The organism is Flavobacterium terrigena (assembly GCF_900108955.1).
Taxonomy (GTDB): Bacteria; Bacteroidota; Bacteroidia; order Flavobacteriales; family Flavobacteriaceae; genus Flavobacterium; species Flavobacterium terrigena.
The window spans coordinates 1-57671 of record NZ_FNYA01000006.1 but is presented as its reverse complement, the minus strand read 5'-3'; the positions used below and the strand labels follow the sequence as shown (position 1 = coordinate 57671).

57 protein-coding genes (1 of these 57 running past the window's edge) are annotated in these 57671 nt (G+C 30.9%); 23 read left to right on the top strand and 34 right to left on the bottom strand.

What is annotated here, in order from left to right; all coding sequences use genetic code 11:
* A protein-coding gene (locus tag BMX42_RS10565) for a translocation/assembly module TamB domain-containing protein (protein WP_449404129.1) crosses the window boundary here: on the bottom strand, nucleotides 1-490 show its 5' end (the start). It extends 4001 nt beyond the left edge of the window; the window shows 490 of its 4491 coding nt (coding positions 1-490); the start codon lies at nucleotides 488-490; the stop codon falls past the left edge of the window.
* Between the two features lie 122 nt (nucleotides 491-612).
* Between BMX42_RS10565 and tsaD the strand changes: the two genes are divergently transcribed.
* From tsaD to BMX42_RS10505, 12 genes are all read left to right on the top strand, one after another.
* Nucleotides 613-1647, top strand: coding sequence for a tRNA (adenosine(37)-N6)-threonylcarbamoyltransferase complex transferase subunit TsaD (tsaD, locus tag BMX42_RS10560; RefSeq protein ID WP_091313586.1), 1035 nt, complete (start codon nucleotides 613-615; stop codon nucleotides 1645-1647).
* Nucleotides 1648-1653: 6 nt separating this feature from the next.
* Nucleotides 1654-2358, top strand: a complete 705-nt coding sequence (locus tag BMX42_RS10555; protein WP_091313582.1) for a 16S rRNA (uracil(1498)-N(3))-methyltransferase — start codon at nucleotides 1654-1656, stop codon at nucleotides 2356-2358.
* The gene (locus BMX42_RS10550) at nucleotides 2351-2992 is read left to right on the top strand and encodes a DUF4159 domain-containing protein (protein WP_091313580.1); all 642 of its coding nucleotides are present in this window, start codon (nucleotides 2351-2353) and stop codon (nucleotides 2990-2992) included. Before BMX42_RS10555 ends, BMX42_RS10550 begins: the two co-directional genes overlap by 8 nt.
* Before the next feature lie 119 nt (nucleotides 2993-3111).
* Nucleotides 3112-4065, top strand: coding sequence for an isopenicillin N synthase family dioxygenase (locus BMX42_RS10545; RefSeq protein WP_091313577.1), 954 nt, complete (start codon nucleotides 3112-3114; stop codon nucleotides 4063-4065).
* Nucleotides 4066-4230: 165 nt separating this feature from the next.
* Nucleotides 4231-4629: a GxxExxY protein gene (locus BMX42_RS10540; protein ID WP_091313573.1), complete on the top strand. Its 399-nt coding sequence runs from the start codon at nucleotides 4231-4233 to the stop codon at nucleotides 4627-4629.
* Between the two features lie 45 nt (nucleotides 4630-4674).
* Nucleotides 4675-5007 (top strand): translation initiation factor, encoded by a 333-nt coding sequence (locus BMX42_RS10535; protein WP_091313569.1) that lies wholly within the window; start codon nucleotides 4675-4677, stop codon nucleotides 5005-5007.
* An 80-nt stretch (nucleotides 5008-5087) separates the two neighbouring features.
* Nucleotides 5088-5954: a nucleoside phosphorylase gene (locus BMX42_RS10530; RefSeq protein ID WP_091313566.1), complete on the top strand. Its 867-nt coding sequence runs from the start codon at nucleotides 5088-5090 to the stop codon at nucleotides 5952-5954.
* Nucleotides 5955-6081: 127 nt separating this feature from the next.
* On the top strand, nucleotides 6082-6459 hold the full coding sequence (locus BMX42_RS10525) for a VOC family protein (protein WP_091313562.1): 378 nt from the start codon (nucleotides 6082-6084) through the stop codon (nucleotides 6457-6459).
* Nucleotides 6459-6974, top strand: coding sequence for a GNAT family N-acetyltransferase (locus BMX42_RS10520; RefSeq protein WP_091313558.1), 516 nt, complete (start codon nucleotides 6459-6461; stop codon nucleotides 6972-6974). The genes BMX42_RS10525 and BMX42_RS10520 overlap by 1 nt, the downstream gene beginning before the upstream one ends.
* A gap of 1 nt (nucleotide 6975) precedes the next feature.
* Entirely contained in the window at nucleotides 6976-7512 is a 537-nt protein-coding gene (locus tag BMX42_RS10515; protein WP_091314100.1) for a GNAT family N-acetyltransferase, read from the top strand.
* An 84-nt stretch (nucleotides 7513-7596) separates the two neighbouring features.
* Entirely contained in the window at nucleotides 7597-8448 is an 852-nt protein-coding gene (locus BMX42_RS10510; RefSeq protein ID WP_091314096.1) for a substrate-binding domain-containing protein, read from the top strand.
* A gap of 429 nt (nucleotides 8449-8877) precedes the next feature.
* On the top strand, nucleotides 8878-9498 hold the full coding sequence (locus BMX42_RS10505; RefSeq protein WP_143055640.1) for a hypothetical protein: 621 nt from the start codon (nucleotides 8878-8880) through the stop codon (nucleotides 9496-9498).
* On the opposite strand, the gene ung is transcribed toward BMX42_RS10505, so the two are convergent.
* The gene (gene ung, locus BMX42_RS10500) at nucleotides 9470-10141 is read right to left on the bottom strand and encodes a uracil-DNA glycosylase (protein ID WP_091313551.1); all 672 of its coding nucleotides are present in this window, start codon (nucleotides 10139-10141) and stop codon (nucleotides 9470-9472) included. The two genes, BMX42_RS10505 and ung, sit on opposite strands and share 29 nt — an antisense overlap.
* Before the next feature lie 67 nt (nucleotides 10142-10208).
* Between ung and BMX42_RS10495 the strand changes: the two genes are divergently transcribed.
* On the top strand, nucleotides 10209-12374 hold the full coding sequence (locus BMX42_RS10495) for an endonuclease MutS2 (RefSeq protein ID WP_091313548.1): 2166 nt from the start codon (nucleotides 10209-10211) through the stop codon (nucleotides 12372-12374).
* 8 nt (nucleotides 12375-12382) lie between these two features.
* Here BMX42_RS10495 and BMX42_RS10490 read toward each other — a convergent pair whose 3' ends face one another.
* From BMX42_RS10490 to fabG, 19 genes are all read right to left on the bottom strand, one after another.
* A complete protein-coding gene (locus BMX42_RS10490) occupies nucleotides 12383-13048 on the bottom strand; it encodes a DUF2461 domain-containing protein (protein ID WP_091313545.1) in 666 nt (221 codons plus the stop codon).
* Between the two features lies 1 nt (nucleotide 13049).
* Nucleotides 13050-13607 carry a hypothetical protein gene (locus BMX42_RS10485; protein WP_091313543.1) on the bottom strand — a complete coding sequence of 186 codons (558 nt, stop codon included), beginning with the start codon at nucleotides 13605-13607 and terminating at the stop codon, nucleotides 13050-13052.
* A gap of 14 nt (nucleotides 13608-13621) precedes the next feature.
* Nucleotides 13622-14635: a dipeptide epimerase gene (locus tag BMX42_RS10480; protein ID WP_091314094.1), complete on the bottom strand. Its 1014-nt coding sequence runs from the start codon at nucleotides 14633-14635 to the stop codon at nucleotides 13622-13624.
* Between the two features lie 134 nt (nucleotides 14636-14769).
* The gene (locus tag BMX42_RS10475) at nucleotides 14770-15165 is read right to left on the bottom strand and encodes an acyl-CoA thioesterase (RefSeq protein WP_091313540.1); all 396 of its coding nucleotides are present in this window, start codon (nucleotides 15163-15165) and stop codon (nucleotides 14770-14772) included.
* 77 nt (nucleotides 15166-15242) lie between these two features.
* The gene (hisIE, locus tag BMX42_RS10470) at nucleotides 15243-15839 is read right to left on the bottom strand and encodes a bifunctional phosphoribosyl-AMP cyclohydrolase/phosphoribosyl-ATP diphosphatase HisIE (RefSeq protein WP_091313536.1); all 597 of its coding nucleotides are present in this window, start codon (nucleotides 15837-15839) and stop codon (nucleotides 15243-15245) included.
* 66 nt (nucleotides 15840-15905) lie between these two features.
* Complete coding sequence (gene hisF / locus BMX42_RS10465; RefSeq protein WP_091313533.1) at nucleotides 15906-16661, bottom strand: imidazole glycerol phosphate synthase subunit HisF; 756 nt, start codon at nucleotides 16659-16661, stop codon at nucleotides 15906-15908.
* Between the two features lie 3 nt (nucleotides 16662-16664).
* Entirely contained in the window at nucleotides 16665-17417 is a 753-nt protein-coding gene (locus BMX42_RS10460) for a 1-(5-phosphoribosyl)-5-[(5-phosphoribosylamino)methylideneamino]imidazole-4-carboxamide isomerase (protein ID WP_091314090.1), read from the bottom strand.
* Between the two features lie 16 nt (nucleotides 17418-17433).
* Nucleotides 17434-18015, bottom strand: coding sequence for an imidazole glycerol phosphate synthase subunit HisH (gene hisH, locus BMX42_RS10455; RefSeq protein ID WP_091313530.1), 582 nt, complete (start codon nucleotides 18013-18015; stop codon nucleotides 17434-17436).
* Entirely contained in the window at nucleotides 18015-19151 is a 1137-nt protein-coding gene (gene hisB, locus BMX42_RS10450) for a bifunctional histidinol-phosphatase/imidazoleglycerol-phosphate dehydratase HisB (RefSeq protein WP_091313526.1), read from the bottom strand. Before hisB ends, hisH begins: the two co-directional genes overlap by 1 nt.
* Nucleotides 19151-20194: a histidinol-phosphate transaminase gene (gene hisC / locus BMX42_RS10445; protein WP_091313523.1), complete on the bottom strand. Its 1044-nt coding sequence runs from the start codon at nucleotides 20192-20194 to the stop codon at nucleotides 19151-19153. Before hisC ends, hisB begins: the two co-directional genes overlap by 1 nt.
* On the bottom strand, nucleotides 20191-21474 hold the full coding sequence (gene hisD, locus BMX42_RS10440) for a histidinol dehydrogenase (RefSeq protein ID WP_091313520.1): 1284 nt from the start codon (nucleotides 21472-21474) through the stop codon (nucleotides 20191-20193). Before hisD ends, hisC begins: the two co-directional genes overlap by 4 nt.
* Nucleotides 21475-21559: 85 nt before the next feature.
* Nucleotides 21560-22417, bottom strand: coding sequence for an ATP phosphoribosyltransferase (gene hisG / locus BMX42_RS10435; protein ID WP_091313517.1), 858 nt, complete (start codon nucleotides 22415-22417; stop codon nucleotides 21560-21562).
* A gap of 240 nt (nucleotides 22418-22657) precedes the next feature.
* Complete coding sequence (locus BMX42_RS10430) at nucleotides 22658-23161, bottom strand: hypothetical protein (protein WP_177169161.1); 504 nt, start codon at nucleotides 23159-23161, stop codon at nucleotides 22658-22660.
* A gap of 76 nt (nucleotides 23162-23237) precedes the next feature.
* The gene (locus tag BMX42_RS10425; protein WP_091313513.1) at nucleotides 23238-24362 is read right to left on the bottom strand and encodes an efflux RND transporter periplasmic adaptor subunit; all 1125 of its coding nucleotides are present in this window, start codon (nucleotides 24360-24362) and stop codon (nucleotides 23238-23240) included.
* A 17-nt stretch (nucleotides 24363-24379) separates the two neighbouring features.
* Nucleotides 24380-28705 carry a CusA/CzcA family heavy metal efflux RND transporter gene (locus BMX42_RS10420; protein WP_091313510.1) on the bottom strand — a complete coding sequence of 1442 codons (4326 nt, stop codon included), beginning with the start codon at nucleotides 28703-28705 and terminating at the stop codon, nucleotides 24380-24382.
* A gap of 59 nt (nucleotides 28706-28764) precedes the next feature.
* A complete protein-coding gene (locus BMX42_RS10415) occupies nucleotides 28765-29151 on the bottom strand; it encodes a hypothetical protein (protein WP_143055639.1) in 387 nt (128 codons plus the stop codon).
* Nucleotides 29152-29184: 33 nt separating this feature from the next.
* The gene (locus tag BMX42_RS10410; protein ID WP_091313503.1) at nucleotides 29185-31212 is read right to left on the bottom strand and encodes a hypothetical protein; all 2028 of its coding nucleotides are present in this window, start codon (nucleotides 31210-31212) and stop codon (nucleotides 29185-29187) included.
* Between the two features lie 16 nt (nucleotides 31213-31228).
* Nucleotides 31229-31630 (bottom strand): MFS transporter, encoded by a 402-nt coding sequence (locus BMX42_RS10405; RefSeq protein ID WP_091313498.1) that lies wholly within the window; start codon nucleotides 31628-31630, stop codon nucleotides 31229-31231.
* 5 nt (nucleotides 31631-31635) lie between these two features.
* Nucleotides 31636-32382 carry a 3-oxoacyl-[acyl-carrier-protein] reductase gene (fabG, locus tag BMX42_RS10400; RefSeq protein ID WP_091313493.1) on the bottom strand — a complete coding sequence of 249 codons (747 nt, stop codon included), beginning with the start codon at nucleotides 32380-32382 and terminating at the stop codon, nucleotides 31636-31638.
* 132 nt (nucleotides 32383-32514) lie between these two features.
* On the opposite strand from fabG, the gene BMX42_RS10395 reads away from it, so the two are divergent.
* Entirely contained in the window at nucleotides 32515-33705 is a 1191-nt protein-coding gene (locus BMX42_RS10395; protein ID WP_091313490.1) for a cytochrome-c peroxidase, read from the top strand.
* Between the two features lie 64 nt (nucleotides 33706-33769).
* On the opposite strand, the gene BMX42_RS10390 is transcribed toward BMX42_RS10395, so the two are convergent.
* The 10 genes from BMX42_RS10390 to BMX42_RS10345 all read right to left on the bottom strand — a co-directional run bounded on the left by BMX42_RS10390 (nucleotide 33770) and on the right by BMX42_RS10345 (nucleotide 42299).
* The gene (locus tag BMX42_RS10390) at nucleotides 33770-34198 is read right to left on the bottom strand and encodes a hypothetical protein (protein ID WP_091313487.1); all 429 of its coding nucleotides are present in this window, start codon (nucleotides 34196-34198) and stop codon (nucleotides 33770-33772) included.
* Between the two features lie 114 nt (nucleotides 34199-34312).
* On the bottom strand, nucleotides 34313-35185 hold the full coding sequence (gene sucD, locus BMX42_RS10385; RefSeq protein WP_091313484.1) for a succinate--CoA ligase subunit alpha: 873 nt from the start codon (nucleotides 35183-35185) through the stop codon (nucleotides 34313-34315).
* A gap of 77 nt (nucleotides 35186-35262) precedes the next feature.
* Nucleotides 35263-35625: a nuclear transport factor 2-like protein gene (locus tag BMX42_RS10380; RefSeq protein WP_091313479.1), complete on the bottom strand. Its 363-nt coding sequence runs from the start codon at nucleotides 35623-35625 to the stop codon at nucleotides 35263-35265.
* On the bottom strand, nucleotides 35625-36554 hold the full coding sequence (locus BMX42_RS10375) for a UDP-3-O-(3-hydroxymyristoyl)glucosamine N-acyltransferase (protein ID WP_091313474.1): 930 nt from the start codon (nucleotides 36552-36554) through the stop codon (nucleotides 35625-35627). Before BMX42_RS10375 ends, BMX42_RS10380 begins: the two co-directional genes overlap by 1 nt.
* 13 nt (nucleotides 36555-36567) lie before the next feature.
* Complete coding sequence (efp, locus tag BMX42_RS10370; RefSeq protein WP_091313469.1) at nucleotides 36568-37128, bottom strand: elongation factor P; 561 nt, start codon at nucleotides 37126-37128, stop codon at nucleotides 36568-36570.
* Between the two features lie 32 nt (nucleotides 37129-37160).
* On the bottom strand, nucleotides 37161-37946 hold the full coding sequence (gene lpxA / locus BMX42_RS10365) for an acyl-ACP--UDP-N-acetylglucosamine O-acyltransferase (protein WP_091313466.1): 786 nt from the start codon (nucleotides 37944-37946) through the stop codon (nucleotides 37161-37163).
* A 2-nt stretch (nucleotides 37947-37948) separates the two neighbouring features.
* Nucleotides 37949-39343 carry a bifunctional UDP-3-O-[3-hydroxymyristoyl] N-acetylglucosamine deacetylase/3-hydroxyacyl-ACP dehydratase gene (locus tag BMX42_RS10360; RefSeq protein ID WP_091313464.1) on the bottom strand — a complete coding sequence of 465 codons (1395 nt, stop codon included), beginning with the start codon at nucleotides 39341-39343 and terminating at the stop codon, nucleotides 37949-37951.
* A 4-nt stretch (nucleotides 39344-39347) separates the two neighbouring features.
* Nucleotides 39348-40367, bottom strand: a complete 1020-nt coding sequence (gene lpxD / locus BMX42_RS10355) for a UDP-3-O-(3-hydroxymyristoyl)glucosamine N-acyltransferase (RefSeq protein WP_091313460.1) — start codon at nucleotides 40365-40367, stop codon at nucleotides 39348-39350.
* Nucleotides 40368-40482: 115 nt separating this feature from the next.
* Nucleotides 40483-41712, bottom strand: coding sequence for an HD domain-containing protein (locus tag BMX42_RS10350; protein WP_091313458.1), 1230 nt, complete (start codon nucleotides 41710-41712; stop codon nucleotides 40483-40485).
* A 53-nt stretch (nucleotides 41713-41765) separates the two neighbouring features.
* Nucleotides 41766-42299, bottom strand: coding sequence for a hypothetical protein (locus BMX42_RS10345; RefSeq protein ID WP_091313455.1), 534 nt, complete (start codon nucleotides 42297-42299; stop codon nucleotides 41766-41768).
* 103 nt (nucleotides 42300-42402) lie between these two features.
* Here BMX42_RS10345 and porX point away from each other — a divergent pair, with 103 nt between their 5' ends.
* The 8 genes from porX (at nucleotide 42403) to BMX42_RS10305 (ending at nucleotide 51256) form a co-directional block, all read left to right on the top strand.
* Nucleotides 42403-43956: a T9SS response regulator signal transducer PorX gene (gene porX / locus BMX42_RS10340; RefSeq protein WP_091313452.1), complete on the top strand. Its 1554-nt coding sequence runs from the start codon at nucleotides 42403-42405 to the stop codon at nucleotides 43954-43956.
* An 80-nt stretch (nucleotides 43957-44036) separates the two neighbouring features.
* Nucleotides 44037-44453 (top strand): tRNA (adenosine(37)-N6)-threonylcarbamoyltransferase complex ATPase subunit type 1 TsaE, encoded by a 417-nt coding sequence (gene tsaE / locus BMX42_RS10335; RefSeq protein ID WP_091313449.1) that lies wholly within the window; start codon nucleotides 44037-44039, stop codon nucleotides 44451-44453.
* A 124-nt stretch (nucleotides 44454-44577) separates the two neighbouring features.
* Entirely contained in the window at nucleotides 44578-45774 is a 1197-nt protein-coding gene (locus BMX42_RS10330; protein WP_091313446.1) for an alanine dehydrogenase, read from the top strand.
* Between the two features lie 533 nt (nucleotides 45775-46307).
* A complete protein-coding gene (locus BMX42_RS10325; RefSeq protein ID WP_091313443.1) occupies nucleotides 46308-47264 on the top strand; it encodes a zinc metalloprotease in 957 nt (318 codons plus the stop codon).
* Nucleotides 47265-47354: 90 nt separating this feature from the next.
* Nucleotides 47355-48443 (top strand): AI-2E family transporter, encoded by a 1089-nt coding sequence (locus tag BMX42_RS10320; RefSeq protein ID WP_091313440.1) that lies wholly within the window; start codon nucleotides 47355-47357, stop codon nucleotides 48441-48443.
* Nucleotides 48443-49618 (top strand): THUMP-like domain-containing protein, encoded by a 1176-nt coding sequence (locus BMX42_RS10315; protein ID WP_091313437.1) that lies wholly within the window; start codon nucleotides 48443-48445, stop codon nucleotides 49616-49618. The genes BMX42_RS10320 and BMX42_RS10315 overlap by 1 nt, the downstream gene beginning before the upstream one ends.
* 9 nt (nucleotides 49619-49627) lie before the next feature.
* Complete coding sequence (locus BMX42_RS10310; protein ID WP_091313434.1) at nucleotides 49628-50209, top strand: hypothetical protein; 582 nt, start codon at nucleotides 49628-49630, stop codon at nucleotides 50207-50209.
* Nucleotides 50210-50248: 39 nt separating this feature from the next.
* The gene (locus tag BMX42_RS10305; protein ID WP_091313431.1) at nucleotides 50249-51256 is read left to right on the top strand and encodes a T9SS type A sorting domain-containing protein; all 1008 of its coding nucleotides are present in this window, start codon (nucleotides 50249-50251) and stop codon (nucleotides 51254-51256) included.
* A gap of 92 nt (nucleotides 51257-51348) precedes the next feature.
* On the opposite strand, the gene BMX42_RS10300 is transcribed toward BMX42_RS10305, so the two are convergent.
* From BMX42_RS10300 to BMX42_RS10290, 3 genes are read right to left on the bottom strand one after another with little or no spacing between them, the layout of a single operon-like run.
* A complete protein-coding gene (locus BMX42_RS10300; protein ID WP_091313426.1) occupies nucleotides 51349-52239 on the bottom strand; it encodes a Ppx/GppA phosphatase family protein in 891 nt (296 codons plus the stop codon).
* Between the two features lie 9 nt (nucleotides 52240-52248).
* Complete coding sequence (ppk1, locus tag BMX42_RS10295) at nucleotides 52249-54351, bottom strand: polyphosphate kinase 1 (protein WP_091313422.1); 2103 nt, start codon at nucleotides 54349-54351, stop codon at nucleotides 52249-52251.
* Nucleotides 54335-54847 carry a SixA phosphatase family protein gene (locus BMX42_RS10290; protein WP_091313419.1) on the bottom strand — a complete coding sequence of 171 codons (513 nt, stop codon included), beginning with the start codon at nucleotides 54845-54847 and terminating at the stop codon, nucleotides 54335-54337. The genes ppk1 and BMX42_RS10290 overlap by 17 nt, the downstream gene beginning before the upstream one ends.
* Nucleotides 54848-55842: 995 nt before the next feature.
* On the opposite strand from BMX42_RS10290, the gene BMX42_RS10285 reads away from it, so the two are divergent.
* A partial coding sequence (locus tag BMX42_RS10285; protein WP_143055638.1) for a PKD domain-containing protein occupies nucleotides 55843-57671 on the top strand: 1829 nt, incomplete at its 3' end.

Here is a 57671-nt window from a genome sequence, read left to right as displayed (position 1 = left end):
TTGGCTTTTCTAAGTTTTCATCAATGTATCTAAAACGGCTATTTTGTAACGCAATAGAATTGATTTTTAATCTGAATTTCCCTGAAGATGGTTTTCCTGATTTATCATCAAAAGCAGCCACAAATTTATCCAAATTCGTGTCTTTTTCACCTTTATATTGTCTGATTTTTAGATTCAAACCATCGGCTTGTAAATCGCCAAAATAAGGATGACCGTTATCAAATAGCTTTTTGTAACTTATGATTGTGGTATTGATTCTTTTGAAATAAAATAAAGTATCGTTGTGATGGTCTCTAGCTAAAATGCCTTTCATTTTAACACCACCAAAAGGGTTAATCGCCACTTTTTCAACTGTAATATCTACTCCGTAATCTTTCTTTAATTGATCCGTTGCGTATTGTCCAAGTTTAGTTTGTACGACAGGTAATGCTAATAGTATGGCTACTATAAGCAACAAAAGTAAGATTCCAATTATGGAACGAACAAATATTTTTTTTACCGATTTGATATATTATTTATTTAATTTTGTAAAACAAATCTAATTTTATTTGCTTATAGCAACAAAAATAAGCAATTTTGTAGGACATTTACAATAGTTTTATACCAAATTTCATGCCTAGTATTACAAATTCTGAAAATATTTACACTTTAGCCATAGAAAGTTCGTGCGATGATACATCTGCAGCTGTTTTATGCAATGATAAAGTGTTGTCAAATATTGTTGCTGGACAAAAAGTTCATGAAGAATATGGTGGTGTTGTACCCGAATTAGCTTCGCGTGCACACCAGCAAAATATAGTTCCCGTAGTGGAAATGGCCATCAAAAAAGCCGGAATCTCAAAAGAGAATTTAAATTGTATTGCTTTTACTCAAGGTCCGGGTCTAATGGGTTCACTTTTAGTTGGTGGAAGTTTTGCAAAATCGTTAAGTTTAGGGTTAAATATTCCTCTTATTGCTATCAATCACATGAAAGCACATATTTTGGCACATTTTATTGATGAAGACGGATATGATAAACCTACTTTTCCTTTTATAGCCTTAACAATTTCTGGTGGTCATACGCAAATTGTAAAAGTTTCTAGTTTTTTCGATATGGAAATTATTGGAGAAACGACGGATGATGCAGTTGGTGAAGCTTTTGACAAAAGTGCAAAAATATTAGGACTTCCCTATCCTGGCGGACCTTTGATTGATAAATATGCGCAGTTAGGTAATCCGAAAGCTTTTCCATTCACGAAACCAAAAGTAGATGGTTTGAATTTTAGTTTTAGCGGATTGAAAACGCAAATTTTATATTTCGTACAGAAAAAAGTAGCGGAAAATGAGAATTTTATTGTTGAAAACCTAAACGATATTTGTGCTTCAATTCAATATACGATTATCCAAATTTTAATGGATAAATTGAAACTAGCTGTAGCCGAAACAGGCATTACACAAATTACTATTGGCGGTGGAGTTTCAGCCAATTCAGGAATTAGAAATACACTAAAAGAAGCCGAAACAAAATACGGATGGAAGACTTATATTCCGAAATTTGAATACACAACAGACAACGCTGCAATGATTGGAATTGTAGGTTATTATAACTTTTTAGAAGAGAATTTCAGTACATCTGATGTCGTTTCTAAAGCAAGAATTGAATTTTAAAAAACTATGCAATTATTCTATAATTCCGAAATAAAACCTGGTGATAAAACGTTTACTTTTGACAAAGAAGAAAGTAAACATATTATTAAAGTATTACGCAAACAAGAAGGTCATAAAATTCATATTACTAATGGATTAGGTTATTTATTTATTTCTGAAATAATTTTAGGATTAGAAAAAAAATGTGAAGTAAAAATCACTGATGAACAGTTTTTTAAACCTTCAACATTTTACACACATATTGCGGTTGCTCCAACCAAAATGCACGACAGAATGGAATGGTTTTTAGAGAAAGCAACTGAAATCGGAATTCACGAAATTACGCCAATTATTTGCGAACATTCGGAAAGAAAAATTTTCAAAATTGATAGAGCTGAAAAAATTATTCAATCGGCAACAAAACAATCAAATCAATATTATTTACCGAAAATAAATGAAGCGATAACCTTATCAGAATTCATCAAAAAAAATCATGATGGACAAAAATTTATTGCACATTGTGAAGAAACGGATAAGAAATCATTCACCAAAGAAATCGAAAAAAACCAACCCGTAACGATATTAATTGGTCCGGAAGGCGATTTTTCATCAAAAGAAATTAAATTAGCACTAGAAAATAATTTTATTCCTGTAACTTTGGGAAATACTCGATTAAGAACAGAAACCGCTGCTTTAGTAGCTTGCCACACAATTGTACTAAAAAATGAATAAACTTATCGCTTTTGGAATTTTATTAGTCTGGAATTTGGGATTTTCCCAAGATATTGCTGTATTGAAATATTCTGGTGGTGGCGATTGGTATGCGAATCCTACTTCACTACCCAATTTAGTTAAGTTTTGCAATCAAAATATTAATACAAAATTAAATCCAAAAGTAAATTCTGTAGATGTTGGTAGCGCCGAGTTATTCTTGTATCCTTTCGTTCACATGACTGGACACGGAAATGTAGTTTTCAGTAATAACGACGTTCAAAACCTTAGAAATTACTTAAATGCTGGTGGTTTTCTACATATTGATGACAATTACGGAATGGATGAATATATCAGAAAAGAAATCAAAAAATTGTATCCAGATAACGCTTTAATCGAAATTCCAAAAACACATCAAATCTTTCAAGCTCCTTATTCTTTTCCAAATGGATTACCAAAAATCCACGAACACGACAATAAACAACCACAAGCTTTCGGAATTTTCATTGAAAATCGATTAGCCCTTTTATACACTTACGAATGTGATTTAGGTGATGGCTGGGAAAGTCAAGAAGTACACAATGATCCGTTGAATGTCAGAGAAAAAGCCTTAAAAATGGGCGCCAATATTCTGAATTATGTGTTTTCAAACTAATTGCATTTCCAAGTAATTTTCTTTTCAACAATTCTACATTAAAAATAAATAATTTTTTATATTTGTATAAGTAAGAATTCAACTCAATATCTGAGTTGGAAAACAAATAATTTTTTACAATGCAAAAAATTCCAAGTGTAGACTTACGTGATTTCCTGTCGGATGATCCGGCACGTAAACAAAAATTTGTAAATGAAATCGGAAAAGCATACGAAGACATAGGTTTCGTAGCATTAAAAGGTCATTTTTTAGATGACAAATTAGTTGAAAACTTATATGCTGAAGTGCGAAATTTCTTCAGTTTGCCAGTTGAAACTAAAGAAAAATATGAAATTCCAGGAATTGGAGGTCAAAGAGGTTATGTTTCTTTTGGTAAAGAACATGCTAAAGGACGTTCAGCTGGTGATTTAAAAGAGTTTTGGCATTTTGGACAATACGTTTCAGAAGGTTCAAAATACGCAGGAGAATACCCAGATAATGTAACGGTTTCTGAATTACCTAACTTCAATAGTACTGGGAAAGAAGCTTACAAAATGATTGAAAAAACGGGTGTTTATGTGTTAAGAGCTTTAGCACTTCACCTTGGTTTAGATGAATTTTATTTTGACAAATACATTACTGACGGAAATAGTATTTTAAGACCAATTCATTACCCTCCAATTACAGATGAACCTAAAGATGGTGCCGTTCGTGCCGCTGCACATGGTGATATCAACTTGATTACTTTATTAATGGGTGCACAAGGTAAAGGTTTACAAGTTCAAAACCACGACGGAGAATGGATTGACGCCATTGCTGAACCAGACGAAATGGTAATCAATGTTGGAGATATGCTTGCACGTCATACCAATAATAAATTAAAATCAACAATACATCAAGTGGTAAATCCACCAAGAGAATTATGGGGAACTTCACGTTTTTCAATTCCGTTTTTTATGCATCCTGTAAGTGATATGAAATTAGATTGCTTACCAGAATGTATTGATGAAAATAATCCAAAATCTTTTGAAGACATTACCGCTGGTGAGTTTTTACATGAAAGATTAGTTGATTTAGGATTGATAAAGAAATAACATTTTATAAAATTCCAAAATAAAATTCCAAATTCCAAGTAAAATTGGGGTTTGGTTTTTTGTTTAAAAATTTTAAAATTATACGCCATATTAGCACGCAGATGAAACGAATTTACTTCGTAAAACGCAGATTAAAACAGATTATTCACCATAAAATTTTTATATATGCACTTATTACATAACGAATTAACTTCTTTAATTCTAAAAACTTATTATGAAGTATACAATGAGTTAGGATTCGGTTTTCTCGAAAAAGTTTATCAAAATGCTTTACTTATTGAATTAAAAAATAAAGGTTTAGACGTTGACTCTAATAGAAAAATAAAAGTTTACTATAAAGGAGAAAATGTAGGAGATTATTATGCCGATTTAATTGTAAATGATACAGTTATACTAGAATTAAAAGCTGCTGAATATATAATTGATCAATTCGAAAACCAATTACTTAATTATTTAAAAGGTACAGATTGTGAAATAGGACTTTTATTGAATTTTGGTAAAAAACCTGAATTCAGAAGAAAAATTTACGAAAACAAAAGAAAAAATAGAAAAAATCAGTTTTAATCCGCGTTTCGCTAAGGCGAATCCGCTTAATCTGCGTGCAAAAATATGGATTTACAAGACCAATTAAAAAACCTTTTCCCAGACCACGTTCCTTCTAATGAACCAGAAGAAACGGAAGAAGTTGCTCATGAATTATACGTTCAAAAAGAACCTATGATTTGCAAATATGAAAAACGAAAAGGAAAAGCGACTACAATCATTGAAGGTTATGAAGGAACCGACGAAGATTTTAAAATTCTTGCCAAAGAAATCAAAACAAAATTGAGTGTTGGTGGTAGTTTTAAAGACGGAGCTATTATTCTTCAAGGAGATTATAGAGATAAAATAATGAAAATGCTTCAAGACAAAGGTTTCAAAACCAAACGTGTTGGAGGATAAATTTGTTTCAAGTTTAATGTTTCAAGTTCAATATTAAAAAACCTGAAACTTCTAAACCTGAAACTTTAAACAAAAATAATATGATAAAATCATCAGAATTAATACTAAACCCAGATGGAAGTGTATATCACTTAAATCTTCGTCCAGAAAATATCGCTCATGATATCATCTTTGTTGGCGATCAGGAACGTGTTTCAAAAATCACACAACATTTCGATAGTATTGAATTTTCGACACAAAAAAGAGAATTCAAAACCGAAACAGGAATGTACAAAGGAAAACGTTTAACAGTTCAATCTACAGGAATTGGTCCAGATAATATTGACATCGTTTTCAATGAATTAGATGCGTTAGTAAACGTCGATTTAAAGACACGAGAAATCAAACCAAATCATACAGCTTTGAACATTGTTCGAATTGGAACTTCAGGTTCTTTACAAGCAGATATTCCAGTTGATAGTTGGGTTATGAGTAAATATGCGATTGGTTTAGATAACATGCTTCGCTCCTATTTAATTGATGAACATTCGGTTGCAGAATTAGAAGATGCTTTCATTGCACAAACAAATTGGGATTTACGCAAAGGTCGTCCAACGGTTGTGCCTTGTGCTGAAGCTCTAGAAAATAAAATCTTTTCAGATAAATTCCACAAAGGTTTCACAGGAACTGCGGGTGGATTTTATGGACCACAAGGTCGTGTTGTTCGTTTAAACATACAAGATCCGGAATTAAACAGCAAAATGGATGCTTTCAACTATAAAGGAACGCGTATGACGAATTTAGAAATGGAAACATCTGCAATTTATGGTTTAGGGAAATTATTAGGTCATAATTGTTTGTCGCTAAACGCTATAATCGCTAACAGAGCGGTTGGTGAATTTAGTTCCAACCCAGAAAATACAGTCAATGAGCTTATTGCTTATACTTTGGATAAATTAATTGGATAATATTGGTACGCAGATTTCACAGATTTACTTCGTAAAGCGCAGATAAAAAAACAGATTTTGAAAATCCGTAAAATCAGCATTTCACTTTAGAGAATTCGTTTTATCATCGTGCAATAAATTAAATAACATGAAATTTCGATTTGCCAGACATACCAATAATTTAGAAAAACTTAAATCATTTTATACAACTGTTTTGGGTTTAGAAGTTCTTGGAAGTTTTGAAAACCATGCTACTTATGATGGTGTTTTTCTTGGAAAACAAAACTTGAATTGGTATTTAGAATTCACTCAATCTGATGAAATAGTTGAATTTAACTTTAATGAAGATGATATTTTAGTGTTTTATCCTGAAACTTTAGTTGAATATGATTCATTAATTGAAAACATCAATAAAAACAGAATAAATTTTACAACATCAAAAAATCCATATTGGAATCAAAACGGAAAAATGGTTTTAGATCCAGATGGATATCGAATTATCATATCAAATTTAAAAGTAAAATAATGAATCCAATTTTTGAAACAGAGCGTCTTTTATTTCGTCCATTAGAATTATCTGATGTTGATGCTTTTTTTGAAATGAATGACAATCCTAATGTCAATAAGTTTTTACGAAACCCCGTTACAACTAAAATTGAAGCAGGAAATTATATTCAAAAAATTATTGATGAATATAACAAAAACGGAATTAGTAGATTTGCTGTATTTCTTAGAGAAAATAACAAATTAATCGGCTTTTCTGGATTAAAATATAGAAGTCAAGAAGAAAACAATCACATCAACTTTTATGATTTAGGTTATCGATTTTCGGAAGAACATTGGAACAAAGGTTATGCCACTGAAGCTGCTTTATTTTGGTTAAATTACGGATTTAATGAAAAGAATTTGTCCGAAATTTACGCTTCCGCTGTAAGTGAAAATGTAGCTTCAAATAATCTTCTAAAAAAATTATGCTTTAAAATGACCAATCAGTATTACGTAAATAATTTACTTCATAGCTGGTATAAAATTGAAAAATAATATGATTACAACTACTATAGAAACAGAACGCCTTTTACTTCGACCATTAGAATTATCTGATGCTGAAGACATGTTTGCAATGGATAAAAATCCAAACGTACACATCTATTTATGGAAAAAACCATACCAATCAATTGACGAATCAATAAAAAATATTGAATATATTCAAAAACAATATATCGATAACAACATCGGTCGTTTTGCAACAATTTTAAAAGAAACAGGTGAATTTATTGGTTGGACAGGAATCAAATTTGTGACTGAAGAACCCGAAAACGGAAATATTAATTTTTACGATTATGGATATCGTTTAAATGAAAAATTCTGGAACAAAGGTTATGCTTCAGAAGCAACAAAAGCCTGGTTAGATTATGGATTCAATGTAATGAAAATTGAAAAAATGAATGCATATGTTCATGCTGAAAATGGTGCTTCCAATCATATTTTAGAAAAACATGGTATGCAATTTATTGAAGATTATCTTGATAAAGATGGCGTAAAATGGAACTGGTGGCAAATGGAAAATCCTTTTTTATAGAAATTAGTAAAAAGTAATTAGAATATAAAAATAATTTAGTGACTTAGTCTCGTCTTTTGGAACGAGATGGCAAAACAAAACAAAATGAAACAAGTAAAAATTGCAGGAGTACCAGAACATTTCAATTTGCCATGGCATATGTGTATTGAAAACGGCGAATTCAATGAAGCGGGGATCGATTTACAATGGACAGATGTTCCAGAAGGAACGGGAAAAATGTGTCAAATGCTTCGTGATAACGAAACGGATATTGCCATTATTTTAACGGAAGGAATCATTAAGGATTTAACAGAAAATCCACACAGCTCTATTGTGCAAATTTTCGTAAAATCACCTTTAATTTGGGGAATTCACGTAGATGGAAAAGCTAATTATAATACTATTTCCGATTTGGAAAACACCGTTTCTGCTATTAGTCGATTAGGTTCTGGTTCACATTTGATGAGCATTGTTAATGCACAAAAAAATGATTGGGAAACAAACGACATTCAATTTGAAATCGTCAACAACTTAGATGGTGCCATTGCTAGTCTTTCCGAAGGAAAATCAGATTATTTCATGTGGGAAAAATATACCACAAAACCTTTGGTAGATAACGGGACTTTCAAACGTGTTGGAGAATGCCCTACTCCTTGGCCTTGTTTCGTAATTGCGGTTAGAAATGAATTTTTAAATGAAAACAAATCTGTTGTTCGATTGATTTTAGATATCATTAACGCCACAACTGAAGAATTCAAACAGATTCCAAGTATCGATAGAACTTTAGCTACAAGATATCATCAAAAATTAGAGGATATTCAGCAATGGTTGACACAAACGCAATGGAGTCAGAAAAATTTGGATGAAAAAACATTCGATAAAGTTCAAAATAAACTTTCAGAACTAAATATTATTACTAAAAAAGCCGATTTTAACCAAATTGTAAAAAAAACATAAAAATGCAATCAAATTAAGTTCTTGCTACAATTTTAACTACTTTTGAATTCAATAAAAAATTCGAATTCTCGTTATAAAAAAATGACATTTTCTCTGAAATCTTTATTCGATAAAATTTCCGTTTGGCTTATAAATAATAAGCTCAGAGAAAATGTCAGTATTATAACTTTAGCCTTTTTAATTAGTATTCCCATCTTTATATTTTTTAGAAGTAATATCTATTATTTTGATGCGAAAATACCAATTGACAAGATTTTAATTTTTTTAGCCTTGTTATCTCTATTTGTTTTCATCTTAAAGCAATTCAGAAAGAAGATAGCTTATTCCATATCTGTTTATCTTTTGGTATTTGCAATATCTTCTATTAAAGGGAATTACACACTTTTTCAAGTTATAAATGCCTATAAAATTATCTTCTACAGCGATCAAATGCAACAAGAAGAAAAAATTGTAGAACAAAAAACATTAAAACCATTTCCTAATAAAAATAGAGTTTTTGAAAGTGTGGATTATTTGAATCCGAAAGTCAGAAATTTTGCCTTATTTGCAGTAAATAAGTACTTTACAAAAACTCCAAACTATGTTGCAAACAGAAAATTAATTCAATATTTTGCTGTCTTTAAAGAAATTAACAGACGTTGGAATTATGTTAACGATCCAAAAGGTCAAGAATATTTTGCCAAAGGAAGTGAAAGTTTACTTTATTTTTCTGGCGATTGCGACGATCATGCGATTTTAATGTGCTCTGCAATAGAATCAATTGGCGGAAGTATGCGATTAATTCATACGGGAAGACATATGTATCCTGAATTATTAATTGGAACCGAAAAAGATTTAGAAATCGCAACGTATTTAATCAGTAAAGAACTCTTTGTAAAAGAATCTAAAGGTAAAACCATCTATTTTCATAGAGATGATAAAGGAAAAATTTGGCTGAATTTAGATTACACCGCACGTTATCCAGGCGGACCATTTTTAGGGGAAGAAGTGTTAAGTATTTTAGATTTACAAGAACAAGAACTTACCAATCAATCTGGGTTTTTCCAATAATTTTTAGATAGTCATTAGCTTGACTAAAATGCTTGTTTCCAAACCAAAAACCTCTATTAGCGCTCAATGGCGATGGGTGACCACTCTCTAAAACCAAATGCTTTTCACGATTGATTTTCAATCCTTTTTTCTGTGCGAAACTTCCCCAAAGCATAAAAACAACATTCTCACAATTTTCTGAAATAAAATTGATTAAATTATCTGTAAAGACGTTCCATTTCAAGTGTTTATGACTATTGGCTTCGTCTTTTCTTACCGATAAACCTGCATTTAAAAGCAAAATTCCTTGTTCTGCCCAACGATCTAAATTTCCGTTTGTTGGCAAAAATATTGAATCAAAATCGGAATTAATTTCAGCAAAAATGTTTTTTAAAGAAGGTGGAATTTTCACACCATCATTGACAGAGAAACACAAGCCATTTGCTTCACCATCACCATGATATGGATCTTGACCGATAATAACCACTTTTAAATCTTCTAATTTACATTTCTCAAAAGCATGAAATATTAATTCCTTTGGAGGAAAACAAACTGAATTAGCGTATTCATTTTCAACATCTTGCATTAATTTTACAAAATATTCTTTCTGAGTTTCTGCATCAAAAAAAGGTTTCCAAGAAAAATCAATATTTTTATAAAGCATATTTATAGTTTTTACAAATATAAAAACTTTATCTTTTGTAACTTTGCGAATATACTAGAATTACAGAATGATTTCAATTACAGAAAAAACACTAAAAGATTTAGAATTTCATACCATTTTACAAACCATTTCTGACCGATGTAATACAGAAATTGGAATGGAAAAAGCACTTCAAATTCAGCCATTTAAAAACAAAGAAATATTGTTTTCAGAATTGGCGTACACGAATGAATATGTTTCTTCTTTTACGAATAATAATGCCTTACCAAATCATGGTTTTGAAACGGTAAGCAACGACTTGAAATTATTAGCCATTGAAGATAGTTTTTTAGAATTAGCTGCGATTAAAAAAATATTAGATTTAACCAAATCTACCAATGAATACTTGAAGTTTTTAAAGAAATTTAAAGACTATTATCCCGAATTATTCCAGAAATCAGCTGAAATTGAATTTACACTTTTCGTATCGAAATCTATTGAAGAAATTGTTAATAAATATGGTGAAATTAAAGATGACGCTTCACCAGATTTAGTCAATATCCGAAGAAGTATTAATGTAGTTCGTGGTAAAATCAACCAAAGTTTTGGAATGGCATTATCGCACTACAATTCTTTAGGATATTTAGACGATATTAAGGAAACTGTTGTTGATAATCGTAGAGTTTTAGCGGTTCAAGCGATGTATCGAAAGAAAGTCAAAGGTTCAATTTTAGGAAATTCTAAAACTGGAAGTATTGCCTATATTGAACCAGAAACAACCTTAAAATATTCTCGAGAATTAAACAATTTAGAGTTTGAAGAGCGAGAAGAAATTATGCGGATTTTACGCGTACTTTCGGCTACAATTAGACCATATGCGAACTTAATTTCTCAATATCAAGATTTCCTTTCCGATATTGATGTGATTGCGGCAAAAGCCAAATATGCGAATACAATTGGTGGAATTCTTCCAAAAATTAATAACGAAAAACGTTTGTTTTTTAGAGAAGCCTTCCATCCTATTTTGCTTTTAAATAACAAAGCAGAAAAAAAACCAACGTATCCGCAAACTATTGAATTAGAAAGCAATAACCGAATTATTGTAATTTCTGGTCCGAATGCTGGTGGAAAAACTATTTCCTTAAAAACCATAGGTTTACTGCAATTGATGTTGCAATGTGGAATGCTAATTCCAGTTCATGAACGAAGCGAAACGTTTCTATTTGATAGAATTCTAACAGATATTGGTGACAATCAATCTATTGAAAATCATTTGAGCACGTACAGTTATCGTTTAAAGAACATGAATTATTTCTTGAAGAAATGTAACGATAAAACCTTGTTTTTAATTGACGAATTTGGTACGGGTTCTGATCCAGAATTAGGTGGTGCTTTAGCTGAAATTTTCTTAGAAGAGTTTTATGATCGTGAAGCGTACGGAATTATTACAACGCATTACACCAATTTAAAAATATTAGCGAACGAATTGCCTTTTGCCAGCAATGCCAACATGTTATTCGATGAAAAATCACTGGAACCGATGTATAAATTACATTTAGGTCAGCCAGGGAGTTCATTTACGTTTGAAGTGGCGCAGAAAAACGGCATTCCGTACGGATTAATTAATCGTGCGAAAAAGAAAATTGAAGGTACGAAAGTCAGATTTGATAAAACCATTGCGACTTTACAAAAAGAGCGTTCGAAAATGGAAAAAACTTCTGTTTCCTTGAAAGAAGAAGAAACCAAAGCGCGTGAAGAAAGCAAGAAAATGGAATCTATCAATAGTAAAATTCAAGATAAATTAGAACGTTATCAAGAATTGTATGATGCGAATCAGCGTTTGATTTACATGGGTCAAAAAATTGATGATATTGCTGAGAAATACTTCAACAACAAAGACAAAAAGACCTTAATTGGTGAATTTTTGAAAGTCGTTGAAATTGAAAATTCGAAACGTAAAAAAATATCTGCTAAAGAAAAAAAAATCAAAGAAGTTGTTGAAAAACAAGTGATTGAAGAAATCAAAGTTAAGGTTGAAGAAATTCGTATCGAGAAAAAAGAAAAGAAAATTAAAGCCAAATTAGTTCCTGAAAAACCTTTTGTAGTTTTAAAAGTAGGTGACAGAGTTCGCATGAAAGACGGAAAAGCCATTGGAACTATAGAAAAAATTGAGAAAAACAAAGTTTCTGTCAACTATGGAATTTTCATGTCGAAAGCGAATTTAGACGATTTGGAATATGTTCAGCCAGCTTAATCTTTCAATTAGTAAAGGCTTTCCCCATTTAAATCGGTCGTTAACACATCACTCATGTAATTGAAAAACGGTCGCATTGCTGCAAAAGTAGCGATAACTTCGTCTTTAAAATTTGGAGATAAGACTTCTTTATTCGAAAATTTTCTTCTGACCACAAATTGTTTTTTTCTAATTAAATCGATGTCAGGATGTGTTTTATCAAAGTTTTTTGGAGCCGTTTTCAGCCCTTCACCTTCTAAAGTTCCGAAGAATTTTTCGAAAGTTGGATTAGCAATAATTTCTCGTAAATCGGAAGCATCTAATTCTATTTCTTTACGGATTCGTAATAAATCTTCGTTATTAGGTTCCCAAAATCCACCACCTACAAAACTGGCATTATTTTCAATATGCAAATACATTCCGCCTCGAAGCATTGGTTTTGTTCTATCAAAACTGACAGAAAAATTACTTTTATATGGTGTTTTGTCTTTAGAAAAACGAACATCTCTATAAATTCGATGCATTTGCATTTTTTCAATACTATCCATTTTTTCTAAATCTACCAGAACTTCTGTGAAAAAGGCTTTTACCAGTTTATTTTCGGTATCAAAACGTTTTTTGTTTTCGGTAAACCAATCGCGGTTATTGTTTTTGGCAAGTAAATCTAAAAATTCGAAGGCAGTAGATGAAATCATATTAAAAACTTATTTTAAAATTATCAAGCAAATTAATTATTAGTAGCGCTATTACAAAAATCAGGCAAAATTTAGCTTCATTTTTATAGATCATATTTCTTGGTTTTTTAAATAATCTTATTAAAAAAACAATTACATATATGAAAACAATAATGAATGCAAAAAAATTTATTAAAAAGACAAAAATTGAATCTATTGAATTTTCATCATTCCATCTTGTCCAAAATAATGGTTTTAAGTCATTTTCATTTTTAAACTTCTCTGATTCATCAAATGTATCAAAAAAAATTACTTTAGAATTTATTTCATTCACAAAAAAGTATTCTAACTGTGATGATTCATTCAAATGTTCACCTATAATAAAATCATTATAAAAATACCATCTTGTTAAATTATCAATTTTAATATCTTCCTTATTGATTGACAATGAAATACCATCTTGTTGATAATCGTTAAAAACATTTCCTTTTGAGGTTACAAATTGCCAATCTGCCAAACCAACAATTGCAAATGATTTACTAAAAATTAAGAAAGTGAATACTATAAATATCTTTTTCATTTTATAATTTATTATTAACGAATTAACTTCGCTCCTGTTCCATTTTCTTTACTATAAATTGTTTTTCCAAAATCTATAGAAACGCCAGTTGCGATGTCTTTTTCCAATAATAACGCGCCGTCCATATCTACATAATCTAAAAAGGGCAACAAATGTGCAATTGCAGAAATTCCTATAGTAGATTCTGTCATGCAACCAACCATCGTTTTCAATCCTAATGATTTAGCTTCATGAATCATTCGTAACGCTGATGTAATTCCTCCACATTTCATCAATTTGATATTCACACCGTGAAAATAGTTATGACATTTTAAAACATCTTCTTCTTCAATACAACTTTCATCAGCAATTATCGGTAAAACCGAATGTTTAAAAACTTCGGCATGACCTAAATAATCATCCGCTTTTAAAGGTTGTTCGATAAATTCTACACCTAAATCTTTTAAAACAATTGAGTTTTTGATTGTTTCTTCGACTGTCCAACCGCAATTTGCATCGACACGGAAAATGGCCTTGGTTGTTGCACGTAGCGCTTTTACAATTTCGATATCGTTCGGAGTTCCTAATTTGATTTTATAAATCGGCCAAGGCATTTCCTTCATTTTTAGAAGCATTTCGTCAATCGTAGAAATTCCAATCGTATAATTCGTCAACGGATTTTTATCAATTGATAAATTCCATAATTCGTATAGTTTTTTTTCTTTTTTTCGAGCAAATAAATCGTGAAAAGCAATATCTAAAGCACATAACGCGAACCGATTGTGCAATAAAAGTGGATTTAATGTATTCCAAAATTCTTCTGGAGAAAGGTTTCCTGATTTTTCAATTATCGGAATGATTTTAGTAATATCTGCCGCAATTTTGTATGTGTCTAATTCGTAATAGGCGTTTTCAGTTGCTTCACCAAAACCAGAAATTCCATCGCTAATTAATTCTACGATTAACGTTGGTTTTATATCGAAAGATAAACGAGAAATTTTAAAATTGTGTTTTAATTTTAAGTCGTAATGATGAAGTTTTACTTGCATATTTGATTGGATTTTAAACATATAAGTCATATAAGTTAAACTTGAATTGGCTTAAATTTTCTTACTATTTAAGTGCAATATAAGTTAACTTAACGAAGGAAAGAAAAACTTAAATGACTTATATGGTTAAATATTTATATAGAATTCCCTAACCTATCTTCAATATATTCAATTTGCGTTTTTCCGTGAGGTTTCGATTTTCCTTCTTCGTCCAAATTTACCATCGTAATATTATCAATCGTGATGATTTTTTCGCGAGTCATCATGTTTCGAACTTCACATTTTAACACTAAAGAAGAAGTTCCAAATTTCACTACATCAATACCAATTTCTACGATATCACCTTGTTTTGCAGCACTCATGAAGTTAATTTCACTCATGTATTTCGTAACTACTTTCGGATTTTCCAATTGTACAATCGAATACAAAGCCGCTTCTTCATCAATCCAAGCCAATAATTGCCCACCAAATAATGTTCCGTTTGCGTTTAAATCTTCGGGTTTTACCCATTTTCTTGTATGAAATCTCATAATCCTAATTTTTATTAAAAGTAAAAAAAATCATGTAAGTAAAATAGTGTTTTTATATTGTTTTATTGATAACTGTATTATTTTTCTCTATTTTTCAAAACTTCCACTACATCATTCAATTTAAAACCTTTGGCTTGCAGTAAAATAAGGTAATGAAACAGTAAATCGGCACTTTCCGATAAGAATAAATCATCGTTATTATCTTTGGCTTCAATGACCACTTCAACGGCTTCCTCACCTACTTTTTGAGCTATTTTATTGATCCCTTTTTCGAACAAAGATGCCACATAACTTTTTTCTGAAGTCGCGTTATCTTTTCGTTCTTGAATGGTGTTTTCTAATTTCGAAAGAAAACCATAATCTGAATAGTTTCCTTCTTGCCAACACGTATCAGAACCTGTGTGACATGTTGGTCCAACTGGATTGGCTTTGATTAACAATGTGTCGTTATCACAATCGTTTTTAACAGAAACTAAGTTTAAAAAGTTACCACTTTCTTCGCCTTTTGTCCATAATCTGTTCTTAGAACGACTAAAAAAGGTTACTTTCTGAGTTTTTAAAGTTCTATCTAAAGCTTCCTGATTCATATAACCTAACATCAAAACTGTTTTGGTTTCATTGTCTTGTATGATTGCTGGAATTAATCCGTTGTTTTTTGTAAAGTCAATTCTCATTATATTTTATTTTTTTTAAACACAGATTGAAGAAATTCTAATAATCTAAATAATCTGCAATGTTTGTTATATTCTAACTTTTATATTTTGTTTTTTCAAAAATTGTTTTAATTCTGGAATTTCAATTTCTCCAAAGTGAAAAACACTGGCAGCTAAAGCGGCATCGGCATTTCCTATTGAAAAAGCATCAGCAAAATCTTGTTTGTTTCCAGCACCACCAGAAGCGATAATTGGAATATTGACTAATTTTGAAATGATATTTAAAGCTTCATTGGCGAATCCGTCTTTTGTGCCGTCATTTTCCATTGATGTGAATAAAATTTCTCCCGCACCACGATTCGCAACTTCCACCACCCAATCGAATAAATTAATATCCGTAGCTTGTTTTCCGCCAACCAAATGCACTTTCCAAATTCCGTCAATACGTTTCGCATCAATGGCTACAACTATACATTGACTACCGAATTTTTGTGCTAATTTATTAATCAAATCAGGGTTTTTAACCGCAGATGAATTGATAGAAACTTTATCTGCTCCATTTTTTAGTAGAATTTCAACATCTTCCACAGAATTGATTCCTCCACCAACCGTAAACGGAATATTAATAGTTTCAGCCACTTCTCGAACTAAATTTATCAACGTACTTCTGCGTTCTTCCGTTGCAGAAATATCTAAGAAAACCAATTCATCCGCGCCTGTTTCCGAATACTTTTTAGCTAATTCTACAGGATTTCCAGCATCAATTAAATTGACAAAATTGACACCTTTTACGGTTCTTCCGTTTTTTATGTCCAAACAAGGAATGATTCTTTTTGTCAACATTTTTTAGCTAATTATATAATTTTCAAGTTGTTTCAACGAAATTCTATCTTCATAAATCGCTTTTCCGATGATTACGCCTTCGCAACCTAATTCGGCTAGCTTTGGAATTTCATCAAATTCAGAAATGCCTCCAGAAGCGATTAATTTAATGTGATTTTTATTTTCTTTTACATTACAATGCTCTAGAATTTGTTTATAAACTTCGAAACTTGGTCCAGAAAGCATACCATCTTTACTAATATCCGTACAAACCACATAACTAATTTTGTTTTGCAAATAGTTGTAAATGAATGGTAACAAATCTTCTGTTGACTCTTTTTTCCAACCAGAAATGGCAATTTTAGCACCATTTTTATATGGATTAAAATCGGCTCCTAAAATCATTTTGTCTGGTCCGAAACATTCAATCCATCTTAAAAATTTTTGTGCATCATTAACAGCGATACTTCCGCCAGTAATTTGATTCGCACCCGATTCAAAAGCTATTTTAATATCGTCACTAACTTTAATTCCGCCACCAAAATCTATTTTTAAATTCGTTTTAGTTGCAATGGCTTCTAATACTTTATGATTCACTATTCTACCCGTTTTTGCTCCGTCTAAATCTACCAAATGCAAATATTCGATTCCGTGATCTTCAAAGGATTTCGCAACATCAACTGGATTATCATTGTAAATAATTTTTGTGTCAAAATTCCCTTTAGATAATCGTACACATTTTCCATCAATAATATCAATTGCAGGAATAATTCTTATTTTATTGTTGTTCATTTTATAAATTCAAAAAGTTTTCTAAAATTTTTTCTCCCCATTTTCCGCTTTTTTCTGGGTGAAATTGCACGCCATAAAAATTGTCTTTTTGCAAAGCAGAAGCGTATTCGACTTCGTAATTGGTATTCGCAATGGCTAAATCGGTATTCGGAACATAAAAACTATGAACCAAATACATAAATTCGTTTTCCTTGATGTTTTCAAATAATTTCGATTTCAAATTAAAAATCGTGTTCCAACCCATTTGTGGCACTTTAACGGCATTTGAAAATTTGACAACATTCACATCGAAAATCCCTAAACCATTGGTATTTCCCTCTTCAGAATGCTTACACATCAACTGCATACCTAAACAAATTCCTAAAACCGGTTGTTTTAATGTTGGAATGATTTTGTCTAAACCACTTTCGATAAGCATTTTCATCGCGCTACTCGCCTCGCCTACACCAGGAAAAATGACTTTATCTGCTTGTTGAATTTCGATTGGATTATTGCTTAAAATGGCTTCAAAACCCAATCTTTTTATAGCAAACTGAATACTTTGAATGTTTCCAGCTCCGTAATCTATAATAACAATCTTCATTACAACATTCCTTTTGTGCTTGGTAAAATCATTTTTTCAATATCTCTTTTTACAGCAACTTTTATGGCTTTTGCGAAAGCTTTAAAAATCGCTTCAATTTTATGATGTTCGTTGGTTCCTTCCGCTTTGATATTCAAATTGGCTTTTGCGCCGTCTGTAAACGATTTAAAGAAGTGATAAAACATTTCCGTAGGCATTTGACCAATCATTTCGCGTTTGAAATCGGCTTCCCATACCAACCAGTTTCTACCGCCAAAATCAATTGCAGCTTGCGCTAAACAATCGTCCATTGGCAAACAAAAACCATAGCGTTCAATGCCTAATTTATTTCCTAAAGCCAATGCAAAAACTTCACCTAAAGCAATGGCTGTGTCTTCAATTGTGTGATGTTCATCAACTTGTAAATCGCCTTTCACTTGAATATCTAAATCCATTTGCCCGTGTCGCGCAATTTGGTCTAACATATGATCGAAAAAATGTAGACCGGTATTTATATTACTTTTTCCAGTTCCATCTAAATTTACTGAAATAGAAATATCCGTTTCATTCGTTTTTCTGATTATTGAAGCAGAACGATTTTCTAATTTTAAAAATTCATAGATTTTTTCCCAATCGCTAGTTTCTAAAGCAATTGATTCAGAAATTTGAGTTGCATTTAAAGAAATTTCTGCCGTTCCTAAATTGGTGTCATCATTGATAAAAATGGCTTTTGCACCTAAGTTTTTAGCTAATTCCACATCGGTTAATCTGTCGCCAATTACAAATGATTTTTTTAAATCGTATTCTTCTGAAAAATATTTAGTTAGCATTCCAGTTCCAGGTTTTCTCGTTGGCAATTTCTGATCTGGAAACGATTTATCAATACATTGATCTGCAAAAAACACACCTTCCCTTTCAAAGGTTTTCATGATGAAATTGTGCACTGGCCAAAACGTGTTTTCTGGAAAAATATCTGTTCCTAATCCGTCTTGATTGGTGACTAAAACCAGTTCGTAATCTAATTCTTTTGCTATTTTACCTAAGAATGATAAGCATTTTGGATAGAAATACATTTTATCAAAAGCATCAATTTGATAATCGGAAACTTCTTTAATCATAGTTCCATCTCGGTCGATAAACAATACTTTCTTTGTCATTATAATTCTTTTAGTGTGTTGATTAATTTTAAATTTTCTTCTGAAGTTCCGATGGTAATTCGTAAACAATTATCACATAAAGGTTGTGAAGTTCTGTTTCGAATTACGATGCCTTTTTCTAATAATTGTTGATATCTTTTGTTCGCATTATCGACTTTTATCAGAATGAAATTTGCCTCGGAAGGATAAACTTTTACTATAAAATTAAGTTTAAGTAAACATTTAAATAAAAACTTTTTTTCTAATTGAATATCAATAATTTGTTTATTTATTTTTTTTGTATTTTCTAAATTTTGAATTGCTTTATATTGCGTTAAAATATTCACATTATAAGGCGGTTTAATTTTATTCAAAACTTCAATAATTTCAATTGAAGCATATAAAATCCCCAATCGAATTCCAGCCATTCCATACGCTTTTGATAAAGTTTGAGAAATAACCAAATTTGGATAATCGTTCATTTTTGACAACCAACTTTCTCTAGAAGAAAAATCGATATAGGCTTCATCCAAGAAAACCAATCCGTTAAAACTCTCAAGTAAAGTTACGATACTTTCATCTGAAAATGAATTCCCAGTTGGATTGTTTGGCGAGCACAAGAAAATGATTTTAGTATTTTCATTCACTTCGGATAGAATTTTTGAAACATTTGGTTCGAAATCGTCATTTAGCAAAATTTCTTTGTTTTCAACTGCATTTAAATTCGCTAAAACATCATACATTCCGTACGTTGGTGGCAACGTAATCACATTGTCTTTATTTGGTTCGCAAAAAGCACGAAACAATAAATCGAGCACTTCATCACTTCCATTTCCTAGCAAAATTTGAGATGTAGCCACTTTCTTAATTCCTGAAAGGATTTTCTTAACTGATTTTTGTTGTGTATCTGGATAACGATTGATACCGTTGTCATTCGGATTTTCATTAGCATCTAAATAAATCATTTTCTGTTCGAAATCTTTAAACTCGTCGCGTGCCGAAGAATACGGTTGCATGGTTTTTATATTTTCCCTAACGAGATTTTGTATGTTGATGTTCATCATTTTATTTTTTTTAATCTTAATGTTACTGCATTTTTGTGCGCTTGTAAACCTTCGGCTTCAGCCATAATTTCAATACTTTTCCCGATGTTTTGAATTCCTTTTTCAGTAATTTTTTGAAACGTCATCGACTTCATGAAGCTATCCAAATTCACACCACTATAGGTTTTTGCAGAACCATTTGTTGGTAAAGTATGATTCGTTCCTGAAGCATAATCACCAGCACTTTCTGGTGTGAAATTTCCAATAAAAACAGAGCCTGCGTTTTGAATTCCGTCAATGAAAAAACCTTCGTTTTTAGAGCAAATTATAAAGTGTTCTGGACCATATTCATTAATTAAATCTAAAGCTAATTGTTCGTTTTCAACTAAAATTAATTTTGATTTTTCAATGGCTTGAGCTGCGATTGCTGCACGAGGTAATTTTTCTAATTGCAGATAAATTTCTTTTTCAACAGCTTTTAAAACTTCGTTGTTTGTCGTCACAAGAATTACTTGACTATCCGTTCCGTGTTCGGCTTGGCTTAATAAATCTGACGCTACGAAGCTTGGAACACTTGTTTCGTCTGCATAAACTAACAATTCACTTGGTCCGGCTGGCATATCAATTCCAACTCCGTATTGTGTCGCCACTTGCTTCGCAACAGTTACAAACTGATTTCCTGGTCCGAATATTTTGTATACCTGCGGAATCGTTTCTGTCCCGAAAGTCATTGCCCCAATTGCTTGAATTCCTCCTACTTTAAAGATTTTAGTCACACCACATAAATTTGCAACATACAAAATCGCTGGGTTAATTTTCCCTTGTTTATTTGGTGGTGAACACAAAACAATTTCTGTACAACCTGCAATACTCGCTGGAACAGCCAACATTAAAACCGTTGAAAACAAAGGCGCTGAACCACCCGGAATGTATAATCCAACTTTTTGAATTGGTCGTTTTTCTTGCCAACAAAAAACACCTTCTGTTGTTTCAATTTCGATCTTTTCCGTTTTTTGCGCTTCGTGGAATTTATAGATATTGTTTTTAGCTACTTCAATAGCTTGTTTTAATTCTTTCGAAACTAATTCGGTTGCTTCTTCAATTTCTGCTTTCGAAACTAAGATGTTTTCTGAACTACTTCCGTCAAATAAAGACGTATATTTTTGTACAGCAACATCTCCTTTTTGCAGGATTTCTTTAAAAATTCCTTTTACAGTTTCTTCAATATCAGCAAAGGATTGTGTTGGTCTTTTTAAAATTTCCGACCAAGTATTTTGTGTTGGGTTGTTTATTTTTTTCATATCTATAAGATTCAAAGTTTCGCTTTTTTGCCACGAAGACACTAAGGCGCGAAGTTTTTTTTATTGTTTGTGTGAAATATTGAGATTACAAAACCATTTTTTCAACTGGACAGATTAAAATCCCTTCTGCACCGGCATCTTTTAGTTTATCGATAACGTCCCAAAATTGTTCTTCATCGATTACCGATTGCACGCTACTCCAACCACTTTCGCCTAAAGGCACAACAGTTGGACTTTTTAGAACTGGTAAAATTTCTGAAACTGCTTGAATATTATCATTCGGAACGTTCATTAAAATATATTTTGATTTTTTCGAACGTAAAACTGCTTGAATCCTGAATAGTAATTTATTTAAAACTAGATTCGCATCTTCAGTAATTAAAGGCGAAACCGCAAGAACTGCTTCGCTTTTACAAATTACTTCTACTTCTTTTAAACCGTTTTTAAACAAAGTACTTCCGCTAGAGACAATATCTACAATTGCATCTGAAAGTCCGATGTTTGGTGCAATTTCAACTGAACCAGAAATTTGGTGAATATCCACTTCAATATTATTTTTGTTACAAAATTGATTTACGGTATTTGGATACGAAGTCGCTACTCGTAAGCCATTTAAATCTTGAATAGAATTGTAAGTGAAGCTTTTTGGAACGGCAACTGAAACTTTGCATTTAGAAAAGCCTAATTTTTCAGCTATTTGAATATTCTTTCCTTTTTCGACTAGTAAATTATCACCCACAACAGCAATATCTACCACTCCATCAATTAAATATTGAGGAATATCTGAATTTCGAAGGAAATAAACTTCTAAAGGAAAATTTGATGCGGTAACACGAAGTTGATCGTTTCCGTTATAAATGGAAATTCCGCAATCTTTAAGCAATTGAATACTTTCTTCGTTTAATCTACCTGATTTTTGAATGGCGATTTTTAACTTACTCATTTTAGTTTTAAAATTGAGTTCGAGCCAAAAGAGAAGGAATAAAAAAAACCCGCTTGATTGACTCAAACGGGTTTGTAATTTATATTTGTTTTACACACATACCAAAATTACCTCGCTTGAGCGTGGGAAAAATGATGGATATGATGTAATGAATTTGTAAACATTTTTTGTCTTATTGTTTTGCAAATATATGTTCATTAATTTTTAATAAACAAATTATTTTTAAAATTAATTTTTTATTTATTGATTATCATCGTCACTTTCAGTTGATTTATTCGCTTCTGGTGTATTGCTAATATTAGTGTTTTCTCTAATTTCCGTATGACGAATTTCTCCACCAGAAGTTCCTACATTTTTGGAAAGAAATAAGCAAATTACAGCAATTAACATCGCACAAATTGAAACAAATTTTTCATTTTCACGTTTTTTTGATAAAGCAACTAGTCCAAAAATAGAAACCAAACCTAAAATATATAAAGGCTTCATAAAAAGTTCCGCAGCTTCTTCATGTTCGTGGATATAATCATGAGAAAAACCAGCCATTTCTTCAACTGAATGTTCTGCTTTATCGCCTGTCATCATTGAGATTTTCCCCATAATCATACAAGAAATAAAAATAATGTAAGCTGTTGATTTTAATGTTGCATTTTTCTTAATCATTCCGAATAGAAGAATTAAAAATCCGAAAAATAAACCAATGATTGGAAAATGGTTTATCAATAAATGTAAGTGTGCATCGTTCATAATTTTTATTTTTATTAGTTATTGATATAAATATTTTATGTAATAATTAAAAATTTGTTTTTAAAATGAATATTTTTTACTCTTCTTTGTTTTTCAAAACCATTAACAAAGTGTAAGCGTCACTAATCACTATTTTTTTGTTTTGAAAAGCTTCATAGTTTCTAATTTCCGAAACCTTATCAGTTACAATTCCAATTTGTACTTCTTGCATAGAGAAAGAATTTTTATTTGCATCTTGAACAAACACGAATTTCTTATCTTCAAAATCTACAATGGCATCATTATTCACAATATACGCATTATTATTATCAAATTGAATTATGGCATTTATGTAATTTCCTGGAATAAGTTTTTTCGTTGTATTTGAAATTTTCGCATAGACTTCAATCGCATTTTCATCGGAATAACTTTTGTTTACAAACTCAATTTTCGTTTCATAAAAAACATCTGGTTGCGTATTCGTGTAAACTTTTATTTTTTGTCCGATTGCTAAATTAGCCGCATCTTTTTCAAACACATTTATTTTTGCATACATGCTTTGGTTATCCATAATTTGAAATAACATATCGGTTGCATTCACGTATTTTCCAATATTTACATCAATTTTTGTAACCATTCCAGAAATTGGCGCATAAATATTTACGGATTTTGAAATCGTATTCGAAGTTAATGAAGCTGGATTGATATGAATTAATTTCAATTTTTCCTCTAACGACTTTAAAGTAATTCTTTGTTTGGCGTATTCACTTTCTGCTAATTGGTAATTCTTTTCGCTAACGGCTTGCGAGGAATTTAATTCTTTTTGACGCGCAAAATCCTTTGAAGCATAAGCCAATTGTTGCTTAGTCGTTAAATAATCTTGCTGAATTTGAACATACGATTGATCTTCAATAACTGCTAAAATTTGACCTTTTCCAATTACCATTCCAGGCATAACTTTGATATTTTTAATATATCCGCCAAGTGGCATACTTACACTTGCCATCGCATTTGGCGCTAAAGTAATTTTACCATTTACTTTTATGGTACTTGAAAGCGAAGTATTTGTTAAACTTCCAATTTTAATTTTCGAATTATCTAATTGATTTTTAGTCAATTCTACCACATTTTCTTTAACAGCAGTTTCAGTTACTATTTCTTCTTTTTTCGACTGACAAGCTATTGTTAAAGCTAAAATCAGTACTAAATATATATTTTTCATATGATTCTGTTTAAATTTTAATTGAAATACAAGATTTGGATAATATTGTTATTATACGATTGAATTTTATCAAAATAATCTGATTTCGCTTCAAGCGCTTGGTTCATTGTCCACGACCATTCCATAAAATTAATATCTCCATTTAAAATTTGCTTGTTTGCATTTGCGATAATTGAATTGGTATTTGGCAAAACAACCGTTTCGTAATATGATAAAACTTCCTGATTATTAGTATGTTTCACAGAATACGTATTCCATATTTTTTGCAATTCTTGTTGTTGCATCGTTGTTTTATCGTTTAGAATGGTTTCGTTCATTTTAATTGCTTTTTGTCGGGCTTTGTTGGCCGAATTAAAAACAGGAATTCCTAAACTCAATTGAAACGATTGAAATCTGTCATTTTTTCCATAAAAATTATTATCTGCGCCATTTCCTTGCATGGTTGTACTAAAATATCCGACAGCAACATCAGGAATCAAAGCCGATTTTTCAATTTTCAAAACTGAAGTATTGGCTTGTTTTTCCAACGCTAACATTTGCAAGGCTACATTATTCGAAACAAAATCTTGTGAAGGTAAATTTTCAATTTTGGCAGATTTATAAATCAGTTCAATATTATCTGTAACTTGTAATAAATATTGTAATTGCGCCACGACTCTAAATTTTTCTTCCTGAATTAATTTGACTTGATTTTTAATCTTTACCATGTATAATTCAGCAGAACTTTTTTCTAAAGCATTGCTTTCACCATATTTCAATCGCAAATTTGCTTTCTGAATAAAAGCTGCGAAAATAGAATCCGTTTGTTTCATTACTTTTTCTTTTTCTGAAACCACAACTAAATCGTAAAAAACTTGTGTAATTTCCTTTTTTAGGGCATTTTCAGAATATTTATAGTTCATTTGAGCCATTTCTGCTTGTTTTTCAAACCATTCCTTTTTCTTAGCGTTTACAAATGGAAAACTAATATTTTGAGAAACACCAAATCTATTATCGGTATAAGCACTATTTAATTGTCCGATTTCACCAACTAAGTTTAAACTCGGCACTTCATTTGCGGAACGAATTAAAACTTTAGCCGCTTCCACTTTTTGTTTTTCGGTTTTCAATTGAATATTATTTGAAATTCCGAGATTTAAAGCTTGTTCCAACGTCATTTTATTTTGTGAAAACGAAGTGAAAGTTCCTACTAAAAAGAAGATTGATAAAACTGCATTTTTATTCATTTTGATTTCAGATTTTTGTTCGAATACCAAGTACAAAATCGGTAAAATAAACAAGGTTAAAAAAGTTGCAATTAGTAAGCCACCAATTACTACAGTTGCTAATGGACGTTGTACTTCAGCACCAGAACCATTACTAATCGCCATTGGTAAAAACCCTAATGATGCTACAAAAGCTGTCATTAAAATGGGACGAAGACGTTTTTTGGTTCCGTTCATAATCACTCTAATTGTATCTGTATTTCCACTTGCTTTTTGCGAATTAAATTCGGCAATTAGTACAATTCCGTTTAAAACGGCGACACCAAAAAGTGCAATAAATCCAATTCCAGCACTAATACTAAAAGGCATTCCGCGAGCCGCTAAAAATAAGATTCCGCCTATTGTTGATAAAGGAATTGCTGTATAAATTAGTAATGCTTGTTTGATAGATTTGAAAGCGAAATATAACATTAAAAAGATCAAGATTAAGGATATAGGAACTGCAATCATCAATCTGTCTTTTGCGGCGTTTAAATTTTCGAAACTTCCACCGTACGTGATATAATAGCCTGGTGGAAATTTAATTTTAGCATTAATTTCTTTTTCTAATTCACCAACTAAACTTTGCACATCTCTATCGGCATTGAAACCAACTACAATTCTTCTTTTGGCATCTTCACGTTGAATTTGATTTGGACCGCTAATAATTTTCACATCAGCTAAAACATAAAGCGGAATAGTTGCACCAGTTTTGGTTGGAATTAATAGATTTTCGATGTCAATTAAGTCTTTTTTCTCGGTATTATTCAATTTTACAACCAAGTCGAAACGTTTTTCACCTTCGAAAAGCAAACCTGCACTTTGACCTGCAAAAGCGGTATTCACTACCCTATTGATTTCATTTACACTTAAACCATATTGCGCCATTACTGGTCGTTTGTAGTTAATAACCACTTGTGGCATACCTCCAATTGGTTCTTCGTATAAATCTTTTGTGCCTTGAATGGTTTTTACAATTTTACCGACTTTACTAGCATAAATAGAAAGTGTATCTAAATTTTCACCAAAAATTTTACAAACTACATCTTGTCGCGCACCTGTCATTAACTCGTTAAAACGCATTTGTACAGGATATTGAAATCCGGCCGTAATTCCGGGAACATCTTTTAAAGCCTCGCTCATTTTTTCGGATAATTCATTGAAAGTTGTAGCTGAAGTCCATTCGCTTTTATCTTTCAAAATCACCATCATATCACTGGCTTCCATTGGCATAGGATCAGTTGGTACTTCACCACTACCAATTTTTGTGACTACTTTTTCTACTTCTGGAAATCTGTCTTTTAATATTTTAGCGGCTTTTTGTGTCGAAGCCATTGTCGTATTTAAATTACTTCCTGTTAGTACACGAGTATCGACAGCAAAATCACCTTCTTCCAAAGCAGGAATAAATTCGCCACCTAAAAACGACATGACTACAATCGAACCAAAAAACACGACAATTGTTGCAATAATAATTTTTCTTTTGTTATTAATCGCCTGAACTAAACGTTTTTGGTAGATATTTTCCAAATACGCCATCATTCTTTCAGAGAAATTATTTGGATTGTGCTTTAAGTTTTTCAACACAATTGAACTCATCATTGGAATATAAGTCAACGACAAAATAAATGCTCCAATTAAAGCAAAAGCAACTGTTTGCGCCATTGGTTTGAACATTTTACCTTCGATTCCTTCTAAAGAAAAGATGGGTAAATACACGATTAAGATGATAATTTGTCCGAAAACGGCACTATTCATCATTTTTTTAGAAGACGATTTTACTTCGTGATCAACATTTTCTTGAGTCAATGCAATGGCATTTTCCTTTTTATGATGCGAATAAATTTGATGAATGACGGCTTCTACAATAATTACTGCGCCATCGACAATTAAACCGAAATCTAACGCGCCTAAACTCATTAAATTTCCACTTACGCCGAATAGATTCATCATAATAATCGCAAAAAGCATCGCTAATGGAATTACGGAAGCTACTAAAAGTCCGGCTCTGAAATTTCCTAAGAATAAAACCAATACAAAAATTACGATTAAAGCACCTTCAATTAAGTTTTTTTCAACCGTTCCGATGGCGTTGTTAACCATTTTGGTTCGATCTAAAAACGGTTCTATGATGACGCCTTTTGGCAACGTTTTTTGAATTTGAGCAATTCGTTCTTTTACATTTTTGATAACTTCACTACTGTTTGCGCCTTTTAGCATCATCACAATCGCACCAGAAACTTCGCCTTGATCGTTATAACACATGGCGCCGTAGCGAGTAGCATATCCATTTTTGATTTCAGCAATATCTTTTAAAAATAAAGGTGTTCCTGTTTTTGAAGTTAGCGCAATGTTTTCAATATCTTCTTTAGATTGTAATAAACCTTCTGTTCTAATGAATAAGGCGGTTTCGTTCTTTTCTATATAACTTCCTCCTGTATTCTGATTATTACTCTCTAAAGCATTAAAAACATCATTTATTGTAATACCGTGCGCTTTTAGCTTATTGGGTTGAATACTAATTTCTAATTGTTTTAATTTTCCACCAAAACTACTGACTTCAGCTACACCTTTAACACCAGATAATTGTCTTTTAATAATCCAATCCTGAATGGTTCTTAATTCTGTGGCGTCGTATTTTTTTTCGTAGCCTTTTTCTGGACGAACCACATATTGATAAATTTCTCCTAAACCTGTAGAAACTGGCCCTAATTCGGGTGTTCCCATTCCTTTTGGAAGTTGGCTTTGGACTTGTTGTAATCTTTCGGAAACTTGTTGGCGTGCCCAATAAATATCTGTATCGTCATCAAAAACTATCGTTACTAATGACAAACCGAACCTAGAGAAACTTCTAATTTCTTTTAATCCAGGTATGTTGTTATTGACTTGTTCAATTGGAAAAGTTACTAATCTTTCAATATCTGTTGCTCCAAAAGATGGCGCAATTGTAATAACTTGAACTTGATTATTAGTAATATCCGGAACTGCGTCAATAGGTAATTTCTGTACGTTGTAAATACCAAATGCAATTAAAGCAAAGGTAAATAACGCAATGATGAGTTTATTCTTTACAGAAAACTCTATTATTTTATTTAACATGAGAATATTTTTATTTTATGAATAATGAAATTATCAACTAGAGCAGTTGATATAATTTATTATGATAAAATAGTTTTTGGCGGTTGCCAAATAGAAGTAAGAAAATTGGATGTATTTACTTGATTTTCAAAAGAAAAACTTTTTTGTTCTGAAATTGGATAACTAAAAAAATTGAAAAAATTGGTAGTTTCTGGTAAACTTAAAACCACGTTTGGATGATTGTCTTGAAAATTTTTGAAAGGTAATTTCATGTCTTTCTCATAATCTGCATCTTTTACGTTCCCATTTAAATAATGCATTTCTAAAAAAGTAAGTACGGATAATTCTTCTTTATCATTGTGCTCGTAGTAATGCTCCACAAGTAAAGGGGCTTTCAATATCTGATGTAATTCAGTCATTGAAAACAAATAACTTAATAATAGAAAAATAGTTATGTACTTTTTCATTACTACAAATTTAATGAAAAATGAAAGAAAAACTTATAACAATCCGTTAAATTTTCTGGTAAACCATTCAGAAGCTAATGAAAAGGCTAAAATTACAAGTAAAGTAATCCAGTCGATTAATGGAGAATTCTTTATTAAAGACTTTTCTACAGGTAAATAGGTGTCTTTTTCTAATAATTTCTGAATCAATTTATCAATTTGGTTGGGATGAATGACTTCACCTTTATTCTGATTCGCTAATTGTTGTAATTTCGACACATCTGGATTTACAAATTGTTTTTCCACATCAAAATCTAATACTTCAAAAGTTCCGTTATAACTCGCATTACTACTTGTTTCTTTGACTTGAAACGCATAATTACCAGGTTCTAAACCATCAAAAATAGCTTGATATCCATTATTTGCTTTAGAGAAATTGTAGTTTTTTGTCGATTTTGTATTCTTGTTCGTTAATTTGATAGAAAGGTTAGCATTTTCTTCCAATTCATAACTCTTATTGAAATATTGCGCGAAAATTTCAATCGTTTCTCCAGAATTATAGAAACTTTCATGTTCTACTAAAAGTGATTTTTTAGCTGAATTCGTAGACAAATACTGAATTATCTTATCAATAAATTGATCATATTTTTCATAAGATTGATTCATTACATGGCTTTCCATTCGCCATTTCCAAGAGTTTTCTCCTAATAAATAAGCGCTTCTACTATTCCCTTTTTCAGAAAAAGTTAAGATAGGATTCCCAACCTCTATTCCGTTCACTTTGGCAGTAAGCAATGTATTTAAACTTCCTTTTTCAGTAATTTTTCCGAAAGGATTTTCTAAAGGTGGAAGTTGTTCAAACTGAATATCGTTTTGTGCAAAAAGATTAAATCCAGTTAAAAATGATGATGTAAAATCTTCTTTTTTATTGGTTAATTTGAAATCTAAATCGGATTGTATTTGATTTAATAAATTAAAATCTGTTGCCATTCCGGTTACGATAAATGTGTTAATTCTTAAGTTTTTATTCGCCTCAAAAACCTTTCTAAAAGAAGCAGTTGGCTGATATAAAACCAATAAATTATATTTTTTTAAATCACTGATTGAATTTGTTTTAAGCAAAGTTACTTTACGTTGTGCATTAGATTCAATTGCGCGTTTCAAAGCACCTAAATCGGGATGAGAAATATCCGAAATGATAGCAATTTCTTTTCTTTGATCAATTACTTCAACAGCGAAATTTTTGACGTTATTGTACGTGTTTTTTTCTTTCGTTGCAGAAGAAATTACTGCTTTATATTTTTGCAGCCCTACTCTATCCGCTTCTAATAAAATTTGTACTGATTGTACTTTATTCTTTTTATCGAAGTTGATAGTTTGACTTGATATTTTCTTACCATTTTTTTCAATAGAAAAATTGGCTGAAATGGCTTTATTTCCATTGTATTGCAAGAATACTTCAACTGGAAATTTATTCTTTAGAAATGCGTATTTATTCGCGTTAAGCTGATTTATTTTTAAATCGAAAGTCGTTGTTGTATCACCTAAAATAACTGGAAAAACACTTGCAGTTTCCTGAAAACTATACACGTAATCGTTTCCAATAGTTTGATTTCCGTCCGTTAATAAAACAATTGGATAAAAGGCATTTTTGTTTAATTGCTTCAAATTTGTAGCAACATTATCGATATTTGATTGATTTCCTTTAAAATCTAATGGCTTTCCAGCAAAAAACTCTTCATCAAAAGAATAGGTTTGAATTTCGAATTTATCCTTTAAAGCCGAATTGGAAGACAATTTTTCAAATAATTGCTTTTCTACATCATTTGCTTTTAATTCTGTAATCGAACGAGAATTATCAGCAACAATAGCTAAAGGAATTTTGTTAGTTTCAATTGATTTTCTTGAAATTACGGGGTTAATTAGTAATAAAAGTAAAGAAAACACCGAAATAAAACGCAAAAAAGCCAATAACCAATTTGTTTTGTTTTGGTTATCGGCTTTAAATAAATATTGATAAAATGCAACAGCTCCAGAAATAATTACTGAAAGTAGTATTAATAGAATTGTGCTTGTTGTCATTTTTTAGTTTATAATTTTAATTTAAATCTGTATTCACTTTATCTTCTGTTGGACGAATTGTCAAAAGGTAAACAATTATTACAATTCCAAAAACAAAAAATTCTGGTTTTAAAAACAACAGAACAAAGGCTGCTCCTTCTAAAATTGCCCATCTAATGATTGATGAAGTTTGATAAACTCCAATTTTGTTTTCTATGCTTAAGTTTCTATCAATTTTGCTAATCATACTTTTAAACATGAAATTACTCAAAACTATAGCAATTAATGGAATTAAAGCAAAAATGATTGAATTTGAATCAATTGTTGGGATTTTAAAATCAGCAATAGCATTTTTATCTAATACAAAAAAATATGCAACAGCTACACCTAGTGTTATAGCTAAATGTATTATTTGAAGTGTTTTAATTTTTTCCTTCATTAATACTACGTTAACATTCCACCATCAACGTTAATAACTTGTCCTGTAACGTAAGCACTCATATCTGAACTTAAGAACACACAAACATTTGCCACATCTTCTGGTGAACCACCACGTTTTAATGGAATAGATTCTCTCCAACCTTTCACTACATCTTCGTTTAATTTTGCAGTCATTTCCGTTTCGATAAAACCTGGAGCAATTGCGTTGCAACGAATATTACGAGAACCTAACTCTAAAGCGATAGATTTTGTGAAACCAATCATACCAGCTTTTGAGGCTGCATAATTTGCCTGACCTGCATTTCCTTTAACTCCAACCACAGAACTCATGTTCACGATAGAACCTTTACGGTTTTTAAGCATAATTTTTTGTACTGCTTTTGTCATGTTGAAAACCGATTTTAAGTTGATATCCATTACGGCATCAAAATCTTCTTCAGACATACGCATTAATAAATTATCTTTAGTAATACCAGCATTGTTAATTAAAATATCAACATTACCAAAATCTACCATTACATCATCAACTAATTTTTGAGCTTCGTTAAAATCAGCAGCGTTTGATTTATATCCTTTTGATTTAATTCCTAATGCGTTTAATTCATTTTCTAATGCTAATGCCGATTCTGCAGATGAACTATAAGTAAATGCAACATTTGCACCATTTTGAGCGAAAACTTTTGCAATTCCACTTCCAATTCCTCTACTAGCACCAGTAATAATGGCAACTTTACCTTCTAATAATTTCATATTATATTATTTAAATTTTTAGTTTCTAATAAAAGTCAAATATAATAATAATTTAAAGTAATAAAAACATCTTTCACGTTAAACCTTTTTGTTTTTTGTTAGTCTAAAACTTACCAACCTAAACTAGTTACTATGAAATTCACTAAAATTTTACAATTCTGCGCAATTGTACTATCATTATCGTCGTGTAATGATAATGATGAAGAAAATTACACACCAATTACAGCAACTTATCCTGCGGTTGAAGCAGAATTTGGAAGTTCAGTCGATTTGAATAATCTCGCTAATTATGCCAATCAAGCTGTTCCTGCTTATATTACGAAAGATAATAGTGCTTTGAATCCAATTTCAGATAAAGGCGCTACTTTAGGAAGAATATTATTTTACGATAAGAAAATGTCAGTTGACAATACTGTTTCTTGTTCAAGTTGTCACAAACAAGAATTTGCTTTTAGTGATAATACGATAGCGAGTAATGGTGTTAATAGCACAACCGGAAGACATTCAATGCGATTAATTAATACTCGATTTGCTACTGAATCTAAATTCTTTTGGGATGAAAGAGCTGCAAGTTTAGAAATTCAAACTACCATGCCAATAAAAGATCATGGAGAAATGGGTTTTAGCGGTGCAAATGGCGATTTATCTTTTAATGATTTGATTGTTAAACTAAGCGCGATTGATTATTATAAAGAATTATTCAAATTTGTTTATGGTTCTGAAGAAATTACGGAAACTAAAATACAATTTGCTTTAGCGCAATTTATTAGAAGTATTCAATCTTTTGATTCGAAATACGATACTGGAAGAGCAAGCGCTCCTAATGATGGCGCGCCATTTGCAAATTTCACAGCTCAAGAAAATCAGGGAAAAAATTTATTTTTAACACCACCTACTTTTAATGCTTCAGGTTCTCGTACGGGAGGTGGAATTGGATGTGCAGGTTGTCATAGAGCACCAGAATTTGATATTGATCCAAATACTAAAAATAACGGCATTATTGGCACATTATCTGGTGTAGGAATTGATATTACCAATACAAGAGCTCCATCTTTAAGAGATTTAGTTAAAGTTGATGGAACAACAAACGGACAAATGATGCATACGGGTGTAATTACTTCGCTTCAAGCAGCAATTGGACATTATGGTACGATAAATATTGCACCAGGAAATACGAACTTAGATCCACGATTAACACCTGGTGGTATTGGTCAACAATTAAACCTAACTGCAGCGGAAGTCAATTCGGTAATTGCTTTTTTAAGAACACTTTCTGGAACTGATGTTTATACGAATACGAAATGGTCCAATCCATTTAATTAAAAACAAAAAAATCCCGTCTCGTTTTATTTAACGAGACGGGATTTTTTTTAATCTATATTTTTTCTTAGAAAGCTACATTCCATTTTGGAAGTGTACCATTTTCAGTTAAATAACTTTGTAAAACTGTTGCTTCTACGAATGTTGGAATACCTTTTACTTTTTCAGTGAAAGTTTCATACCAAACTACTTCTAAAGCTTCAATTTCTTCTTTTTTCATTTGCGCTGGCCAAGAATATTTTCTTCCTGTTTTAGCGAATTGGTGTCCGTTTACAATTTTGTCGTATAAACCACCGCTTTTTACTTTCAAAGTTCCGTCGTTTTGTACTGTTCCTGTTGAACCAACCATGATTAATTGTTTCGCTTCATTACTTACATCGTACACTAAGAAAACACCACTTGCACCGTCTGGAGCATTACAAACTTCTTCTAAATTTAAATCAGTATTAAATAAAAAACTATTTGTTGATTTGTATTTTTTTAATTCTTTTTCCATTTTTATTTTATTTGCCACAAAGTCATAAAAGCGCTAAGTGAACTTGATTAATATAATTAATAAAAGCTCCATAAAAAAGGAGCTTTTATTACTATGTATTTTATATACAGGAGATTATCCCATAATTTCTTTTACTTTTTTACCAATTTCTGCAGGAGAATCTACTACGTGAATACCACATTCTCTCATGATACGTTTTTTAGCTTCTGCAGTATCATCTGCACCACCAACAATCGCACCAGCGTGACCCATTGTTCTACCTTTTGGAGCAGTTTCACCAGCGATAAATCCAACAACCGGTTTACGATTACCGTCAGCTTTAATCCAATGCGCAGCATCAGCTTCTAATTGACCACCAATTTCACCAATCATAATGATACATTCTGTTTCAGGGTCGTTCATTAATAATTCAACAGCTTGTTTAGTTGTAGTTCCAATAATTGGATCTCCACCAATACCAATAGCAGTTGTGATACCTAAACCTTGTTTTACAACTTGGTCAGCAGCTTCATATGTTAAAGTTCCTGATTTAGAAACAATACCTACATTTCCTTTTTTGAAAACGAAACCTGGCATAATACCAACTTTAGCTTCACCTGGAGTAATAACACCTGGACAGTTAGGACCAACTAAACGACACTCTTTACCTTGGATAAAGTCGTACGCTTTAATCATGTCTGCAACAGGAATTCCTTCTGTAATACAAATAATTACTTTAATACCTGCATCAGCAGCTTCCATAATAGCATCTGCAGCAAATGCTGGCGGAACAAAAATAATTGAAGTATCAGCACCAGCCGTTTTTACAGCGTCTTTTACTGTGTTAAAAACTGGACGGTCTAAATGTAAAGTTCCACCTTTACCTGGAGTAACTCCACCAACTACGTTTGTACCGTATTCAATCATTTGAGAAGCGTGGAAAGTTCCTTCACTTCCTGTAAATCCTTGAACTATTATTTTTGAATTTTTATTTACTAAAACACTCATGATGTTATTTGTTTTTTTAAAAGTTGAGCAAAAGTAAGTTTTTTGCGAGTAATAATTTAATTTTTTTAAATATTTTTTTATGCTGGTCTACTAATTTGATAACCTTTTATGATTTTATCGTTTTCGAATTCCCAAATAGTGATAAATCTTCCCATTAAAATCAAATCTCTTTGGTTTTCTATACTTGATCCAAAATGATTATAAGTAATTGAAACTGTATTATTTTCAGATATTAAATGTAAAATTTCTGAGTTAAAAATGGAGAAATTATCTTTTAATTCAGTTGCTAAATCTAATAATGAATTTTTATCTTTAACTAATAAACCTTCAGAACTATGCCATTCTAAAAGCATATTATCATGTAGCACTTCATTTAAAAAATCTCTATTTCTTAAACCATCATTTGCATATAATTCGTTTACAATTTCTTTTGGAGTCATTATTTTAGTTTTTCTATGATTTCAGGAATACGTTTAATATTAGCTAATTGCTTTAATTTTTCTCTAGATTCTTCAATTGGAGTTCCAAAATATGATTTTCCGCCTTCAACAGATTTTGTTACACCGGTTTGTCCCATAATTACGGCTTTTGCACCAATGGTAATTCCGCTTGTTGTACCAACTTGTCCCCAAAGTGTTACTTCGTCTTCAATAATTACACAACCGGCAATTCCAGTTTGTGAAGCAATTAAACATTTTTTACCAATTACAGTATCGTGACCAACATGAACTTGATTGTCAATTTTAGTTCCTTCACCGATTGTTGTATCGCCAGTTACACCTTTGTCGATTGTACAAAGAGCACCAATTCCAACATTATTTTCGATAACCACTCGCCCACCAGAAAGTAATTGATCAAAACCATCTGGACGTTTTTTGTAATAAAATGCATCAGCTCCTAAAATAGTTCCTGCATGAATAATTACATTATCACCTATTACAGTATTATCGTAAATAGAAACATTAGAGTGGATTAAGCAATTCTTTCCAATTTGAACATTATGTCCAACAAAACAATTCGGTTGAATTATAGTTCCTTCACCAATTTTGGCTGATTCAGCTATGCTTAAATTTGCTGACACAAAAGGTCTAAAATGTTTGGTTAACACATTGAAATCTCTGAAAGGATCATCAGAAATCAATAAAGCTTTGCCTTCAGGACATTCTACTTCTTTATTAATAAGTACAATTGTTGCTGCAGACTGTAAGGCTTTATCATAATATTTTGGATGATCTACAAAAACAATATCACCTGGTTCAACAACGTGAATTTCATTCATACCATGAACTGGAAAATCATCAGTTCCAATATACTTAGAATTGATGATTTCAGCAATTTGTTTTAAGGTGTATGTTTTGTTAAATTTCATTTATTTAGTCAAATTATACTCTTTCCATGTATTTTCCAGATGCTGTATCAATTTTAATTTTATCACCTTCATTGATAAATAAAGGTACATTTACAGAAGCACCCGTTTCAACAGTTGCTGGTTTTGTAGCATTTGTAGCCGTATTTCCTTTTAAACCTGGTTCTGTATACGTTACTTCTAAAATTACTGAAGCAGCCATATCAACAGAAAGTGGTAAATCTGTTTCAGTATTAATTTGAATCATTACATTTTCACCTTCTTTCAATAAATCTGGTGCATCTAAAATATTTCTATTTAATGTAATTTGTTCAAAAGATTCAATATTCATAAAGTGAAAATCATCTCCTTCAGGATATAAAAATTGGTACGTTTGAGTTTCTACTCTCACTACATCAATTTTATGACCTGCAGAAAAAGTATTATCTAAAACTTTTCCGTTCGTTAATGATTTTAATTTTGTTCTTACAAACGCTGGACCTTTACCTGGTTTTACGTGTAAAAATTCAATAATTTTATAAATATCGTGGTTAAATTTTATACATAAACCATTTCTAATATCTGATGTACTTGCCATTTTGTTTATTTTAATTTTATGTTTTTAATAATTTATACGCTTCCAGTATAACCTTTCATAATACCTCGAGAAGAATTTCTGATAAAATCTAAAATTTCATCTCTTTCTGGAGTCGCTTCCATTTCTGCTTCAATAATACTCATTGCTTGAGAAGTATTGTAGTTTTTTTGGTATAAGATTCGGTAAATATCTTGAATTTCTCTAATTTTATCTGTTGAAAATCCTCTTCTTCTTAATCCTACAGAGTTAATACCTACATAAGATAAAGGCTCTTTTGCAGCTTTTGAAAAAGGAGGCACATCTTTACAAACTAAACTTCCACCAGAAACCATTGCGTGATCTCCAATTGAAATAAACTGATGCACAGCAGCTAAACCACCAATTACAGCATATTCACCGATGGTAACGTGTCCGGCTAAAGCCACTCCGTTTACAATAATAGCATTATCTCCAATCATACAATCGTGAGCAATATGTGCCGTTGCCATAATTAAACAGTTTTTACCAATTACTGTTTTTCCCGCAGCAACTGTACCTCTATTTATGGTTACACATTCTCTAATTGTAGTATTATCGCCAATTACAGCTAATGAATCTTCTCCACCAAATTTTAAATCTTGGGGTACTGCAGAAATTACTGCTCCTGGAAAAATATTACAATTTTTACCAATACGAGCGCCTTCCATAATGGTTACGTTAGAACCAATCCAAGTTCCTTCGCCAATTTCTACATTATTATGAATGGTTGTAAAAGGATCGATAACTACATTTCTTGCAATTTTTGCTCCTGGATGTACGTATGCTAATGGTTGGTTCATAATTAATCGTTTTTAACTTTTACAATTTGTGCCATTAATTCTGCTTCTGAAACTAATTTTCCGTTCGCATAAGCATATGCTTGCATGTGACAAATTCCTCTTCTGATTGGAGTAATTAATTCACATTTAAAAACTAAGGTATCGCCTGGTAAAACTTTTTGTTTAAATTTCACATTATCTATTTTCATAAAGAATGTAAGGTAATTTTCTGGGTCTGGAACCGTACTTAAAATTAAAATTCCTCCTGTTTGCGCCATCGCTTCAATTTGTAAAACTCCTGGCATAACTGGTGCGCCTGGGAAATGTCCTACGAAGAATGGTTCGTTCATTGTAACATTTTTCAATCCTACTACATGAGAATCAGATAATTCTAAAATTTTATCTACTAACAAGAATGGTGGTCTGTGTGGTAACAAATCCATAATTCCGTGAATATCTAAAACAGGTTCTTTATGTAAATCGTAAACTGGAATATTGTTTTTCTCTTCTAGTTTAATAATTTTTGATAGTTTTTTAGCAAATTGAGTATTTACGAAATGCCCTGGTTTGTTAGCAATAACTTTTCCTTGGATTCTTGTTCCAATTAAAGATAAATCACCAACAATGTCTAATAATTTATGACGTGCTGCTTCGTTTGGAAAATGTAATGTTAAGTTATCTAAAATTCCATTTTCTGTAACAGAAATTGATTCTTTATTGAACGCTTTTTGTAAACTTGTCATTGTTTCAGTAGAAATTTCTTTATCTACATAAACAATAGCGTTGTTTAAATCGCCACCTTTAATTAAACCGTTATTCAAAAGCGATTCTAATTCATGTAAAAAGCTAAACGTTCTACAAGCTGAAATTTCCGATTTAAAATCAGAAATATTTTTCATGTTAGCATTTTGCGTTCCTAATACTTTCGTACCGAAATCAACCATTGCCGTAACAGAATAGCTATCACTAGGAATGATAGTAATTTCGCTACCAGTAGTTTCGTCTAAATAAGAAATTACGTCTTTTACAACATAAATTTTTCTATCCGCTTCTTGTTCAACTGTACCAACTTTTTCTAATGCTTCCACAAAATATTTTGAAGAACCATCCATAATTGGTAACTCAGATGAATTTAATTCGATAATTACATTGTCTAAATCACAACCAACTAAAGCAGCTAAAACATGCTCAGGAGTTTGTATCATTACACCTAACTTCTCTAAATTAGTACCACGTTGTGTATTTACTACATAATTGGCATCGGCTTCAATAATTGGAGCTCCTTCTAAATCGATTCGTACAAATGTAAATCCGTTATTTACTGGTGCCGGTTTAAAAGTCATAGTTACTTCCTGACCAGTATGTAAACCTACACCTGTTAATGAAATTTCGCTTTTTAAAGTCGTTTGTTTTAACATGATTTTATTTATTATCCTTTTTTAATTCTTCTATTTCTTTTACAATTTTTGGTAAGTTTTTAAAATGCACGAAAGATTTTGCAAAATCACTGTAATTAAATCCTGGACTTCCTTGTACTACTTCGTTTTCTTTTAAATTTTTACCAATTCCTGATTGCGCTTGAATTTTAACATTGTCACCAATTATTAAATGTCCAGCAATACCAACTTGACCGCCAATCATACAGTTTTTACCAATTTTTGTAGAACCAGCAATACCAGTTTGCGCTGCAATTACGGTATTTTCACCAATTTCTACATTGTGTGCAATTTGTATTTGATTGTCTAATTTAGTACCATTTCTTATAATTGTTGAACCTAACGTTGCTCTATCAATTGTTGAGCATGAACCTACTTCCACATTATCTTCAATGATAACATTTCCAATTTGTGGTACTTTAATATAAGTTCCGTCTTCTTGTGGCGCAAAACCAAAACCGTCTGAACCAATAATAGTTCCAGAATGAATAGTTACGTTATTTCCAATTTCCGTTTCCGAATAAATTCGAACGCCTGCAAAGAAAACACAATTATCTCCAATAACCACATTGTCGCCAATGAAACTATTTGGATATATTTTTACATTATTACCAATTTTTACATTTTGACCCAAATAACAAAAGCTACCTAAATATAAATTATCACCATATTGAACGCCTTCAGAAATCACCGAAGGTTGCTCAATACCCGATTTCATCAATTTTACTTGATTGTAATATTCTAGTAACTTCGAAAAAGATTTATACGCATCTTCCACCTTAATTAAGGTTGCTTTTATTTCTTGTTCTGGTTCAAAAGTTTTGTTTACAATAGCAATTGTTGCTTCTGTTGTATAAATATAATTGGCATATTTTGGGTTAGCCAAAAAAGTTAAAGAACCTTGAGTTCCTTCTTCAATTTTAGCTAATTTATATACTTCAGCATTAGGATTTCCTATAACTTCTCCTTCTAAAATGCCCGCTATTTGTTCTGCTGTAAATTTCATCTAATACGCTTAAAATTACCATCCAAATATGATGGAACTCGCCATTTTTTCTCTATTTCATTAACAAAAACTAATTTTTGCCCTTTTCATCTCTGCAAAAATATAAAAATTAACCTTAATCTATAACTTTCGGATAACAAATAAAATATTTGGTTACCGTTTTAGATAATGCCTTTAAATGCATTTGGTCTGACGCTTCCACTACATTTTCTATTGTTCTGTCTTTTTTTAATATTCTAATTGGTTCCGAAGACTTACTATAGGCTTCGTTTTTAATCTTACCTTTAAATACGAAATATTCAACTTCTTTATCGGAAATATTATATTTTTTCGCATACTTTTCTTTCAAACCTAACCATTTGGTTTTGTCAATTTTATCCTCACTTAATTCAATTTTCAGTAAATTACGATTGATAATCATATTACTTAAAGAACTCAGCACAAAATCGTCATGATATTGCCATTGTTTAATCGCGCCAAGCACATCATAATCGTCTAAATTAGAAAATTTATCTAAAGTAGCTTTATCAATTTGATTTAATTCGATTTTATTATTCAAGAAAAACAATAAAAACGGACTTCCGAAAAGCACTTCGCCTTTTGTAGCTAATTCTTTCGCACGTTTTAAAATTTTTGTCAGAGTCAATTCGGCAACAACACTAGTTTTATGTAAATACGCTTGCCAATACATTAATCGGCGCGCCATTAGGAACTTTTCAATAGAATAAATTCCTTTTTCTTCCATTACCAAAACATCATCTTGTACGTTTAGCATTTGAATTAAACGTTCACTATTTACGTTTCCTTCATTCACACCTGTGTAAAAACTATCGCGTTTAAGATAATCCATTCTATCCATATCTAACTGACTAGAAATCAATTGCAACATGAATTTCCTATGGTATTCCCCTTTAAAAACTTGAATTGCTAATGATAATTTTCCGCCAAATTCCGCATTTAATTGTTCCATAAACAACAACGATAATTCTTCGTGATGCACTTCTTCCACTACACTATTTTCTAAAGCGTGACTAAAAGGGCCGTGACCGATATCGTGTAGTAAAATGGCAACGTATAACGCATTTTCTTCTTCTTCAGAAATTTCAACACCTTTAAATTTAAGAGTTTGCACGGCTTTTTGCATAATATGCATACAACCTAAAGCGTGATGAAAACGAGTATGATGCGCACCTGGATACACCAAATACGACATTCCCATTTGAGAAATGCGTCGCAAACGCTGAAAATACGGATGCTGAATTAAATCGTAAATTAAGGTATTTGGAATGGTTATGAAACCATAAATAGGATCGTTGAGTATTTTTAATTTGTTGATTTGGCTCACAGAATATTTTTTTGTGTAACAAATGTAAGAAAAAATAGAATATGTTTTTTTCTTTATTCTAATCTAATTTCATCTTTCATTACTTCTTTACAATTTGGAAAAAACTTCTTCGCTTTCCTATTTTTATGAGAAGCCACTAAACTCAAGAAATCGACTAATTTTTCATCTAATACATTGTCATTATAAGAAAAAAGTATTGATGATTTTAAAAAACTAGATGAAAATTCGTCTATGTTTTCATGTTCAAATCCACCTAATCTATAATACAAATTGTTATAAAAAGAATATGCTAAGTAATATTTACAATCTCCGAAGAGTGCTATTTTTTCATTATTATTTTTGATAACATAATCCGCTGAATTAACAACGATAAAACAAAAATCTTTAGTTATGTATATTTTGTGTTTTAAATCTTTTAAAAACCCATCTAATTTTTTCTCTGAGAAAATTCCTTTTCTCTCGATTGTCATTAATTTAGCTTTAAAAACTATTGAAGAAGTATCAACAACTACGCTTGAACTTTTAGATTCTTGAGCATTTGAATAAAAAGTAAGGAGTAATATTATGTAAACAAAAAATTTATTCATTATTTCATTTCAATTATTTTCATCAAATATAAAACTTTTACACAATTTTTAAGAAAATTTCCGTTAAACATATAGTAACTTGCACTTTTAAAACTGAAACACGATGAACAATATAAAAATACTTTGGGTTGATGACGAAATCGACTTATTAAAGCCACATATTTTATTCTTAGAAAAGAAAAATTACGACGTAACTACTTGTAATAACGGACAAGACGCCATTGATTTATATAAAGAATCTGCTTTTGATGTGGTTTTTTTAGATGAAAATATGCCAGGACTTTCGGGATTAGAAACACTTTCTGAAATGAAAGAATTTAAATCTTCTACACCTGTAATTATGATTACAAAAAGTGAGGAAGAATATATTATGGAAGAAGCTATCGGTAGTAAAATTGCCGATTATTTGATAAAACCCGTAAATCCGAATCAGATTTTATTGAGTTTGAAGAAAAACTTAGACCATTCGCGTTTAATTTCTGAGAAAACAACTTTAGATTATCAGAAAGAATTCAGAAAAATTGCTATGGAAATGTCGATGGTGAATTCATTTGATGAATGGGCGGAATTCTACAGAAAATTAGTGTATTGGGAAATTGAATTGGAAACTATTGAAGACCAAAATTTAATTCAGATTTTAGAAAGTCAGAAAGCGGAAGCCAATTTACAATTTGGGAAATTTATTGAACGTAATTATGAAGATTGGTTCGATGAAAAAGCGGACAAACCTATCTTATCTCATAAATTATTTGGTGAATTTGTAGCGCCAGAAATTCGTAAAAAAGACAAACCTGTACTTTTTATAGTGATTGATAATTTACGTTTAGATCAATGGAAGATTTTCGAGAACATCGTGTACAATCACTATAAACCTGAAAAGGAAGTGAACTACTACTCTATTTTACCAACGGCGACTCAGTACGCTAGAAATGCTATTTTCTCAGGATTATTGCCTTTAGAAATGGAGAAGAAATTTCCTCAATATTGGAAAAATGACACCGATGATGGTGGAAAAAATTTACACGAAGCCGATTTCTTAAACGAACAACTAAAACGTTTGGGTTTAAACATCAAAAGTGAATATTATAAAATCACGAATTTACGTGATGGAAAAAAATTAGTAGATAATTTCAAAGCATGTAAAAACAACGATTTAACTACGATTGTGTACAATTTCGTAGATATGTTATCGCATGCAAAAACTGAAATGGATGTTGTGAAAGAATTAGCTTCTAACGACAAAGCGTATCGTTCATTAACGTTGAGTTGGTTTAAAAATTCGCCGTTATTAGAAATGATTCAACAAGCGCAACAAATGGGTTTCAAACTAATTATTACAACCGATCACGGAACTATTAATTGTAAAAATCCATCGAAAGTTATTGGTGATAAAAACACAAGTTTAAATTTACGATACAAAACCGGTAGAAGTTTAACATATGAAGATAGAGATGTTTATGCGGTAAAAGATCCTAAAAAAATTGGTTTACCAACAATAAATATGACAAGTTCTTATATTTTTGCAAAAAGCGATTTCTTTTTAGCTTACGTGAACAACTTTAATCATTATGTAAGTTATTACCGAAATACGTATCAACACGGGGGAATTTCATTAGAAGAAATGATTATTCCTTGTATTGTTTTAAATCCGAAATAAAAACATGTTATGGGTTATGAGTTTTGTGTTATTAAGTTAGCACACAACTCACAACTCACAACTCACAACTCACTATAGAAATGACTGCAACTTTTACATTAGAAGAAATAAATAAAGTAGCCAAAGACATATTAGCCACACCCAATTTAAAAAAAGTAATTACGTTTCATGCGACAATGGGCGTTGGAAAAACCACTTTAATTAAGGAATTAGTCAAAGAATTAGGCGTTACTGGAAATTCTAGTAGTCCGACATTTTCATTAGTAAACGAATACCAATCGGAAAACGGTGAAATTATTTATCATTTCGATTTATATCGTTTGAATAATGAATTAGAAGCATACGATATGGGAATTGACGAATATTTTTATTCTGGAAATTGGTGTTTTATTGAATGGCCAGAAAAAGTTCCGCATTTGTTACCTTTAGATCATGCTTCAATCGTAATTAGAAGTTTACCAAATGGAAAAAGAGAATTGTTATTAAAAAATGATTAGATAGGCACGCGGATTTAACAGATTGAAACTGATTCGTTTTTAAAAATTTCTTTAAGAACTTTATAACTTTAGACTTGCGACTTTACATAAAAATACCTAAATTGGCTACAAATTCGAAATAAACATGTCAATCTATTCTCCATTTTCAGCCAAACAATTACTTCCTCAAGAAGAAAAATTGGAAATTGCCAAACACAAAAGTGAATTATTTATTGGAATTCCAAAAGAAACTTCTTACCAAGAACGTCGTATTTGTTTGACACCAGACGCAGTAAGTTCATTGGTAAGTCATGGACACCGCGTAATGGTAGAATGTGGAGCAGGAAAAAACGCAAGTTTTTCAGACAAAGATTATTCCGATGCTGGTGCTGAAGTCACACACGATACAAAGAAAATATTTTCTTGTCCAATTATACTAAAGGTTGAACCGCCAACTTTAGAGGAAATTGAAATGATGAATATAGAAGCGATTTTGATTTCAGCGATTCAATTAAAAACTCAAAAAAAGGAATATTTCGAAGCGATTACTAAAAAGAAAATTACTTCATTAGCCTTTGAATTTATTAAAGATAGTGATGGTTCTTATCCAGCGGTGAAATCATTAAGTGAAATTGCAGGAACGGCTTCGGTTTTAATTGCTGCAGAATTAATGATTAATAATAACGATGGAAAAGGCTTACTTTTCGGAAACATCACTGGAGTTCCACCAACGGAAGTTGTTATTTTAGGAGCTGGAACTGTAGCAGAATACGCTGTTAGAACTGCTTTAAGTTTAGGTGCGAACGTAAAAGTTTTTGATAATTCTATTACGAAATTACGTCGTTTACAAAATACACTTAACCAAAGAATTTTTACTTCAACAATTCACGATAAAGCACTTTTAAAAGCAATTCGCCGTTGCGACGTGGCAATTGGTGCGCTTCGTGGAAAAAACAGAACGCCAATTGTAGTTACTGAATCTATGGTGGATCACATGAAACGTGGAGCGGTAATTGTAGATGTAAGTATTGATACAGGCGGTTGTTTTGAAACTTCAGAAATTACCACACACGAAAATCCGACTTTTATAAAAAGTAATGTAATTCATTATTGTGTACCGAATATTCCATCTCGTTATTCTAAAACGGCGAGTATTTCTATCAGTAATATCATTTCCCCAATCTTAATTCAAATTGCAGAAGACGGCGGAATTGAAGCAGCGATAAGATGCAATAAAGGATTAAAAAATGGAATTTACTTCTATCATGGAATTTTAACCAACAAACCAATTGCCGATTGGTTTGGTTTAGAACACAGAGATATTAATCTAATAGTGTTTTAATTCATTATTCCAACTAATTTTAATAACAATATTTCGTCAGTTCGAGTGATTTCGATTTATCGGAATTATATCGAGAACAAGAAATATTTCTTTTAAAATAATTTTCGACACATCCCGATTAATTCTTCACGGCCATTTTTTTATATTTTCTCAGATTGAACTTTTTAAATTTGCAAAATCAGACACCAAATTTTAACAAAAATTACGGCAAAAACGTAATTTTTTGTAAGAAAAACAATTTCAATTTTAATTCAAAAATAGCAAAATCCATTAATTCTTACTTTTAACACATAATTCAATAAAAATGATGTAAAAATGTGAAATTTATAATTTTTAAATAGTTAAATTTCATAATTCTTAAAAATACACCTAAAATTTCATTGAATTAAAAACAGTAAAATGACGAAATTTTTGAAAAAAAATCATTTTTTAACAAAATAATTGAATTTTGTTGAAAAATTTCACTTTTTCTTTGATATTAAAATTCTTACAATTAATATTGCATAACTAATTAACTAATTAAAATAAATTTTATGAAAAAAATTGTTTTATCACTTGCTATTGTAAGTTTGCTTTTTTCTTGTAACAAACAAGAAGACTCTATCACTACTACTGATGGAAATTTAGCAGAAACTGTTGGAAAAAGAGGTTGTTATTCAGATGAACATTTGAAAGACCAACTTGCTGCAGATCCAACTTTAGCAAAAAGAATGGAAGAGTTTGAGTTAAAAGCTGCTGAAGCAATTGCGCAAGGTAGAATTGTAAATGGAGTATTAGAAATTCCTGTTGTTTTTAATGTATTATACAGAACAACAGCGGAAAACATCTCTTTAGCTCAACTTCAATCTCAAATTGATGTATTAAACAAAGATTTTAATGCACAAAATTCAGATTATAACACGGCAAACAATCCTTACAGTAGCGTAAGAGCTAATGTTGGAATTCGTTTCGTATTAGACCAAGTTATCAGAAAATCTACAACTAAGTCATCTTGGGGAACTGCAGATGCAATGAAAAAAGCAAACAGAGGTGGCTTAGCACCTACTTCACCAACAACTAAATTAAACATTTGGGTTTGTACAATTGGTGGTGGTATTTTAGGCTATGCTCAATTCCCAGGTGGATCATCTGCAACTGATGGAGTTGTATTAGATGGTAAATACACAGGAACAACTGGTACTGCAACTTATCCATTTAACCTTGGAAGAACTGCAACTCATGAAGTTGGTCACTGGATGAATTTACGTCACATTTGGGGTGATGCAACTTGTGGTACAGACTCAGTTTCTGATACTCCAGTTCACAATGCTGCAAATTACGGAGTTCCTGCAGTTGGACACAGAAGTACTTGTTCTGGTACACCATTAGAAATGTACATGAACTATATGGACTACACTGACGACAGAGGAATGTATATGTTCTCAGGAGGGCAAAAAACTAGAATGCTAGCAATTTTTGATGTTGGTGGTTCTAGAGCTTCTTTCAGATAGTATTTAAAAAAATATAATCAAATAAATTAGTCCCGAATAGTTGAAAAGCTATTCGGGATTTTTTATATTTGAAAAAAATAAACTTCATATATGAAATCTAAAGATATTTCTAATGCTTTGCTTAGAACCATATTTATCCTTTTAGGAATTGCAATATGTGGTTACTTCCTGTTTTCTATTTCATCAATTATTACTTATATCATTGTTGCTATTTTACTAAGCTTTGTAGCTGAACCAATATGTAATTTTCTTCAGAAACGATTTAAATTTAGTCGCACTTTAGCTATTGTGAGTTCGTTGTTGTTGTTTATTTTAATCATTTTTGGAATAATAATGTTATTTGTTCCATTAATTTTAGGCCAAAGCAAAAACTTATCCCTACTTGACATTAATTCCTTAGAAAAAAACTATACTGTTTTCATCAATAATGTAGACGTTTCATTACAAGCGTATGGTATTGATTATGAAAAATATTTTAATGTCCATAAAATTGCACAATCATTTAATTTCAATTTCATTACTGATATTTTAAACTCAATTATTGGATCTATTGGAAATTTCGGAATAGCATTATTCTCTATAATTTTCATTTGTTTTTTTCTTTTAAGTGATCAAAAACTAGTAACCACTAATTTACGTGCGGTTTTACCAGATAATCATAGATGGCGCATCATCGCTTCTTTATTACGAATTAAAAATATGCTAGCTAAATATGCCATTGGATTATTACTGCAATTACTAATTGTTTTTATATTGTATTTAATTGTACTGTTAATTTTTGGAGTAGAAAATGCTTTTATTATAGCTTTACTTGGTGCAATTTTAAACATTATTCCTTACATCGGACCAATTATAGCATTAGTGATGACGGCGTTTTTAACGATGTTAGGACATATTAATGAAAATTTTCAAACCGTTGTGTTACCAACAACATTATATGTAATTATTGGTTATTTCGTTGTACAATTGATAGATAATAATTTTAGTTCGCCCTTAATTTTTTCAAAAAGCACGAATTCACATCCTTTGGAAATATTTTTAGTAACTATAATCTCTGGAACTTTATTTGGAATTGTAGGAATGATTGTTGCTGTACCTTTTTACACTGCTGCAAAATTTATTTTGAAAGAATTTTATCCTGATAATACTTTTATTCAAATATTAACCAGAAGTTTGTAATGAATTTAGGCATACTCACCACTGAAATTCAGGATTTTATAACTAATTCGTTACAAGCTAATATTTCAAAATTAGCCTTGTCGAAAAACCCTTTTCCTGATCTAGATTGGAAAGAAATTATCAATCAAATTGTTTCTAAAAACAAATCGAAAAGCAAATTACCAACTTGGTTTTCCACAGATGGAATATATTATCCACCAAGTATTTCAATTGAACAAACATCTTCTGAAATTACAGCAAAATATAAAGCCAACTTACTTTCCGGAAAATCTATAATCGATTTAACCGGAGGATTTGGTGTCGATTGTTATTATTTTTCGAGAAAGTTTGAAAAAGTCGTTCATTGTGAAAAAAACGCAGAACTTTCAATAATTGTCAAACATAATTACGAAAAACTACAAGTCAAAAATATTGAATGTGTAGCTCAAAACAGCACAGAGGTTTTAACTAATTCTGATACGAATTTCGATTGGATATATATTGATCCAAGCAGAAGAAGCGACATAAAAGGTAAAGTCTTTTTATTAAAAGATTGCTTACCGAATGTTCCAGCAACTCTAGATTTATATTTTTCGAAATGTAAAAACATCTTAATTAAAACCGCTCCAATTTTAGATATTACAGCTGGAATTAACGAATTGAATCACATAAAATCTATTCATATTGTTGCGATTGAGAACGAAGTGAAAGAATTATTATGGATATTAGAAAAAGATTACACAGGTGAAATTGAAATTACTTCGGTAAATATTCAGAAAGAAAAAACAGATTCCAATACTTTTATTTTAGGCAAAAACACACCCACAACTTTTGCTTTACCCAATATGTTTTTATACGAACCGAATGCGCCTTTATTGAAATCGGGTTGTTCAGATAATTTGAGTAAAACTTTAGGTATAGATAAATTACATCCACATTCTCATTTATTTACAAATATGAAACTAATTGATTTTCCTGGTAGACGATTTATGATTGAAACTGTAATTCCGTTTAAAAAAGAAGAATTAAAAAAACATATTGAGAAAAAGAAAATGAACATTACTACACGTAATTTCCCTTTAGCTGTTGAAGAAATTAGAAAGAAATATAAAATTGCCGAAGGCGGAAACGTATATACTTTTTTCACGACTAACATCAATGACGAAAAAATTGTTTTAATTTGCAATAAAATATAAAAACCCAAAATGAAGACATTCTTTAAATTAGCAGCCTTACTTCTATTAACAAACCTTTCATTCTCACAAGACAAAATTTGCGATTTTGAAACTGACATCGCTACTGATACTTCAAGTACAAGAGTTTTAAGTGAAAAAATTATTGATGAAAGTATTTTTGGAAACACAACTTCTTTTTTAACTTTTAAATTATTTGAAGTTGATGGCGTTTTAGGAGTAAACTTTCAGTATTTACAAAAAAGTAAAGATATTTTATCGCCTATTTGTATTGATAAAAACACCAAAATGGTTTTAGAACTTTCTAATGGAAAACAAGTAAAACTAGTGAATTCAACAGATTCAGAAACTTGTAACAAACTACAATACGATGCCATAAACAAAAACAATGTGCGTGTTTTAGATGGCTTCTTTTATTTTACACCTGAAAACTTCCAAGATTTAAAAACGGAGAAAGTATATTTAATTAAAATTACAGCTAAAAATGGTGATGTAAACTTCGTAATCAAACCAACATTAAACTCAGAAATTTATAAAGAAAAATCTACACCAGATACTTATTTTATGGATTATTTGAAGTGTTTGGGGGTTTAAATAAAAAAACTAAATAAAATTTTAACTTTTAATTAAACTATGCTTCGAATTATTTTTATTCTGCTTCTAACATCTCGTGTATTTTCACAAAGTTTTTATGTTAATTCTCCAAATAATAGTTTTGTTAATGGTAATTTTCAATCTTACACTAATTATTATGAAGTTAATGTTTCTCAATGTACTAGTATTCAACAAAATATTTGCGTAGGTACAGTTGGTATTACTGGTGATTTAGCAATGGATAGTAATAATAATATATACTCTTCAATTGGTGGGGATTTATATAAATATAATTCTATTTCTCAAAACTGTGAATTTGTTACAACTTTACCGCCTTCAACAGTAAGCGCAATGATAGCAGATTCACAAGGGAATATATATACAGCAGGTACTAAAATATATAAATACAGCCCAATATCAAACAACTTTACCCTACTTGGAAATTTGCCTCCACAAACAACAGCTATTGGAGATTTTTTCTTTTTTGAAAATAGATTGTTTTTAACTTGTGAAATTACAAATTCTAACAATTCTACTCTTCTAGAAGTAAATTTAACTAATCCATCACTTAGTACTAATTATATGTCCTTAGGAAATCTTTATCCATATGCTGCAACAAGTGTTAATGTAGGATTAAATTCAAAGTGTTATTTAATTTCAGGAAATAGTTCTCAATCAACCATTAGAGAAGTTGATATTGTTTCTCAAACAATTAGTCCAATAATTTGTACATTAAATTATGCAGTTTTTGGAGCAGCTTCCTATTATAATCAATCAGACGTACTTAGCAATGATCAATTTAACTCAAATGAACCATTTGTAAAAATTAAAAACCCTGCTATTGATTTCATAAACATTGATACAAATATTAATAAATCAGAATTTAAATCTATAAATTTATTTGATATTTCTGGAAGATTAGCTAGACAATATGAAGTTAACAATCAAGATTTAGACATTTCTGGAATTCAACCTGGGTATTATATTCTTTGCATTGAATTATCAAACTTACAAAAATTTAATTTGAAAGTAATTATTAAAAATTAAACAGCACACTAGTTTGTTTGATTAAATAAGAATTTATTTTATCATAAAATTGATTACTAAATTTTACATAAAAGACCCTGAGGTTTTGCATTTTATATCTTATCAAAATACATCGCTTTCACAACACCATCCGATAATCCAATTTTTGGAACGTAAATGTGGTTCGCATTACTCCATTTCATAGCTCTTAAATAAATGGTAAGTGCTGGTATGATTACGTCGGCACGGTCGGTGTTTAAACCTAATTCCGCAATACGTTGCTCGTAAGTTAACGAATTAAAATAATCAAATTGAGATTTTAAATATTTGTACGTTAACGGTTTGTCTTGCATTTTTCCAGACAATTTGAACGTTTTATTAATGTTTCCACCTGAACCAATCATGATGATGTTGTCTAAACCTTCGGTGTTGGTTTTAATCCATTTTTCAATTTCTTGCCAAACGACTTCGTTCACCATATTGTTCAACAAACGAACCGTACCGTTTTTGAACGATTTAGAAACCACCATTTTTCCGTTCGAAAACAAAGAGAATTCGGTACTACCACCACCAACATCAACATATAAGTAGTTTTCGTTGGTTTTTATAAACTGATGTAAATCGGAAGACGCTATAATTGCTGCTTCTTTTTTTCCATCGATAATTTCAATTTTTATGTCGGCTTTTTTTTTGATGATTTCTGTCACTTCTTTTCCGTTATACGCTTCACGCATCGCAGAAGTGGCACAAGCCATATATTTTTCGACTTTGTAAACTTTCATTAATAATTTGAAAGCTTTCATCGCATCAATCATTCTGTCGATATTTTCTTCAGAGATTTCGCCAACGGTAAATGCATCTTGTCCTAAACGAATTGGCACACGAATTAAGGCACTTTTATTAAATTGTACTTCTTTATCTTTTTGCTCAATAATATTCATAATTAACAAACGCATGGCGTTGGAACCAATATCTATTGCAGCATATTTTTTTATTTGAATCATTAATTTTTATTATAAAATTTCAGTAGCAATAACTTCTAACTTATTTTGGTAATATTTATACATTTCTTGTTGTGCTCTAAAAGGCTTTTCATCGCCACGTTTTCTGTATAAATTTTCAAACTTATCTGAATGTAAACGTGCTTTAACGTTAGCTTTCCAGCCAATTTCAAACGTATCAATTAAATCTTGTTTAATTTCATTATCGTAAATCGGACATGTTACTTCTACTCTAGCATCAATGTTTCTTGTCATAAAGTCGGCAGAAGAAATAAACACTTCCGGATCGTTATTATTTCCAAAAATAAACACGCGTGAATGTTCTAAATAATTGTCAACAATACTTATAGCTTCAATGTTTTCACTTAATTTTCTTACACCAGGCACTAAACAACAAATTCCTCTAATAATCAATTTCACTTTTACACCTGCCAAACTCGCATCGTATAATTTATCAATCATCTTATAATCCGATAAACTATTCATTTTCAAATTGATATACGCAGGTTTTCCTTCCAAAGCGTTTTTAATTTCTCTATCAATTAATTTTACGAAACGAGAACGTGTATAATGTGGTGAAACAATCAAATGTTTATAACGATGTACTCGGTAATTCACTTCGAAAAATTCGAAAACTTTAGAAATGTCTTTTAAAATTTTAGAATTGTTTGTAAACAACGTAACGTCAGTATAGATTTTAGCTGAAGATTCACTGAAATTTCCAGTTGAAATAAAACCATATCTGGTAATTTCATCATCTTTTTCTACACGTTCAACTACACAAATTTTACTATGTACTTTTAAACCTTTTACACCAAAAATTAAGTTGATACCTTCTTCTTGCATTTGTTCGGCGTAAGAAATATTACTTGCTTCATCAAAACGCGCTTGTAATTCAATTTGAACCGTTACTTTTTTACCGTTTTTAGCGGCATTTATCAATGAACTTACAATTTGAGAATTTTTAGACAATCGGTACAATGTGATTTTTATAGATTGTACTTTCGGATCTAAAGCTGCTTCTCTTAAAAATCGAATTAAATAGGAAAACGATTGGTATGGAGCGTGTAATAAGTAATCTTTTTTTCTGATACTTTCCAGCATACTTCCGTCTAAACTTAAGCCTTGAATTGGCAACGGAACATTTTGTTTGTATAATAAATCGTAGCGACCAAGATTTGGAAAATCCATATAATCTCTACGATTGTGGTATCTTCCACCTGGAATAATAGAATCGGAACTATCAATTTTCATTCTATTTAGGAAAAACTCCAGAGTATCATGATCAATCGCTTGATCATAAACAAATCGAACTGGTTCACCAACTCTACGTTCTTTAACACTGTATGAGATTTTTTCGATAAAACTTTTACTTAAATCAGAATCAAATTCTAACTGAGCATCACGCGTAATTTTTATCATGTGAGCTGCAATAGTTTCATAATCGAAAATATTGAAAATATGATTTAAACTATAACGAATTACATCGTCTAGAAGTATAATATATTGTTTTTCAGAATTGGATGGTAAAACCACGAATCTATTGATGGTTTTTGGAATTTCTACAATCGCGTATCTAATTTCTCTATCGTTTAATAATTCAGAAATAATACCAGATTTATTCTTTTTCATTACCAATTTCACAGCTAAATAACCAGAAGTATCTTTAATTAAAGGAAACTCCACTAAATCATTTAACATGATGGTGACTAATTCTGGACTAACTTTTTGAAGAAAAAAATCTTTTATGAAGGTTTTTTGTTCCTTATTAACTTGCTTTTCATTAATAATATAAATTCCCTCTTTCTCCAGTTTTTTTTCAATATCGTTTAATATTCTTAAACTTTCAGATTGGTGTTCAATTACAATTTCTGTAATATCTTTTAATAATTGATCGGCACTTATATCGCCTAAAATGGGTTTTGTGTCTATGTTTTCAAGACTCATTCTTCTTATTGCGGCATATCTAACACGGAAAAACTCGTCTAAATTGTTGGAAAAAATCCCTAAAAATCTTAATCTATCTAATAATGGTACATTTTCGTCGGCAGCTTCTTGTAGGACTCTAGCGTTAAATGTTAGCCAACTTTTTTCTCTATCAATGTATGGATTCATTCTTTATCTTACTTCTAATTAATTTTGGAAAGAGTACATTTTTAACTTTTCCTTTTTTTATGTTTAACCAATCATCATTTTCAAATTCAATTTGCACTACTCCAGAAGTTGGTACATTGTCAATATATTGGTTTCCAAATTTATTAACAAAATTTGTAATTGCATCATTATGACCAAATAAAATAATGTTTTCAAATCTATTGTCGCATAATCTTATTTTGTCGTATAAGTCTTTATAATCAAATGTATACAAATCTTTTCTAAAGATAATATTTTCAATAGGAATTAACAAATTTTGCGCGAAAATATAGCAAGTTTCTTGTGTTCGTTTCGCGATACTACTCCAAACCACAAACTTATTAGGTAACAATTTTGTTACTTTAGAAGAAATTAAAAAAGCATCATTAATTCCTCTTTGAGATAGTGGCCTGTCAATATCACTTAACGGAAAGTCCCAACTCGATTTAGCATGTCTTATTAAAATTAAATTTTTCATATGTTGATAATTTAGTGAAAATTAAAATTAACTAAAATTTTTAACTAATTACATATCAACTAGTTGTATTTAACAGATTTTATGATACCGTATAACGATTTTACCCGTTTTTGTTATTAAAATGAAAAATTATTACAGTAATTTTGAAATTCATTCTTGAAAACTTAGCAAATTAATTGAATGTAATAAGTCGATTAATTTAAACAAAAAACTTCTCGCTTATTTTTTAGAATGTAACTACAAAATTTTCTAAAAGAGAAAATCAAAAAAATTACCAATAGAAAGCTTAAACAAAAACAAATTATATTAACGCTTTAAGTAAGAAAACATAACTATTTATTTGTCAGATAATTGCAATTAAAAGATTTTATAATACCATATAACGATTTTATATCACTTTGTGTTAAACATTGAAAATAATTGCTTTAAATTTGAACCAGAAAGTTACGACAAGTTTATTAATTTGTGTAACATGAAAAAGATCACTGAATAAACAACCCCTAATTCATCTTAAAAATTTTAAGATCAAAAAAATGAAAAATTAACTATTTTAAAACTTTAAATCTTAAAGTTAAATTAAAAACTAATTATCTCTTAATTAGTGCTATTAAAAAAACATCTCTACTTAACCTCTATCTCTATTTCACTTAAAACACAACCCCAAATATGTTTTAAGAAGTCTGGAGAAAACTAATTATCTGTCAATTAGTTTTGTTAAAAAATACCAACTTAACCTTGATCCTCTATTATTCTTAAAAAAAGTATCCCCAAATACGTTTTAAGATATCCAGAGAAAACTCATAATTGATTAAATTATTTTAAAATAACAGTTTAGATAACTAAACTGAAGGGGACTTGTCATCTTATTTTTTAAATGATTTATAAATTTTGAGTGAATTAAAATCGTCAAAAAAAGCCTTGTAAACCTAAAAATTTTTAAGACACACTCAATTTATTACTTTTTTCAAGGATTGTTAATTTAACAAATCATATTTATGAAAATAAAATCTACCTTTCTGATATTATTCATTAGCATATGGGTAAATCAATTTTACGGACAGTTCACTCCTCAAAAACCAGATTTGAGAAATTGTGGAAGCGCACCAAATTATTATACAGATTATTTTAATTGCACCTCTAACAATTATACCTTAGATGATGTTTTCTTGAGTATTTCTAATTCGTCCGGAGTCCCAATTACGACTCCTTGCGCACCGCCAAACGTTCAAAACGTTTTTTTATGGTTGAACTATACATCAAATTCAAGTAGTTCAATTCATCAAACCAGAATTTTTGCGGATATTTTGGTTAAAGATCAAAATGGAAATTTAATTCAAACACTCCAAATAAATAGCTATTTAGGAGAAGTAGCTTCAGGCGCTGGACAACGTTTATTAGTCATTCCAGGATATCCAACCGGATTTCCATGGACTTGTGGTTATGAATTATCATTAACTAAACTACTTGTTGTTTGGAAAACCAATGGTAATTCCAGTGATCCAGAATTAGCTACTTATAATTGTGGTACTTATAACAAATCTCAATGTGAACTTCCTACAAGCATGATTGTTTCTGCTCCAATGGCGGTTCAATTTGAATATACACAATGTACAATTAGCAATACAACAACCGTTAATTTTGATGATGACACAAATGGTGGTGACCCACCATATACTTATCTTTGGAATTTTGGGGATTCAACTACTTCAACACTCCAAAATCCTTCCCATACGTTTCCGTATCCCGGTGGTCCTTATACTGTAACCCTCCAAGTAACAGATTCAGGTAGCCCACAACAGGTTAGTGCAAGTACGCAAATTATTAACCTAATAAATCCAATTAATATTACAGGAAATGTAACTTCATCTCCTTGTTCATCAGGAAATGTTGGAGCTATAGATGTTAGTGTTTCAGGCGGAACACCAGGCTATACTTACTTATGGAGTAACGGTGCTACAACTCAAGATTTAACTGGTTTAGCAAACGGATCTTACACAGTTACTGTTACTGACTCTGTTGGCTGTACTGCTCAACAAATTTTTATAATTACTGGTGGAGACACATCTCCTCCTGTAGTAACTGCTCCTGCAAATTTAACTTTACAAGGATGTAACACAACAATTTTAGGCTTAAGTGGTTATTTTCCATTTTCTTCAACAATTTCTATAATAACTCAAGCGCAATTTATCTTAGTTGGTGGAACAATTTCTGATGCTTCAGCAATCTCAAGTGTAACTTATATAGATACGGTTTTAGGAACTTGTCCTAGAGTAGTATCTAGATTATTTACAATAGCTGATGCGTGTAATAATTCTACGCAAGTAACACAAACTTTCACCATTCAAGATACAACAGCGCCAAATATAACAACCCCAGTTGTTTCACAAATTGTAGAATGTAACGGAAGTGGAAACTTAGCTCAATTAAACGCTTGGTTAGCTGCAAACGGTGGTGCTTCGGCTTCAGATGTTTGTTCAGGTGTAACTTGGTCTAACAATTATTCAGGTTCTTTATCTGATTTATGTGGATTGACAGGTTCAGCAACAGTAACTTTTACTGCAACTGATGCGTGTGGAAATGCTTCTACTTCTTCTGGAACATTTACTATTCAAGATACAACAGATCCAACAATTAGTACTCAAGCGAGCGACATGATTGTTGAATGTGATGGTGCTGGAAACTTAGCTCAATTAAACGCTTGGTTAGCTGCAAACGGTGGTGCTTCGGCTTCTGATGTCTGTTCTGGTGTAACTTGGTCAAATAACTATTCAGGTTCTTTATCTGATTTATGTGGATTGACAGGCTCTGCAACTGTAATATTTAC

What these genes read in the sequence shown, in the direction of transcription:
- tsaD (WP_091313586.1), top strand. Translation starts at nt 613, where the DNA reads ATGCCTAGTATTACAAATTCTGAAAATATTTACACTTTAGCCATAGAA.
- BMX42_RS10555 (WP_091313582.1), top strand. Translation starts at nt 1,654, where the DNA reads ATGCAATTATTCTATAATTCCGAAATAAAACCTGGTGATAAAACGTTT.
- BMX42_RS10550 (WP_091313580.1), top strand. Translation starts at nt 2,351, where the DNA reads ATGAATAAACTTATCGCTTTTGGAATTTTATTAGTCTGGAATTTGGGA.
- BMX42_RS10545 (WP_091313577.1), top strand. Translation starts at nt 3,112, where the DNA reads ATGCAAAAAATTCCAAGTGTAGACTTACGTGATTTCCTGTCGGATGAT.
- BMX42_RS10540 (WP_091313573.1), top strand. Translation starts at nt 4,231, where the DNA reads ATGCACTTATTACATAACGAATTAACTTCTTTAATTCTAAAAACTTAT.
- BMX42_RS10535 (WP_091313569.1), top strand. Translation starts at nt 4,675, where the DNA reads ATGGATTTACAAGACCAATTAAAAAACCTTTTCCCAGACCACGTTCCT.
- BMX42_RS10530 (WP_091313566.1), top strand. Translation starts at nt 5,088, where the DNA reads ATGATAAAATCATCAGAATTAATACTAAACCCAGATGGAAGTGTATAT.
- BMX42_RS10525 (WP_091313562.1), top strand. Translation starts at nt 6,082, where the DNA reads ATGAAATTTCGATTTGCCAGACATACCAATAATTTAGAAAAACTTAAA.
- BMX42_RS10520 (WP_091313558.1), top strand. Translation starts at nt 6,459, where the DNA reads ATGAATCCAATTTTTGAAACAGAGCGTCTTTTATTTCGTCCATTAGAA.
- BMX42_RS10515 (WP_091314100.1), top strand. Translation starts at nt 6,976, where the DNA reads ATGATTACAACTACTATAGAAACAGAACGCCTTTTACTTCGACCATTA.
- BMX42_RS10510 (WP_091314096.1), top strand. Translation starts at nt 7,597, where the DNA reads ATGAAACAAGTAAAAATTGCAGGAGTACCAGAACATTTCAATTTGCCA.
- BMX42_RS10505 (WP_143055640.1), top strand. Translation starts at nt 8,878, where the DNA reads ATGCAACAAGAAGAAAAAATTGTAGAACAAAAAACATTAAAACCATTT.
- ung (WP_091313551.1), bottom strand. Translation starts at nt 10,141, where the DNA reads ATGCTTTATAAAAATATTGATTTTTCTTGGAAACCTTTTTTTGATGCA.
- BMX42_RS10495 (WP_091313548.1), top strand. Translation starts at nt 10,209, where the DNA reads ATGATTTCAATTACAGAAAAAACACTAAAAGATTTAGAATTTCATACC.
- BMX42_RS10490 (WP_091313545.1), bottom strand. Translation starts at nt 13,048, where the DNA reads ATGATTTCATCTACTGCCTTCGAATTTTTAGATTTACTTGCCAAAAAC.
- BMX42_RS10485 (WP_091313543.1), bottom strand. Translation starts at nt 13,607, where the DNA reads ATGAAAAAGATATTTATAGTATTCACTTTCTTAATTTTTAGTAAATCA.
- BMX42_RS10480 (WP_091314094.1), bottom strand. Translation starts at nt 14,635, where the DNA reads ATGCAAGTAAAACTTCATCATTACGACTTAAAATTAAAACACAATTTT.
- BMX42_RS10475 (WP_091313540.1), bottom strand. Translation starts at nt 15,165, where the DNA reads ATGAGATTTCATACAAGAAAATGGGTAAAACCCGAAGATTTAAACGCA.
- hisIE (WP_091313536.1), bottom strand. Translation starts at nt 15,839, where the DNA reads ATGAGAATTGACTTTACAAAAAACAACGGATTAATTCCAGCAATCATA.
- hisF (WP_091313533.1), bottom strand. Translation starts at nt 16,661, where the DNA reads ATGTTGACAAAAAGAATCATTCCTTGTTTGGACATAAAAAACGGAAGA.
- hisH (WP_091313530.1), bottom strand. Translation starts at nt 18,015, where the DNA reads ATGAAGATTGTTATTATAGATTACGGAGCTGGAAACATTCAAAGTATT.
- hisB (WP_091313526.1), bottom strand. Translation starts at nt 19,151, where the DNA reads ATGACAAAGAAAGTATTGTTTATCGACCGAGATGGAACTATGATTAAA.
- hisC (WP_091313523.1), bottom strand. Translation starts at nt 20,194, where the DNA reads ATGATGAACATCAACATACAAAATCTCGTTAGGGAAAATATAAAAACC.
- hisD (WP_091313520.1), bottom strand. Translation starts at nt 21,474, where the DNA reads ATGAAAAAAATAAACAACCCAACACAAAATACTTGGTCGGAAATTTTA.
- hisG (WP_091313517.1), bottom strand. Translation starts at nt 22,417, where the DNA reads ATGAGTAAGTTAAAAATCGCCATTCAAAAATCAGGTAGATTAAACGAA.
- BMX42_RS10430 (WP_177169161.1), bottom strand. Translation starts at nt 23,161, where the DNA reads ATGAACGATGCACACTTACATTTATTGATAAACCATTTTCCAATCATT.
- BMX42_RS10425 (WP_091313513.1), bottom strand. Translation starts at nt 24,362, where the DNA reads ATGAAAAATATATATTTAGTACTGATTTTAGCTTTAACAATAGCTTGT.
- BMX42_RS10420 (WP_091313510.1), bottom strand. Translation starts at nt 28,705, where the DNA reads ATGTTAAATAAAATAATAGAGTTTTCTGTAAAGAATAAACTCATCATT.
- BMX42_RS10415 (WP_143055639.1), bottom strand. Translation starts at nt 29,151, where the DNA reads ATGAAAAAGTACATAACTATTTTTCTATTATTAAGTTATTTGTTTTCA.
- BMX42_RS10410 (WP_091313503.1), bottom strand. Translation starts at nt 31,212, where the DNA reads ATGACAACAAGCACAATTCTATTAATACTACTTTCAGTAATTATTTCT.
- BMX42_RS10405 (WP_091313498.1), bottom strand. Translation starts at nt 31,630, where the DNA reads ATGAAGGAAAAAATTAAAACACTTCAAATAATACATTTAGCTATAACA.
- fabG (WP_091313493.1), bottom strand. Translation starts at nt 32,382, where the DNA reads ATGAAATTATTAGAAGGTAAAGTTGCCATTATTACTGGTGCTAGTAGA.
- BMX42_RS10395 (WP_091313490.1), top strand. Translation starts at nt 32,515, where the DNA reads ATGAAATTCACTAAAATTTTACAATTCTGCGCAATTGTACTATCATTA.
- BMX42_RS10390 (WP_091313487.1), bottom strand. Translation starts at nt 34,198, where the DNA reads ATGGAAAAAGAATTAAAAAAATACAAATCAACAAATAGTTTTTTATTT.
- sucD (WP_091313484.1), bottom strand. Translation starts at nt 35,185, where the DNA reads ATGAGTGTTTTAGTAAATAAAAATTCAAAAATAATAGTTCAAGGATTT.
- BMX42_RS10380 (WP_091313479.1), bottom strand. Translation starts at nt 35,625, where the DNA reads ATGACTCCAAAAGAAATTGTAAACGAATTATATGCAAATGATGGTTTA.
- BMX42_RS10375 (WP_091313474.1), bottom strand. Translation starts at nt 36,554, where the DNA reads ATGAAATTTAACAAAACATACACCTTAAAACAAATTGCTGAAATCATC.
- efp (WP_091313469.1), bottom strand. Translation starts at nt 37,128, where the DNA reads ATGGCAAGTACATCAGATATTAGAAATGGTTTATGTATAAAATTTAAC.
- lpxA (WP_091313466.1), bottom strand. Translation starts at nt 37,946, where the DNA reads ATGAACCAACCATTAGCATACGTACATCCAGGAGCAAAAATTGCAAGA.
- BMX42_RS10360 (WP_091313464.1), bottom strand. Translation starts at nt 39,343, where the DNA reads ATGTTAAAACAAACGACTTTAAAAAGCGAAATTTCATTAACAGGTGTA.
- lpxD (WP_091313460.1), bottom strand. Translation starts at nt 40,367, where the DNA reads ATGAAATTTACAGCAGAACAAATAGCGGGCATTTTAGAAGGAGAAGTT.
- BMX42_RS10345 (WP_091313455.1), bottom strand. Translation starts at nt 42,299, where the DNA reads ATGAATAAATTTTTTGTTTACATAATATTACTCCTTACTTTTTATTCA.
- porX (WP_091313452.1), top strand. Translation starts at nt 42,403, where the DNA reads ATGAACAATATAAAAATACTTTGGGTTGATGACGAAATCGACTTATTA.
- tsaE (WP_091313449.1), top strand. Translation starts at nt 44,037, where the DNA reads ATGACTGCAACTTTTACATTAGAAGAAATAAATAAAGTAGCCAAAGAC.
- BMX42_RS10330 (WP_091313446.1), top strand. Translation starts at nt 44,578, where the DNA reads ATGTCAATCTATTCTCCATTTTCAGCCAAACAATTACTTCCTCAAGAA.
- BMX42_RS10325 (WP_091313443.1), top strand. Translation starts at nt 46,308, where the DNA reads ATGAAAAAAATTGTTTTATCACTTGCTATTGTAAGTTTGCTTTTTTCT.
- BMX42_RS10320 (WP_091313440.1), top strand. Translation starts at nt 47,355, where the DNA reads ATGAAATCTAAAGATATTTCTAATGCTTTGCTTAGAACCATATTTATC.
- BMX42_RS10315 (WP_091313437.1), top strand. Translation starts at nt 48,443, where the DNA reads ATGAATTTAGGCATACTCACCACTGAAATTCAGGATTTTATAACTAAT.
- BMX42_RS10310 (WP_091313434.1), top strand. Translation starts at nt 49,628, where the DNA reads ATGAAGACATTCTTTAAATTAGCAGCCTTACTTCTATTAACAAACCTT.
- BMX42_RS10305 (WP_091313431.1), top strand. Translation starts at nt 50,249, where the DNA reads ATGCTTCGAATTATTTTTATTCTGCTTCTAACATCTCGTGTATTTTCA.
- BMX42_RS10300 (WP_091313426.1), bottom strand. Translation starts at nt 52,239, where the DNA reads ATGATTCAAATAAAAAAATATGCTGCAATAGATATTGGTTCCAACGCC.
- ppk1 (WP_091313422.1), bottom strand. Translation starts at nt 54,351, where the DNA reads ATGAATCCATACATTGATAGAGAAAAAAGTTGGCTAACATTTAACGCT.
- BMX42_RS10290 (WP_091313419.1), bottom strand. Translation starts at nt 54,847, where the DNA reads ATGAAAAATTTAATTTTAATAAGACATGCTAAATCGAGTTGGGACTTT.